At 70.6% G+C, this 57,671-nt stretch carries 50 protein-coding genes (2 of these 50 cut by a window edge); 22 read left to right on the top strand and 28 right to left on the bottom strand.

Going from position 1 to position 57,671, the window contains the following annotated elements; all coding sequences use genetic code 11:
- Positions 1-325 carry the beginning of a CynX/NimT family MFS transporter gene (locus tag ACFWP5_RS06675; protein ID WP_384151259.1) on the bottom strand. It extends 914 nt beyond the left edge of the window, so the window shows 325 of its 1,239 coding nt (coding positions 1-325); it begins with the start codon at positions 323-325; its stop codon lies off the left edge, out of view.
- A 139-nt stretch (positions 326-464) separates the two neighbouring features.
- Here ACFWP5_RS06675 and ACFWP5_RS06670 point away from each other — a divergent pair, with 139 nt between their 5' ends.
- A complete protein-coding gene (locus ACFWP5_RS06670; protein WP_384151256.1) occupies positions 465-935 on the top strand; it encodes an Lrp/AsnC family transcriptional regulator in 471 nt (156 codons plus the stop codon).
- A gap of 5 nt (positions 936-940) precedes the next feature.
- Here the strand turns inward: ACFWP5_RS06670 and ACFWP5_RS06665 are convergent, their stop codons facing one another.
- From ACFWP5_RS06665 to ACFWP5_RS06640, 6 genes are read right to left on the bottom strand one after another with little or no spacing between them, the layout of a single operon-like run.
- A complete protein-coding gene (locus ACFWP5_RS06665) occupies positions 941-1,927 on the bottom strand; it encodes a PDR/VanB family oxidoreductase (protein WP_384151253.1) in 987 nt (328 codons plus the stop codon).
- Entirely contained in the window at positions 1,917-3,353 is a 1,437-nt protein-coding gene (locus ACFWP5_RS06660; protein WP_384151250.1) for a glutamine synthetase family protein, read from the bottom strand. The genes ACFWP5_RS06665 and ACFWP5_RS06660 overlap by 11 nt, the downstream gene beginning before the upstream one ends.
- A 5-nt stretch (positions 3,354-3,358) precedes the next feature.
- The gene (locus ACFWP5_RS06655; RefSeq protein WP_384151247.1) at positions 3,359-4,711 is read right to left on the bottom strand and encodes a Rieske 2Fe-2S domain-containing protein; all 1,353 of its coding nucleotides are present in this window, start codon (positions 4,709-4,711) and stop codon (positions 3,359-3,361) included.
- A gap of 30 nt (positions 4,712-4,741) precedes the next feature.
- On the bottom strand, positions 4,742-6,688 hold the full coding sequence (locus tag ACFWP5_RS06650; RefSeq protein WP_384151244.1) for a primary-amine oxidase: 1,947 nt from the start codon (positions 6,686-6,688) through the stop codon (positions 4,742-4,744).
- Positions 6,685-8,232, bottom strand: a complete 1,548-nt coding sequence (locus tag ACFWP5_RS06645; RefSeq protein WP_384151241.1) for a gamma-glutamyltransferase — start codon at positions 8,230-8,232, stop codon at positions 6,685-6,687. The genes ACFWP5_RS06650 and ACFWP5_RS06645 overlap by 4 nt, the downstream gene beginning before the upstream one ends.
- Complete coding sequence (locus ACFWP5_RS06640) at positions 8,229-8,882, bottom strand: cyclase family protein (protein WP_384151239.1); 654 nt, start codon at positions 8,880-8,882, stop codon at positions 8,229-8,231. The genes ACFWP5_RS06645 and ACFWP5_RS06640 overlap by 4 nt, the downstream gene beginning before the upstream one ends.
- A gap of 137 nt (positions 8,883-9,019) precedes the next feature.
- On the opposite strand from ACFWP5_RS06640, the gene ACFWP5_RS06635 reads away from it, so the two are divergent.
- Entirely contained in the window at positions 9,020-9,724 is a 705-nt protein-coding gene (locus tag ACFWP5_RS06635) for a GntR family transcriptional regulator (protein WP_384151236.1), read from the top strand.
- Positions 9,725-9,756: 32 nt separating this feature from the next.
- On the opposite strand, the gene solA is transcribed toward ACFWP5_RS06635, so the two are convergent.
- From solA to ACFWP5_RS06570, 13 genes are all read right to left on the bottom strand, one after another.
- Positions 9,757-12,378, bottom strand: coding sequence for an N-methyl-L-tryptophan oxidase (solA, locus tag ACFWP5_RS06630; RefSeq protein ID WP_384151233.1), 2,622 nt, complete (start codon positions 12,376-12,378; stop codon positions 9,757-9,759).
- Positions 12,375-13,832: an aldehyde dehydrogenase family protein gene (locus ACFWP5_RS06625; RefSeq protein ID WP_384151230.1), complete on the bottom strand. Its 1,458-nt coding sequence runs from the start codon at positions 13,830-13,832 to the stop codon at positions 12,375-12,377. Before ACFWP5_RS06625 ends, solA begins: the two co-directional genes overlap by 4 nt.
- 11 nt (positions 13,833-13,843) lie before the next feature.
- The gene (locus ACFWP5_RS06620) at positions 13,844-14,695 is read right to left on the bottom strand and encodes a creatininase family protein (RefSeq protein ID WP_384151227.1); all 852 of its coding nucleotides are present in this window, start codon (positions 14,693-14,695) and stop codon (positions 13,844-13,846) included.
- Positions 14,696-14,724: 29 nt separating this feature from the next.
- A complete protein-coding gene (locus tag ACFWP5_RS06615) occupies positions 14,725-15,183 on the bottom strand; it encodes a cytidine deaminase (RefSeq protein ID WP_384151224.1) in 459 nt (152 codons plus the stop codon).
- Entirely contained in the window at positions 15,180-15,944 is a 765-nt protein-coding gene (locus tag ACFWP5_RS06610; protein ID WP_384151221.1) for an amidohydrolase family protein, read from the bottom strand. Before ACFWP5_RS06610 ends, ACFWP5_RS06615 begins: the two co-directional genes overlap by 4 nt.
- A gap of 12 nt (positions 15,945-15,956) precedes the next feature.
- Positions 15,957-16,940 carry an ABC transporter ATP-binding protein gene (locus tag ACFWP5_RS06605; protein ID WP_384151218.1) on the bottom strand — a complete coding sequence of 328 codons (984 nt, stop codon included), beginning with the start codon at positions 16,938-16,940 and terminating at the stop codon, positions 15,957-15,959.
- Entirely contained in the window at positions 16,937-17,950 is a 1,014-nt protein-coding gene (locus ACFWP5_RS06600) for an ABC transporter ATP-binding protein (RefSeq protein ID WP_384151215.1), read from the bottom strand. Before ACFWP5_RS06600 ends, ACFWP5_RS06605 begins: the two co-directional genes overlap by 4 nt.
- Positions 17,947-18,636 carry an alpha/beta hydrolase gene (locus ACFWP5_RS06595; RefSeq protein ID WP_384151212.1) on the bottom strand — a complete coding sequence of 230 codons (690 nt, stop codon included), beginning with the start codon at positions 18,634-18,636 and terminating at the stop codon, positions 17,947-17,949. The genes ACFWP5_RS06600 and ACFWP5_RS06595 overlap by 4 nt, the downstream gene beginning before the upstream one ends.
- A 5-nt stretch (positions 18,637-18,641) precedes the next feature.
- On the bottom strand, positions 18,642-19,712 hold the full coding sequence (locus ACFWP5_RS06590) for an ABC transporter permease (RefSeq protein WP_384151208.1): 1,071 nt from the start codon (positions 19,710-19,712) through the stop codon (positions 18,642-18,644).
- The gene (locus ACFWP5_RS06585) at positions 19,709-20,626 is read right to left on the bottom strand and encodes an ABC transporter permease (protein WP_384151205.1); all 918 of its coding nucleotides are present in this window, start codon (positions 20,624-20,626) and stop codon (positions 19,709-19,711) included. The genes ACFWP5_RS06590 and ACFWP5_RS06585 overlap by 4 nt, the downstream gene beginning before the upstream one ends.
- Positions 20,619-22,274, bottom strand: a complete 1,656-nt coding sequence (locus ACFWP5_RS06580) for an ABC transporter substrate-binding protein (protein WP_384151203.1) — start codon at positions 22,272-22,274, stop codon at positions 20,619-20,621. The genes ACFWP5_RS06585 and ACFWP5_RS06580 overlap by 8 nt, the downstream gene beginning before the upstream one ends.
- Positions 22,275-22,426: 152 nt before the next feature.
- Entirely contained in the window at positions 22,427-23,233 is an 807-nt protein-coding gene (locus ACFWP5_RS06575; RefSeq protein WP_384151200.1) for an N-acyl homoserine lactonase family protein, read from the bottom strand.
- Between the two features lie 190 nt (positions 23,234-23,423).
- A complete protein-coding gene (locus ACFWP5_RS06570; RefSeq protein WP_384151197.1) occupies positions 23,424-23,591 on the bottom strand; it encodes a hypothetical protein in 168 nt (55 codons plus the stop codon).
- A gap of 137 nt (positions 23,592-23,728) precedes the next feature.
- Here ACFWP5_RS06570 and ACFWP5_RS06565 point away from each other — a divergent pair, with 137 nt between their 5' ends.
- Positions 23,729-26,119 (top strand): ATP-binding cassette domain-containing protein, encoded by a 2,391-nt coding sequence (locus ACFWP5_RS06565; RefSeq protein WP_384151194.1) that lies wholly within the window; start codon positions 23,729-23,731, stop codon positions 26,117-26,119.
- 42 nt (positions 26,120-26,161) lie between these two features.
- Here the strand turns inward: ACFWP5_RS06565 and ACFWP5_RS06560 are convergent, their stop codons facing one another.
- Positions 26,162-26,773 carry a TetR/AcrR family transcriptional regulator gene (locus tag ACFWP5_RS06560; RefSeq protein ID WP_384151191.1) on the bottom strand — a complete coding sequence of 204 codons (612 nt, stop codon included), beginning with the start codon at positions 26,771-26,773 and terminating at the stop codon, positions 26,162-26,164.
- A 122-nt stretch (positions 26,774-26,895) separates the two neighbouring features.
- Between ACFWP5_RS06560 and ACFWP5_RS06555 the strand changes: the two genes are divergently transcribed.
- The 4 genes from ACFWP5_RS06555 to ACFWP5_RS06540 all read left to right on the top strand — a co-directional run bounded on the left by ACFWP5_RS06555 (position 26,896) and on the right by ACFWP5_RS06540 (position 30,891).
- Positions 26,896-27,471, top strand: a complete 576-nt coding sequence (locus ACFWP5_RS06555; RefSeq protein WP_384151188.1) for an ester cyclase — start codon at positions 26,896-26,898, stop codon at positions 27,469-27,471.
- Between the two features lie 170 nt (positions 27,472-27,641).
- Positions 27,642-28,712 carry an alpha/beta fold hydrolase gene (locus ACFWP5_RS06550; protein ID WP_384151185.1) on the top strand — a complete coding sequence of 357 codons (1,071 nt, stop codon included), beginning with the start codon at positions 27,642-27,644 and terminating at the stop codon, positions 28,710-28,712.
- Between the two features lie 112 nt (positions 28,713-28,824).
- Complete coding sequence (locus ACFWP5_RS06545; RefSeq protein WP_384151182.1) at positions 28,825-29,442, top strand: VOC family protein; 618 nt, start codon at positions 28,825-28,827, stop codon at positions 29,440-29,442.
- 594 nt (positions 29,443-30,036) lie between these two features.
- A complete protein-coding gene (locus ACFWP5_RS06540; protein ID WP_384151179.1) occupies positions 30,037-30,891 on the top strand; it encodes an MHYT domain-containing protein in 855 nt (284 codons plus the stop codon).
- Positions 30,892-31,278: 387 nt separating this feature from the next.
- Here the strand turns inward: ACFWP5_RS06540 and ACFWP5_RS06535 are convergent, their stop codons facing one another.
- Both ACFWP5_RS06535 and ACFWP5_RS06530 read right to left on the bottom strand, forming a co-directional pair.
- Entirely contained in the window at positions 31,279-31,404 is a 126-nt protein-coding gene (locus ACFWP5_RS06535; RefSeq protein ID WP_384151176.1) for a hypothetical protein, read from the bottom strand.
- Between the two features lie 33 nt (positions 31,405-31,437).
- Positions 31,438-31,980: a GbsR/MarR family transcriptional regulator gene (locus tag ACFWP5_RS06530; protein ID WP_384151172.1), complete on the bottom strand. Its 543-nt coding sequence runs from the start codon at positions 31,978-31,980 to the stop codon at positions 31,438-31,440.
- Positions 31,981-32,104: 124 nt separating this feature from the next.
- On the opposite strand from ACFWP5_RS06530, the gene ACFWP5_RS06525 reads away from it, so the two are divergent.
- From ACFWP5_RS06525 to ACFWP5_RS06505, 5 genes are all read left to right on the top strand, one after another.
- The gene (locus ACFWP5_RS06525; RefSeq protein WP_384151169.1) at positions 32,105-33,670 is read left to right on the top strand and encodes a GMC family oxidoreductase; all 1,566 of its coding nucleotides are present in this window, start codon (positions 32,105-32,107) and stop codon (positions 33,668-33,670) included.
- Positions 33,671-33,707: 37 nt separating this feature from the next.
- Positions 33,708-35,156, top strand: coding sequence for an aldehyde dehydrogenase family protein (locus ACFWP5_RS06520; RefSeq protein WP_384151166.1), 1,449 nt, complete (start codon positions 33,708-33,710; stop codon positions 35,154-35,156).
- The gene (locus ACFWP5_RS06515) at positions 35,153-36,295 is read left to right on the top strand and encodes a M20 family metallopeptidase (protein WP_384151163.1); all 1,143 of its coding nucleotides are present in this window, start codon (positions 35,153-35,155) and stop codon (positions 36,293-36,295) included. Before ACFWP5_RS06520 ends, ACFWP5_RS06515 begins: the two co-directional genes overlap by 4 nt.
- A 130-nt stretch (positions 36,296-36,425) precedes the next feature.
- Positions 36,426-37,313 (top strand): helix-turn-helix domain-containing protein, encoded by an 888-nt coding sequence (locus ACFWP5_RS06510; RefSeq protein ID WP_384151160.1) that lies wholly within the window; start codon positions 36,426-36,428, stop codon positions 37,311-37,313.
- A gap of 112 nt (positions 37,314-37,425) precedes the next feature.
- Positions 37,426-38,391, top strand: coding sequence for an SMP-30/gluconolactonase/LRE family protein (locus tag ACFWP5_RS06505; RefSeq protein WP_384151158.1), 966 nt, complete (start codon positions 37,426-37,428; stop codon positions 38,389-38,391).
- A gap of 55 nt (positions 38,392-38,446) precedes the next feature.
- Here the strand turns inward: ACFWP5_RS06505 and ACFWP5_RS06500 are convergent, their stop codons facing one another.
- Positions 38,447-40,123, bottom strand: coding sequence for an MFS transporter (locus ACFWP5_RS06500; protein WP_384151371.1), 1,677 nt, complete (start codon positions 40,121-40,123; stop codon positions 38,447-38,449).
- 161 nt (positions 40,124-40,284) lie between these two features.
- Positions 40,285-40,725: a MarR family winged helix-turn-helix transcriptional regulator gene (locus ACFWP5_RS06495; RefSeq protein WP_384151155.1), complete on the bottom strand. Its 441-nt coding sequence runs from the start codon at positions 40,723-40,725 to the stop codon at positions 40,285-40,287.
- A 72-nt stretch (positions 40,726-40,797) separates the two neighbouring features.
- On the opposite strand from ACFWP5_RS06495, the gene ACFWP5_RS06490 reads away from it, so the two are divergent.
- The 3 genes from ACFWP5_RS06490 (at position 40,798) to ACFWP5_RS06480 (ending at position 43,564) form a co-directional block, all read left to right on the top strand.
- Positions 40,798-41,685 (top strand): PfkB family carbohydrate kinase, encoded by an 888-nt coding sequence (locus ACFWP5_RS06490; RefSeq protein ID WP_384151152.1) that lies wholly within the window; start codon positions 40,798-40,800, stop codon positions 41,683-41,685.
- Positions 41,686-41,769: 84 nt separating this feature from the next.
- On the top strand, positions 41,770-41,964 hold the full coding sequence (locus tag ACFWP5_RS06485; RefSeq protein WP_384151149.1) for a hypothetical protein: 195 nt from the start codon (positions 41,770-41,772) through the stop codon (positions 41,962-41,964).
- 133 nt (positions 41,965-42,097) lie between these two features.
- Positions 42,098-43,564, top strand: coding sequence for an FAD-binding protein (locus tag ACFWP5_RS06480; protein WP_384151146.1), 1,467 nt, complete (start codon positions 42,098-42,100; stop codon positions 43,562-43,564).
- Between the two features lie 23 nt (positions 43,565-43,587).
- Here the strand turns inward: ACFWP5_RS06480 and ACFWP5_RS06475 are convergent, their stop codons facing one another.
- The 3 genes from ACFWP5_RS06475 to ACFWP5_RS06465 all read right to left on the bottom strand — a co-directional run bounded on the left by ACFWP5_RS06475 (position 43,588) and on the right by ACFWP5_RS06465 (position 47,786).
- Complete coding sequence (locus tag ACFWP5_RS06475; RefSeq protein WP_384151143.1) at positions 43,588-46,371, bottom strand: ATP-binding protein; 2,784 nt, start codon at positions 46,369-46,371, stop codon at positions 43,588-43,590.
- A 152-nt stretch (positions 46,372-46,523) separates the two neighbouring features.
- The gene (locus tag ACFWP5_RS06470; RefSeq protein ID WP_384151140.1) at positions 46,524-47,231 is read right to left on the bottom strand and encodes an SDR family oxidoreductase; all 708 of its coding nucleotides are present in this window, start codon (positions 47,229-47,231) and stop codon (positions 46,524-46,526) included.
- A 153-nt stretch (positions 47,232-47,384) separates the two neighbouring features.
- Positions 47,385-47,786: a hypothetical protein gene (locus ACFWP5_RS06465; RefSeq protein ID WP_384151137.1), complete on the bottom strand. Its 402-nt coding sequence runs from the start codon at positions 47,784-47,786 to the stop codon at positions 47,385-47,387.
- 228 nt (positions 47,787-48,014) lie between these two features.
- Here ACFWP5_RS06465 and ACFWP5_RS06460 point away from each other — a divergent pair, with 228 nt between their 5' ends.
- The 7 genes from ACFWP5_RS06460 to araB form a co-directional block, all read left to right on the top strand.
- A complete protein-coding gene (locus ACFWP5_RS06460; RefSeq protein WP_384151134.1) occupies positions 48,015-49,088 on the top strand; it encodes a LacI family DNA-binding transcriptional regulator in 1,074 nt (357 codons plus the stop codon).
- A gap of 393 nt (positions 49,089-49,481) precedes the next feature.
- Complete coding sequence (locus ACFWP5_RS06455) at positions 49,482-50,873, top strand: ABC transporter substrate-binding protein (RefSeq protein ID WP_384151131.1); 1,392 nt, start codon at positions 49,482-49,484, stop codon at positions 50,871-50,873.
- A 79-nt stretch (positions 50,874-50,952) separates the two neighbouring features.
- Entirely contained in the window at positions 50,953-51,894 is a 942-nt protein-coding gene (locus ACFWP5_RS06450) for a carbohydrate ABC transporter permease (protein WP_384151368.1), read from the top strand.
- Positions 51,891-52,823, top strand: a complete 933-nt coding sequence (locus tag ACFWP5_RS06445) for a carbohydrate ABC transporter permease (protein ID WP_384151128.1) — start codon at positions 51,891-51,893, stop codon at positions 52,821-52,823. Before ACFWP5_RS06450 ends, ACFWP5_RS06445 begins: the two co-directional genes overlap by 4 nt.
- 48 nt (positions 52,824-52,871) lie before the next feature.
- Positions 52,872-55,055 (top strand): beta-galactosidase, encoded by a 2,184-nt coding sequence (locus ACFWP5_RS06440; protein ID WP_384151125.1) that lies wholly within the window; start codon positions 52,872-52,874, stop codon positions 55,053-55,055.
- 21 nt (positions 55,056-55,076) lie between these two features.
- On the top strand, positions 55,077-56,882 hold the full coding sequence (locus ACFWP5_RS06435) for an RICIN domain-containing protein (protein WP_384151122.1): 1,806 nt from the start codon (positions 55,077-55,079) through the stop codon (positions 56,880-56,882).
- A gap of 139 nt (positions 56,883-57,021) precedes the next feature.
- Positions 57,022-57,671, top strand: partial view of a ribulokinase gene (gene araB / locus ACFWP5_RS06430; protein WP_384151119.1) — the 5' portion only. The gene runs 1,033 nt beyond the window's last position; 650 of the gene's 1,683 nt are visible here — the first part of the coding sequence; it begins with the start codon at positions 57,022-57,024; its stop codon lies beyond the right edge, outside the window.

The raw sequence follows: 57,671 nt of genomic DNA, 5'->3' as shown, positions 1-57,671 counted from the left end.
CCGCCCGCGAGGCCAGCAGCGGCGCCGCCGACCAGGCGAAACCGCCGCCCGCAGAACCGAGGAACAGCAGGACCAGCCCCCCGCTCAGACAGCGTCGCTCACCGATCAGCTCGGCCAGGAGAGAGACGGCAAGTCCCCCGAGCATTCCGGCCAGTTGGACGATCCCGAGCAGAGTCCCGGCCTGGACCAGGCTCAGCGAGAGGTCGTGCCGCAGGAACGGGAGCGCGGGCGGGACCTTCCACACCTGCAGCCCGGCGGCGACTCCGGCGGCGACGATGACGACCCAGGAGCGACCGGTACCGGTGGGGTGCGAGCTCAAGGCCATGGCGGGCGGTCCTTCATCGGGGCGGAGGCGTGGAACGGCTCACCACCTTGACCACACCGCGGGGCATCCGCGCAATACAGGTCCTACCAGGTGCGACAGATGCTCAATGGCTTGGAGGTCTGGTGGCAGAATGCACGCCATGACGCTGATGGACCCCTTGGACGCCCGGATCGTCCTGGCCCTGGACGACGACCCGGACGCGACGATCCTCGCCCTCGCCCAGACCCTGGGCGTGGCCCGGAACACGGTTCACGCGCGGCTGCGGAGGATGGCCGCCGACGGCATGCTCAAGCCCGTCAGCCGACGCGTCGACCCGGCCGCTCTCGGCTACGGGCTGGTGGCGTTCATGTCGCTCGCGGTGAGCCAGGCCGAACCCGAGAGCGTCCACGAGGGCCTGCTCGACCTCCCCGAAGTCATCGAGGTCCACTACACCACCGGCGACGCCGACCTCCTCGCGCACGTCGTCGCCAAGGACACCGCGGACCTGCACCGCATCACCAAAGCGATCCTCGCCATCGACGGAGTCGACCGGACCAGCACCGCCATCTCCTTGGCCGAGGTCATCCCGTACCGGCCCCGGGCCCTGCTGCACCGCCTGGCGAACGGCTGAACCACCTAGAGGTCCAGTTCCAGCAGAGGGGAGTCGCAGCGGCTCACGCAGATCATCATCGTGGTGGCGGTGGGGCGTTCGGACGGCTCGATCACCGTGTCGCGGTGGTCGGGGACGCCGGCCGTGACCGGCGTCTCGCAGGTACCGCAGTAGCCCTCCTCGCAGGAGTACGGCACGTCCGGGAGCTTCTCCCGTACGACGTCCAGCACGGAACGGTCGGCGGGCACGGTCAGCCGCAGGCCCGAACGGCCGAGCACGACCTCGAACTCCCCGCTCGCGGCGACGAGTTGATCCGGGATCGCGTCGGCGGCCGCGGTGAAGCGTTCCAGGTGCAGTGACCGCGCCGGCTCAGCCGTACGGCACAGGGTCGTCACCGCGTGGAGCATCGGTTGCGGGCCGCAGGCGTAGACGGCGTGCGTGGGCGGGGTGGCGGCGAGCTCGGCCGCCAGGTCCGGGAGGCCCGCCTCGTCCTGCGGCACCAGCAGCACGCGGTCCCCGCCCAGCGCCGCCAACTCCCCGGCGTACACGAGCCGGGACCGGTCGCGGGCGCCGAGGACCATCCGCCAGGGCAGGCCGCGGGCGGTGAGTTCGCGGGCCATGGGCAGCAGCGGGGTGACGCCGATGCCGCCGGCCAGCAGCAGATAGCCCGGCGCCGGTACCAGCGGGAAACGGTTGACGGGTCCGCGTACCTCCAATTCCCGTCCCACCAGGGCGGTTTCGTGGATCTCCCGCGAGCCGCCACGCCCCTCGGGCACACGGTGCACGGCGACCGTCCACGCCTCGGTGTCCGCCATGTCCCCGCACAGCGAGTAGGCCCGCCGCAGCCCCGAGGGCAGGGTCAACTCCACGTGCGCGCCCGGCTCCCAGGCCGGCAGGGCGCCGCCGGTGGGCCGGGTCAGACGGAGTTCCAGCACGTCGTGGGCGACCCAGCGGGCCTGTTGGACCAGGAGCCGTTCGGTCGTCGCGTTGGGGGAGCCGAGGTCAGAAGACACGGAAGTACTCCCGCTGTTCCCAGTCGGTCACCTCTTGACTGAAGCGGTCGATCTCGGCTCGCTTGATGCTCGTGTAGTACGCCACGAAGTCCTTGCCCAGCCGGTCGGCGAGCATCCGGTCGGACTCCAGCGCGTCGAGGGCCTCGCCCAGTGAGCGGGGGAGCGGTTCGGCGCGTGCCGCGTAGGGCTCGTCGGCGGCCGGTCCGGGCTCCAGGCCACCCGCCACGCCCTCCAGTCCGGCGGCGAGTTGGGAGGCGAGGTAGAGGTAGGGGTTGGCGGCCGGCTCACCGATCCGGTTCTCCAGTCGGGTGGACGAGGGCCCGTCACCCAGCACCCGCACCATCGCCCCGCGGTTGTCGCGCCCCCACACCGCGCGGTCCGGGGCCAGCGACAGCGAGCGGAAGCGCTTGAAACCGTTGAGAGTCGGGGTGGAGAACGCGCTGGTGGCCCGCGCGTGCCGAAGCAGCCCGCCCAGGAAGGCGGCTCCGTACGGTGACAACGGCGGCCCGGACGCGGTGAGTTCGCCGCCCTCCGGCGCGAAGACACCCACGCCGGCCCGCAGCACGCTCTGGTGCAGATGCCAGCCGCTGGAGAACACGCCGGGCAGATGGGGGCGGCACATGAAGGTGGCGTGATGGCCGTGGCGGGCGGCGACCTGCTTGACGGCGCTGCGCAGCAGCACCATCGCGTCGGCGGTGCCGAGACCGTCGGCGGGCTGGAGGGTCAACTCGACCTGGCTCGGGCCGAATTCCACCTCCAGACTGCGCAACGGCAGCCCCAGCCCCTCGATGTTCGCACGCAGGATGTCGAGGATCGGGTCGAGTTCGTCGTACCGCAACTCGCTCAGGTACTGGTAGCCGTGGTTGAGCATCCCGACCTCGGGCGCGGCGCCGGGCTGGCCCTGGTCGCCGGGGCCCAGGCGGGGGTCGTCGAGCCGGAAGAGGTGGAACTCCACCTCCAGACCGGTGCGGTAGGTCAGCCCCTCGGCCTGGTCGAGGACCGAGCGCAGCAGCCCCCGCGTGCACAGCGGGACCGGCGCGCCCGAGGTGAAGCGCAGGTCGCACAGGAGCCAGCCCGTGCCCGGTGACCACGGCAGCATCCGGAAGGTCAGCGGGTCGGGCACCATCACCATGTCGGCGGCGCCGCGCAGTTCGGGCAGCCCGAGCGGCGTCTCCTTGGTGAACAGCGGGAACACGGTCCGCCCTGAGGTGTCCTTGGCGAGCAGGGACGAGGCGATGCCCGTGCCGTCGCGCAGCACGTTGGGGAGTTCGCCCAGGGTGACGGTCTTGCCGCGCAGCAGACCGTGCTGGTCGGCGAAGACCAGCCGTACCACCGTCATCCCGCCGCTCTCCGCGCGTGCGTGTATCTCCCGTGCGGCGGCGGCCTGTTCGGCGTTCCACAGGCCGTGCCGTTCGATGAATCCCACGCGGCTCAGCCGTCCGTTCCCAGCGGCTGCGCCCAGCTGCTGTCGGCGCGCTGCTTGTCGGTGACGGCCGCCCAGTGCTCCCGCCAGCCCTCGGTGGGACCGATCCCGTCCAGGGCGACCGGCCCGTGCAGCCGCCCCGCCTCCTCGGCCGGCAGCACCAGCGGCGGGTCCTCGCCGCGCTCGACGGCGGCAATGGCCTCGCCGAGCATCCGGCGGTACATCACGATGGCCTTGTCGGAGCGGCCCAGATGCTCGCGGGTACGGTCCTGGACCGGCCCCTGGCGCTCCACCGCCCACTGGTCGTGCACGTTGATGTCGGTGCCGAGTCCGGTGTAGGTGGTCGTCCGCTGTTCCACCGGGTCGTAGCCGTAGCCGTTCGCGCGGCCGAAGCGCGGCCGGTAGTCGGGCAGCGTGACCGCGCCGACCCGCTGCCGGCGCATCTCGCCCTGGTCCACCGGGCCGCCGACGCTGGTGAACAGGGCGTACCAGTAACTGGAGTTGTCATCGATCGGCACATGCCACTGGGTGATCGCCGTCTCCGCGTCGAGCGGGATGTGGAAGGCGTGCGGGAACACCTGGTGGGTGATGCGGACATGGGTACGGCTGCCGTCCATCGGCAGGCCCTGGGTGTCCGTGCCGTCGAGCGTGCGCCGCGCGGTGAGGCGGATGCCGTACGGGGTGCGGGCGGCGTCGATGTCGGGGCGGCCGTACTCGCGCAGGATCTTCGTCATCGGGAGATCGGTGCCCTGGGAGGCGGCGCGGAACTGTTTTCCGTAGCTGTCGGCGGGGTCCTCGTCCTGGAAGAAGCGGTGGAGGTAGGAGGCGTGGGCGGGGTCGATGCCGACCTCCAGGGCCTGGAGCCAGTTGCACTCCAGCAGGCCCTTCCAGGCGAAGGCGTGGTCGGTGGGCGCCTGGAAGCAGTCCAGGGCGGGGAGTTGGGGCGGTTCGCCGGGGCCGAGGTAGCCCCAGATGATTCCGTTGATCTCGCGCACCGGGTAACTGCCCAGCCGAACGCGGGACTTGAGTGGACTGTCGACGGGCTCGGCGGGGGTGTCGAGACAGGAACCGTCGCGGGCGAACAGCCAGCCGTGGAAGCAGCAGCGCAGCCCGCCGTCCTCCAGCCGGCCGAGCGCCAGGTCGGCGCCGCGGTGCGGGCAACCGCGGTCGACGAGTCCGAGTTCGCCCTGCTCGTCGCGGAACAGGACCAGGTCCTGGCCCATCACCTTGGGCGCCACCAGCGGTCGTACGCCGTCGAGTTCCTCGCTGAGGGCGATCGGCTGCCAGTAGCGGCGCATCCACTCACCGGCCGGGGTACCGGGCCCGGTCCGGGTGAGCCGTGTGTTCTCTTCCTCGCGCATGGGACGCCTTTCGGGGGAGGGGAGGCGCGGTCAGCCGCAGCAGTGGTCCGGTGCCGTGGGGCCCGGCGTGTGACAGGAGTTGGGTGCGGGCACGTCCAGGGCGGGGTTGCGGTCGAAGAAGCCGTCGGGCTCCAGGCGCAGCCGCGCCTTGGCCACCGGCATCACCGGCCACTCCTCGGGGCGCGGGAAGTGGTGCGAGCCGACGGTGGCCCACAGCACGAGGTCCGTGCCGTCCAACGACCGGTTCTCCTCCTGCCACTTGTGCACGCCGTCCGCGCCCGGCTCGGCCTGGTTCGGGTACTCGCCGCCGACGAACCGCCGGTCCGCGTCGTAGGCCGTGGCCCACAACTGCCGTCCCACGAACGGGGCTCGGCGGGCGCACACGCTGTCCTCGCGCACCGGCAGCACCGCCGTGTTCTCCAAGTGCACGCGGTACGCGGTCGGTTCGCCCATCCGGTTGCGGGACCCGGTGCTCTCCACCCGCCAGTGCAGCGCGCGGGACGGGTCGGTGCGCCGGGCGCCCTCCGACTCGCTGAGGATCGGACGCAGTACGGTGCGGGCCGCGTTGCCGTACGGGTCGAGGACCGGGTCGGGCTCGTGCTCGGCGGTGACCTCGACCAGCCGGTTGGGATGGCCGTCCACCGCCATGTCGAGGCGGACGCTGAAGAAGTGCTGGTGGTTGGTGACCGCGACGTTCGGCGCGACCCGGCGCGCGTACGGCGTCGCCTCGTCCTCCTCGACGCCGGTGGCGGAGAGGATGCCGGTCATCTTGATCTCCAGCATCACCGAACCGTCCTGGTACAGCGACCAGTAGAAGCCGTAGTCGTAGTTGGCGACGGTGGCGAACGCCGAGATGATCAGCCGGCGGGAACGGCGCACCTCCGTACGGCCCGTGCGTCCGTCGTGGTGCTTCCAGAGGATGCCGTCGTCCTCCTCGTGCACGCAGACGGCGTTGGGAATCAGCCGGGGGACACCGTCGCCGCCGAGCACCGCCGCGTCGAAGTACTGGATGACACCGAGGCAGTCGCAGCCCAGGGCAAGGGAGTTGGTGAGCGGGCCCGCGCCGTACTCGCCCCAGTCGAAGAAGTTCTTGCGGTACTGGGTGGAGGCGGTGTCGAAGTAGGGGACGTACATCTCGTTGACGGCCGCACGCCGGATCACCTGCCGGGGACCCTTCCCGGCCGCGGCGAAGGCGAGGTCGTGCAGCACGAGCCCCTCGCGATGACTGAAGCCGACCCGGACCGACCACCCCTGCCAGTCGATCCGCTGCCCGGTGACGGTGAAGCTCGGCCCCTCCGGCTGGACGACCTCCAGCGGCTTCAGCCCGGGTCGCTCGACCACCGTCCCCGCCGCGAACACGCCCGACTCCTCCGACAACGGCATCACCCCGTGGTCCTCGATGTGCAGGACCTCCATGGTCTCCATGTCGATGATCGGCACGACTCCCTGCACCGGGCGGGCGTAACCGTTGTCGTCCTCGGAGGTGCGGTGCCAGACGCTGCCCCAGGTCAGCCGGCGCCCCGCGTACTCGGGCGGCTCGAATCCGCCGATCGACTCCGGGTCCACCATCACCAGCGACACGTCGTGGATACCGCGAAGCGCCAGCGCCTCCCGGAAACGCGGGTCCGCCCGACAGGCCGCCGCTGCCTGCCGCGCCTCCTCGGAGGAACATCCCGGGCTGCGGATGTCCAACTCGCGCCAGGCGGTGGTCTGCGGCTTGTCGCCGAGTTCGAGATCGACCTCGAAGGCATGACGAGCGGAGGTGGAGAACACGACCGCGCGGGCCCGCCGCGTGTCCCCGGGGGCGGCGCGGCGGGCGTGGTCCTCGTCCAGCGCCACGCCCCAGAAGCGCGCGTCGCCGGGGACCCGGGTGTCGGCTCTCAACACCCTTGCGGCCGTAGCCAGTTCGGTGACGGTGAGCGGGTCCAGCGGGTGGGGTGAGTCGGCCGGTGCGGGTTCGGGGGCGAGAGTGCTCACAGCGGGTTTCCTTCCAAGACGATGCCCCCGTCGGCGCGGGGATCGGAGGCGCCGTCCAACTGGCCGGTGGCGGACAGTCGTACGGCCTGGGTGTGACCGGCCAGATCGGTACGGCCCGGCGCTACGACGACCGGAACCACCGACGGGAACGCACCCCCGACCGCCGGGACGGACCCGGGCTCGGCCAGCAGCGTCTGCGTGTCGTGGCCGATGTCGCGGGCGCCGATCACCCAGCGGGGCCGGTCGAGGACGGTGGCCGGTTCGGCGGCCGGGTCCATCAGGTCGGGCACGGTCTGGGCGAGGATCTGCGGCTGCGCCCGGCCACCCTGGCAACCGGCCGCGAGCAGCAGCTCGGCGGACCGGCCGAGTACGGGGCACAGCGTGTGCGGGGGCCTCAGCCCCGGGCCGATGAGGGCCGGATGGCCGGGCAGCAGACTGAACGCCGAGCCGCGGTTGTGCAGCACGATGCCCGTCTCCGGTTCGCAGATACCGGAGCCGAAGGTCTGGTAGACGCTCTGGATCAGGGAGACGGCCAGCCCGGAGGCGTCCACGGCGGTGATCGCGACGGTGTCCCCGGCGGGCCGGAAGGACGGCTCGGGCGGCCGTGCACCGGCGAGCGGAGCCGGGTGCAGCAGCCCGTCCAGGTCGACGGGCGAAGGGCCGAGCGGGTCACCCAGCAGCAAGTCACGTGCTGCCGAGGCATCTTGACAGCGAGCGGCCAGCACACCGGTGCGCTTCGGCTCGGGCAGTTTCGCCACCGAGGAGGCGGTCTCCAGTACGGCCAGCAGGCTCGCCCCCTGGCTCGGCGGCGGCGCGGTCCACCAACGAGTTCCGGCCACGTCCAGCGTCAACGGCTCGGTGTCCTCCGCCTGGTGGGCCGCGAGATCGCCCGCGGTGAGAGAACTCCCGGCCCGGCGCAGGCCGTTCGCCAGCGCCTCGGCGACCGCGCCCCGGTAGAAGGACGACGGATCGTCGGCCAGCGTCCGCAGTACAGCGGCCAGTCGGGGCTGGGGCAGCGGGTCGCCCTCGTCGAGCGGTACGCCGTCGGGGCCGGTCAGCAGCGCGGTGAGCCCGGGGTCCGCGGCGATCTGCGGAGCCCGCTCACGTACGGCGCGCGCCAGACCGGCCGATACGGTGGCCCCGTCCTCGGCCAGTTCGGCGGCGTCCCGCAGAGCGGCGGACAGGGCACCGGGTGTGCCGTGGACTTCGGCGAGCGCGGCCCAGCCCGCGACCACACCGGGCACGGTCACCGTCTGCGGACCCTGCGCGGGCATCCGCCGGTCGGCGGCGCGCAGCGCTTCGACGTCTACGGCCTGTGCGGCGGCCCCCGCCGAGATCACCGCGCGGACCGAGCCACCGGGGGTGTGCACGAGCGCGATCGAGTCGCCGCCCAGGGAGCACTGGTGGGGGTAGACGACGGTGAGGGCTGCTGCTGCAGCCAACGCCGCGTCCACGGCATTGCCGCCTCGCTCGGCCGCGCGGCGGGCCGCCGTCAGCGCCGCCGGGTGCGGTGCGGCCAGGATCAGCGGGGAGGGGGCTGTCATGCCTCGTCCCTCGGGAGGAGCACGGTGCGGGAGGGGGCGGCTTCGGCGCCCTGGAGGGGCAGAGGGAGGGAGAGCATGTCGTAGACCCCGGCCGGTGTGTGGAGGAGGTCCACGACCTCCAGGATCAACACCTCGGCGGCGCAGAGGAGTTGGTGGGTCTCCCAGTGGGTGGTGTACGCGACCGCCTCGATGCTCAGGTAGTCGATGCCCGCGGTGCGCACCCCGGCCTCGATGAGCCGTTCCGCGCCGTCCGGGGCCAGCCCGACCCACTGCCGGGCCTTCCACGGACTGCGCAGCACGCCCTCGGAGTTGCTGGTGCGCAACAGCACCCGTTCCTCGTCGCCGAGGCCGGCCGCGTCGAGGTCGGCGGCGGTGATCTGCTCCTTGACATGGGTGAGGTCCAGCACCCGCGCTGTTCCGTTGAGGGCGGACAGGTCGAGCCGGTCGACCGTCTTGCCGCCGTCGATGAAGTGGGCCGGAGCATCGATATGGGTGCCGGTGTGGGCGCCGATGCGCCAGCGGCTCACATTGGAGGGATCGCCCGCGGTGCGGGACTCGACGATCTCCACCTCGGGGCGGCGGCCCCAGTGCAGCATGCCGGGGTGGATGGGAACGGACACGTCGATCGCCTTGGCGAAGTCCAGATTCATGCGGCCCTCCTATTGGATGCGGATATCATGGAAGTGGATCCAAAAATGAGCGGCTGTGGACGCCCTCGGCCGCGTGGGAAACTGCTCCACCACCGCGCAGCCTCCGACCGCCCCCGAGAAGGGTTTGACCGACTCCCATGACCCCCCAGACTGACGAGAGTCCCCTCGTCGACGACATCGCGGCCCGCATCCGCGCGCGGATCATGAACGGCGAGCTGGCGATCGGCAAACCGCTGCGCCAGGCGGCGCTGGCCACCGAGTTCGGGGTCAGCCGCACGCCGGTTCGCGAGGCGCTGCGTCAGCTGCAGAACGGCGGGCTGATCGAGATGCAGCCGAACCGTGGTGCGGTGGTTCGGGTGCCCGCGCCCTGGGAGGTGCGCCAGGCCTACGAGGTGCGTGCCGAACTGGAGGGAATGGCCGCCAGGCGCGCCGCCTCCCGCATCACCGAACGCGGGCTCGCCGCGCTGCGCGAGCACAACGCCGTACTGTGCGAGGCCGTGGCAGGCGCCGCGGGTCAGGGGGCGGGGGGTGGGAGCACCACCACGACCGCGGCCAACGACTGTTTCCACACGGTCATCTGCGAGGCGGCCGACAATCCGTGGCTGACCCGGATGATCGACCGGATCAACGAGAGCTTCCCGCGCAACGTCTCCTCGCTCGCCCTCGCCGGCGACGAGCGCCACCGGCAGCTGAACATCCGTCAGCACGAGGCCGTGATCGACGCGTTGGCCGCGCACGACGCCGACCTCGCCGACGCGTTGATGCGCGAGCACGTCATGAGTTCCGGTGAGCATCTGACGGCCTGGTACGAGCGCCGTTCCCAGACCGTCTTCCACGGCTGACCGGCGGGTCCGGGGCGACCCGGCGCGGCGCTTCACGGGGCGCCACCGGGAAACAGGCGGGCCGGGGAGAGGAAATCCAGGTCCGGGCGGGCGATTCCGCACACGAGGTCGGCCAGTGCCTCGCCGATCGCCGGTCCGAACTTGAACCCGTGCCCCGAGCACGCCGACGCCACCAGCACCTGCGGTACGCCCGGCACTTCGCCGACGATGAAACGCCGGTCGGCGGTCATCGTGTAGAGGCACGTCAGGCTCTGGGTCACGGGGCCGGCGCCGGGCAGGACTTGGGCCACGGCCTCGGCGAGCAGGGCGAGTTCATCGTTGGTGGCTTGGGGCCGGGGAGCGCGGGGGTCCCAGGGCGGCCCGCTGTCGAGTCCCGCCTTGAGGCCGCGGCCGTCGGTCGCGGGGAACCCGTACAGGAGGCCTTGCGGCAGGTCGACGGAGAAGCTGCCGAGGCCGGAGGAGCCGAGCGGTCCCGCCGGGTCGGCGGCGAAATAGGCGTTGACGATGCGAGTGACCGTCAGATGTGGTGCGAGAGACGGGACTTGGGCTGCTGTCCAGGGGCCGGTGCACAGCACCAGGCGGCGGGTGCGCAGGGCGGCCTTGCCGGTGTGGACCACGACCTCGTCGCCGTCCGGTTCCCAGCCGAGGACGGGGGCGTGGTCGTGGAGGTGCGCGCCCGCGCGTTCGGCGAGGGTCAGTTGGGCGCGCAGCGTCTCCTGCGCGTCGATGATGCCGGCGCGCGGGTCGTGCACCGCGGTGAATCCGGTGGGCAGCCGCAGTCCCGGGAAGATCCGTGCCGCCTCGTCGGCGTCGACCTGACGGCAGCCGGGGCCGCGCAGGGGATCGGGGCGGTCCTGCGGCGCCGCGTACAACCCGCCTGTGATGTCGAGCAGTTGGGCCTTCGAGGTGCCTTGCAGCTCCGACCAGGCCCGGTAGGCGGTGTCGACCAGGGAGTCCCAGTCGGGGTGGGGGTAGGCGCGGCGGATCATCCGGGTCGCCCCGTGCGAGGAACCCAAGTCGTGGCCCAGGCCGTACTGTTCGAGCCCGAGGACGTCGAGTCCGCGTGCGGCCAGGTGACGTAGGGCGGCACTGCCGTGTACGCCGAGACCTACGACTATCGCGTCGTGGTGGCGGGGGTGGGGGCGTGGAGGGCGCGGGGTCGGGGCGGGAGCGGGTGCCGGCCCGGTGGTGGCGATCGCGGGTGCGGGTGTGGTCGCGGGTTGCGAGGGCGACCTCGGAGCCGGACCCTGCGTGACCGCGGGCGTGGACGTGGCCTTCCGAGGTGCCGAGTGCGACGGCGCAGGCGCTGCGGGATCGCTCCCCGGCTCCGCGGCCTCAGGGACTGCGCTCCCCGGCCACGCGTCCGCCGACCACGCGTCCCGCCGAGCCACAGCCGTTGCCGTACCGCGCCCCTGGAGGCAGACGATCTCCCGAACCGCCTCCACCAGCGCGTCCAGATCGTCCTCGTCGTTGTAGACGTGAACCGAGGCCCGGACCACCTTGGTCAGCCCCCGGTGATCCATGTCCCAGCGGCCGTGTCCCGCCGGTACCGCTATCAAGTGGACCCGGCGGTAGGTGAGTTGGCGTTGCACCTCGGAGGCGTCCAGGCCGTCGATCACGAAAGTGACGATGGCGCCGCCCGCGGCCGGCGGGTCGGTGACATGTACCCTCGGCAGGGCGGCGAGGCGTTGCCGTAGTGACCCGGCGAGGGTGGCCAGGTGCCGGGCGACGGTGTCGACGCCGAGTGTGCCGAGGTCGGTCAGGGCGGCGCCGAGGCCGAGGCGCAACGCGTGGGCGGCTTCCCACAGTTCGAAGCGTTTGGCGTCCGGGACCAGTTCCCAGCTTCGTTCGGCGGTCCATCGGGCGCCTCGGACATCGGGCGCCTCGGGGGCGAGCCGGTCCAGGAGCGGGCGGCGGACGGCGAGCAGGCCGGTGCCGCGTGGTCCGCGCAGAAACTTGCGGCCGGTTCCGATGAGCAGGTCGCAGCCGATGGCACCCATGTCCACCGGCAGTTGGCCGAGCGACTGGGTGGCGTCCAGCAGGAAGGGCACCCCGTGGGCACCGGCCAACGCGCCGATCGCGGCGGCGGGTTCGACCAGTCCCGAGGAGGTCGGCACATGGGCGGCCGTCACGAGTGCGGCCGGTCCCGCGCGCAACGCTGCCTCCAGGGCCTCCAAGTCCACTGCTCCGTCCGGGCCGTTGGGCAGCAGCTCGACCAGGACACCGTGGTCGCGTTCGACCGACAGCAGATGCAGCGCGCTGCTGACGTAACTGGAGCGGGCCGCCAACACCCGGTCGCCGGGACGTAGTCGTAGCGCCGACACGGCCCGCTGCCAGCCGGCCGTCGCGCTCTCGACGAGGGCGACCTCCTCCAGCCGCGCCCCGAGGAGCTCGGCGGTACGCGCGTAAACGGCCTCCAGGGCGGGAGCCGCGTGCTTCGCGGCCTCGTAGCCGCCGGACAGGCTCTCCGCGCGCAGGTGGTCGATGACCGCCTCGACGGTGCCGTTGGCGAGCAGGGCCGCACCGGCGGAGTTGAAGTGGTGACCGGTGAACGAGCCGGGGGTGCGAGCGCGTTCGGCCGCGACGTTCAGGGTGCGCGGGGGCGGTGGGTTCGGGGGCGAGGCGGCCGTGCCGGCCGTCACGGGCGCGCTCACAGGGCGATCGTCACGCTCTTGAGCTCGGTGAACCCGTCGACGGCGGCGTCGCCGAGGTCCCTGCCGAGGCCTGACTGCTTCATCCCGCCGAAGGCCACGGCGGGGTCGAACTCGTTGTACGTGTTGACCCACACGGTGCCGGCCTCCAGCGCGGCGGCCGTGCGGTGGGCGCGGGCCAGACTGCCGGTCCAGACGCCGGCGGCAAGGCCGTACTCGCTGTCGTTGGCCAGCGCGATCGCCTCCTCCTCGCTGTCGAAGGGCATGATCGTGGCGACCGGGCCGAAGATCTCCTCCCGGGCGATCCGCATGTCGGGGGTGACCTCGGTGAACACCGTCGGCGGCACGAACCAGCCCGGCCCGGCCGGGAGTTCACCGCGCACGGCCACCTCGGCGCCCTCGGCGCGGCCCAGTTCGACGTAACCGGTGACGCGGTCGTACTGCTCCTGCGACACCAGAGGGCCGATGTTGATACCGCCCGCGAGCCCGGGGCCGATCCGTAGCGCCTCCACCGCCGGCACCAACCGGTCCAGGAACTCCTTGACGATCGTGCGCTCCACCAGCAGCCTGCTGCCCGCCGTGCACATCTGCCCGGAGTGCCCGAACACCGCGCGCACGGCGTTCGGTACGGCGGCGTCGAGATCGGCGTCGGCGAAGACGATGTTGGGGGACTTGCCGCCCAGTTCGAGCGTGAGCCGCTTCAACGACGGCGCCGCCGCGGCCATGATGTGCCGCCCGACCTCGGTCGACCCGGTGAAGGACACCTTGGCGACGCCGGGATGGGCGACCAGCTCCGCGCCCGTACGGCCGTCACCGGTCAGCACGTTGACCACGCCCTCGGGGACGCCCGCCTCCAGACACAGCGCGGCCAGCCGCAGTGCGGTGAGCGGGGTCTGCTCGGCGGGCTTGACGACGATCGTGCAGCCGGCGGCCAGGGCCGGGGCGAGCTTCCAGGCGGCGATCATGAAGGGGAAGTTCCACGGCAGTACGGCGGCCACCACGCCCACCGGTTCGCGGACGCTGTACACGTGCCGGTCGGGGCCGGCCGCGTGCACGGTGCCTGCCAGCCGGGTCGGGGTGCCCGCGAAGTGGCGGACGGCCTGCAGGCCCAACTCCACATCGCCGCGGGCGCGCTCGATGGCCTTGCCGTTGTCCAGGGTGTCCAGCACCGCCAGTTGCTCGGCGTCGCGCTCCACCAGATCGGCGAGGCGCAGCAGGACGTCACGGCGCTGCCGGGGCGACAGCCCGCGCCAACGGCGGTCCCGGTGCGCGGTGTTGGCGGCCTCGACCGCTGCCGACACCTCTGCGGAGCCCGCCTGGGCGACTGTGGTGAGCTGCTCCCGGGTGGCGGGGTCGAGCACCGGAATGCGCTCCGTCGCGGTGCCGGTGGTCCACTCGCCGCCGATGAGCATGGGCTCGCAGTCCGGCAGTTGAGGGATTTCGATGCTGGGGTCCACCTTGCTCTCCTTCACGCCTGGCGTCCGGGACGGTGAGTGGGGTCGGGCCACGGCTCGCGGACCGCCGTGGACACCGCCCGGGCTGTGGTCAGGACGCAGCGGTCGAACTCCGCCTCGCCGTGCTTGGGGTTGGCGTCGGTCACGTCCCTGCCCCAGACCCCGGTCTCGCTGACCTGGTCCATGCGGTAGTCCCAGAACGAGTCGACGTCGACGTGGGAGGTGGCCCGATCCATCCGGACCAGCTCCGGCGCGAGGTGCTGCATGACGGACGTCTCGAAGAAGTTGGCGTGCATCAACGCCCGGCCATAGGTGACATGTCCGTCGACCTCGGGCCCGGGGTACATCGTCACGTACCCCAACGCCCGTACCCGAGCGTCACGATGACGGACCCTCAGTTTCTCGGCCGACACGTCGAGCGCGCCGTTGTTCCAGATGTGCCCGTTCAGCAGCACGAACTGCCGTACTCCGGAGGCGTACAGCGAGTCGATGACGTCCTCGACGACGGCGATCATGGTCTCCGGCCGCAGGGCCACCGTTCCGGCGAAGTCGCCGTGGGACGCGGACACCCCGAAGCTCAGGGGCGGCAGGACGGGCACGCCGGTGAGTGCGGAGACGCCGAGGGCGACCGCCTCGCAGATCCGGGTGTCCACGGCGAGGGGAAGATGAGGGCCGTGCTGTTCGGTTGCGCCCACGGGGATGATGACGGCGTCCTGGCCCGCGGCCGTGGACTCCGCCTCCGGCCAGGTCAGCTCCTCCCACATCACCGGTGACCCGGATCCGCCCAACTGCGCGGCGAGTTCGGGGACATCGAGCCCTGTGGGGATGGTTCGTCCGGACGGACCGGTGACGAAGACGGACGACATGGCTCTCCTCTCCTCGGGACCGATGGCGTTCACCATCGGCGTCGGCTCTTCTCGGGCAGCAGGTCCAGGGCGCGCAACGGGACGGGCTCGTTCCCGTCGACCGTGGTGACCCACACGGTGGCGTCCGGGCAGTAGTCGCTGATGAGTTCACGGCACACCCCGCACGGAGCGATGATCCGGAACCATCCCGCCGGCTTGATCTGTACCGAGACCACCGACGTGATGCTCAGCTCCGCACCGGCGGGCAGCGCGCCCCGGGCGGTGCCCATGGCCACGCCCTCGGCACAGATCGAACTGCGTCGGCAGGAGCCCTCCACGTGGACCCCGGTGTGCACCCGGCCGTCGGCGGTACGCAGGGCGGTCGCGACCTCGTGGCGGCCCGACTGCCACACCCGGGCCAGCAAGTGCTGGGCGGTGGCGAGGAGTTCGATGTCGTCCTCGTCCATCGACGCCGGTACGGTCACGGGCCGCGCGCCCACGGTGCTCATACCGCCAGCCCCAGCAGCCGGGCCATGTTGCCGCCCTCGACGAGCGCCCGGTCCTTCTCGTCCTCGACCGCCTTCGCGATCTTCATCCGCTCCAGGTCGAAGTCCGAGCCGGGCCATTCGCTGCCCATGAGGATCTTCTCCGGACCGAGCCGTGCGTAGGCGCGCTTGACGTCGCTCATCAGCGTCGCCGACGTCTCCAGGTACACGTGCGGCTGCCGTTCGGCCACGATGATCGCCTCCGGAACGTTCCACACCGCCCCCATGTGGGCGATGATCGTGGGCACTTGGGGGTGGTCCCGGGCGATCTCCTCGATGGCCAACGGCGCGCAGAACGCGTCGTCGAGGGCGTTGATCAGCACCAGCAGCCCGCGCCGCGCACACGCTTCGAAGACCGGGTCGAGGAGACCGTGGTCGGCGACGTGGTAGCCGTGCAGACTCGGGTGCAGCTTCAGACCGACCAGGCCCGCGTCGGCCATCCGGTCGATCTCGTCGAGCGCGTCGTCGGCCTGCGGCATCACCTGCCCGAAGCCGAAGAACCGGTCCGGGTACGAGGCCACCAGCGAGGCGATGAAGTCGTTCTCGATGCGCTGCGCGAGCGAGCACACCATCGCCATGTCCACTCCGGCCGCGTCCATCCGGTCGAGGATGCGGCGCGGCTCGAAGGGTTTGTACGGCGGCGGGGCCTGGCCTTTGCGGGCGCCGGTGAGGTAGTCGGAACGGCCGCGGACGTCCTGAGTGGTGTTGTACGCGTCGATGATCAAGGCGGTTCGTCCTTACTCGCTACTCGCGACTTGCTGCTCGCTTGAGACCAGGGGCAGATGGCAGCGCACACTGCGTCCCGGCGCGATCTCGCGCAGCTCGGGCGCGCTGGTGCGGCACCGCTCGGTGGCGATGGGGCACCGGGTACGGAACAGACAGCCCTCGGGCGGATCAGCCGGGTCGGGCAACTCACCCTCCAGCACCTGCTGTTCGCGCGCCTCTCCGGGCCGTAGCACGGGAACGGAGGACAGCAGTGCCCGGCTGTAGGGGTGCGCGGGGGCGGCGAAGAAGGCGTCCCGGGAGGCGACTTCGATGATCTGGCCGAGATACATGACCGCGATCCGGTCGGCGATGTGCCGTACGACACCCAGGTCGTGCGAGATGAACAGCATCGTCAGGCCCCGGTCGCGGACCAGGTCCGACAGCAGGTTCAGCACCTGGGCCTGGATCGACACGTCCAGCGCCGAGACGGCCTCGTCGGCCACCACGAACTGCGGTGACGAGGCCAACGCCCGTGCGATGCCGATGCGTTGGCGCTGGCCGCCGGAGAACTCGTGCGGCCTGCGCCCGCCGGTCTCGGCGCCGAGACCGACCAGGTCGAGCAGTTCGGCCACCGCCTTCGCGGCCTCGGCGCGGGAGGCGCCACGTGACCGCAGCAGGGGTTCGGCGACGATGTCGGCGATCCTTCGGCGCGGGTTCAGCGAACCGAACGGGTCCTGGAAGACCATCTGCAACTCGGCCCGCGTACGGCGCAGTTGACGACCGCGCAGCCGGGTGAGGTCGGTGCCGTCGAACTCGATGCGGCCCGAGGCGGGTTCGATCACGCGCAACAGGGCGCGGCCGAGCGTGGACTTGCCGCACCCCGACTCGCCGACCAGACCGAGGGTCTCGCCCTGAAGGATGTCGAGGTCGACGTCCCGCAGCGCCCTGACCCGGCCGCCCGCCCGGCCCGGGTACTCGACACGCAACTCGCGGGCCTGGATGAGCGCGGCGGTCATGCGATGCCTCCCTGGGAGCGGGCCGTTGCGCGGGCGGGGGAGGGCAGCACGCAGGCGTCGAGGTGCCCGTCGTCGCCGTGCCGCTGCCGCAGTACGGGCCGCTCGGAACACGCGTCGTGGACGAAGGGACACCGGGGAGCGAACGCGCACCCGGACGGCCGGTCCACCCCGGTCAGCGGGCTGCCCGCGATGGTCGGCAGCCGCCGTACGACAGGACCGTCGATCGGCGGGACCGAGCCCAACAACCCCATCGTGTAAGGGTGTTGGGGGCGGAAGAGCACCTCCTCACGCAGTCCCTGCTCCACGATCCGGCCCGCGTACATCACCGCCACCCGGTCGGCGACCTCGGCCACCACACCCAGGTCGTGGGTGATCAGCAGCACGGAGGTGCCGTGGTCGCGCTGGACGCGTTTGAGGACGGCGAGTACCTGGGCCTGGATGGTGACGTCGAGTGCGGTGGTGGGTTCGTCGGCGATCAGTACGGCGGGGTCGTTGGCCAGGCCCATGGCGATCATCACGCGCTGGCGCATGCCCCCGGACAGTTGGTGGGGGTAGGCGCGCGCCGTGCGGTCCGGGCCGGCGATGCCGACTTCGCCGAGCAACTCGACGGCCCGGCCCATCGCCTGACTCCGCGTCAGATCTCGGTGGGCGCGGATCATCTCGGAGACCTGGGCGCCCGCCCGGTGCAGGGGGTTGAGCGCGGCGAGCGCGTCCTGGAAGACGACCGCGATGTCCTTGCCCCGCACACCGCACAACTCCCGCTCCGACGCGGCGACGAGATCACGGCCCTTGAAGGCCACCTCGCCGCTGATGTGGGTGCGCGGACCGCGGTTCAGGCCGACCAGGCTCATCGACAGCGCGGACTTCCCGGACCCCGACTCGCCCACCAGCGCGAGGACTTCGCCCTGCCGCAGGGTCAGATCGACGCCGTCGACGGCGGGCAGTCGTCCGCTCGGCACGTCGAACTGGACGCGCAGGTCCCGGACTTCGAGCACGGGCGCGGACGTCATGAGCCGTCGCCCACGGCCAGGGCCGCCGTGTGGATCAGGTCGGCGACGCGCTCCGGCCACACCAGGGTCGTGTAGTGGCTGCCCGGCACATGCTCGACCGTGGCCTTCATCCGGGCCGCCATGTCGTTCTGGATCTCCGGGCGCAGTGTGCGGTCGTCGTCGGCGACCAGGTACCAACTGGGCAGGGTGCGCCAGGCCGGTGCACCGGTCGGCTGCCTGAAGATGAGGTTCTCCGCCTTGCGCCCCTCCGCCTCGACGACGGCCCGCTGCTCCGGCGAGAGATCGGGACCTATCTCCGCCCAGAACTCCTCGCTCGTCTCGGACTTCCACTCACCGTTCGGGCCGCGCCGCATGTACTTGGAGATCTCGGCCTCCACGTACCGCTCGACGATCTCGTTGACCGTCTCGCCCTCGTCCGGTCCGAACGCGGCTATGAAGACAAGGCCTTTGACGCGCGGATCGCGGCCGACGTTGCTGATCACCGCGCCGCCGTAGGAGTGCCCGGCCAGGAGCACCGGGCCCGTCGTCTCCTCCAACACGGCCGCCGTGTTGGCGACATCGTCCTCCAGCGAGGTCATCGGGTTGGTGACGGTGAACAGCCGGTGGCCGCGGGCCGCCAGCAGGGGCCGCACCGCCGACCAGGTCGTCGGCCGTCCGCCGGCGCCGTGGACCAGCACGATGTCCATGCGGGTCATCCTTTCCGTAGCCGCGGATCGAGGACCGTGTAGAGCAGATCCACCGCGTGGTTGACCAGGGTGAAGAGGAGGGCGATGGCGAGGGCGGCGCCCTGCACGACGGGGTAGTCGCGTTGCAGGACGCCCTGGACGAGCAGGCGGCCGACACCGGCGTACGAGAAGACCGTCTCGGTGATCACCGACCCGCCCAGCAGGGAGCCGAACTGGAGCCCGAGGACGGTCACGATGGGCAGCCACGAGTTGCGCAGCACGTGGTGACGGATCACCACGCTCTCGCTCAGACCCTTCATCCGGGCGGTCCGCACGAAGTCGTCGTCCAGGACCTCCAGCACCGAGGCGCGCACGATGCGGGTGATGAACCCGGCCATCGACAGCGCCAACGTGACGGCGGGCAGGATCAGATGCTGGATCCAGGGCCACACCAGCTCGGGGCGGTTCTGCAGGATCGCGTCGAGCAGCACGAAGTTGGTGGTCGGGTTGTAGTCGAGCGAACTGGGCAGCCGGCCCAGCACCGGGAGCCAGCGCAGCCACACGCCGAACACGACGATGCCGAGCACCCCGAGCGCGAACCAGGGCAGCGAGAAACTCACCGTGGCCACGGCCCGCGTCGACTGGTCGATCCAACTGCCCTTGCGCAGCGCGGCGATGACCCCGGTGACGACCCCGAGCAGGACCGCGATCGTCATCGCCGCGAGCGTCAGTTCGATGGTGGCGGGGAGGGCGTCGCCGAGCAGACCCAGGACGCTGTTCGAGCCGTAGAACGAGGTGCCGAGCCGGAGATGCACCAGGTCGTTGAGGAAGCTGCCGTACTGGACGAGGAGCGGTCGGTCGAGGCCGAGTGCCTTGTTGACGCGTGCCTCGTTCGCCGCCAGGCCGGCCGCGGAGAGGTTGTTGCCGCCGGCCGCGAGCGAGGTCGCCGGTGAACCGGGCAGCAGGCGCATCGCGAGGAACACCAGGCTGGCCAACGCGAACAGCACGACGGGGATGACCGCGAGCCGGCGTAGCACCAACAGGGCTGTTCCCGCTGCCCACTTGGGCCTGCGGACGGCGAGCAGTGCGGTGGTCACGCCGGCCCCCGTACGTCGAGCGCGTCGCGCAGGTCGTCGCCCACGAAGTTGCAGGCGACGACGAACAGCAGCGTGAACGTCGCGGGCAGGACGACCAGTCGGGGTGCCGAGTAGAGGAACTCCTGTCCCGCCTGGACCATGTAGCCCCAGTCGGGCTGCGGGGGTTGGATGCCCAGGCCGAGGTAGGACAGACCTGCGGCGAAACCGGCCGCGATGGAGAGGGTCATGACCACTTGAGCGAGCATCGGTCCGGCGATGTTCGGGAGGAGTTCGCGGGCGAGGATGCGCGGAGTGCGGGTGCCGCCCAGCTTGGAGGCGACGACGTAGTCACGGGCGGCCTCACGGGCGGTCAGGGCACGGGCGAGCCGGGCCAGACCGGGCGCGAGGGACACGCCGATCCCGAAGACCAGACTGACCGTTCCCGGCCCCGCGGCCGCCACCAGCAGGATCACCAGCAGGATGGACGGAAACGCGAGCGCGAGGTCCACGATCCGCATCAGGACCTGCTCCACGACGCCCCCGAGGTACCCGGCGACCAGTCCGATCCCGGTGCCGACGACGGCTGCCAGCGTGGTCGCCGCGAACGCCACGAGCAGCAACGGCCGTGCGCCGTGCACCAGTCGGGCCAGTTCGTCACGGCCCAGGTCGTCCGTGCCGAACGGATGCCCGGCGGACCCCATCGGCAACAGCGCCGACGACGTCTGACGCAGCGGGTCCGCCTGGACGAACAGCGGCCCTACGACGGCCACCAGGACCAGCGCGACGAGGACGAGCCACGACAGCACGGCCGGCCAGGACCGCCCCAAACGACGCCGACGCCATGCGGCCAGGACGGTCCGCGCGGTCGAGGAGGCAGGGGGCGTCGGCGGCCGTGCGGTCGCCACGGGCGCCGGAGCGGCCGTCGTCTCAGACACTGGCCTTCTCCATGTAACAGCGATGGTTGGCCAGCGCCGCGGTGTTCATGTGCTTCACCTTCGAGCCGCTCACCACGAGGTTGGCGAAGCAGCCCAGCATCGACAGCACCATGTAGTCCTCCGCCCAACGGCGCTGGATCTTGGTGTACGCGGCCGTGCGCTGTGCGCCGAGGGGAAGGTTCTTGGCGGTCTCCAGGTCCGCCGCGAGGGAGGCGACGCCGTCGAGGGTGTCCATGCCGGTGATCGTCGCGCCGTAGAGCCCGGTGGGGCTGGCCATGGCGCCGACCATGTCGTTGGCGTCCGGGACGTAGGTGTTGCGCTCCCAGATCATCAGGTCGTGGTAGTCGTCCTTGCCGTCGAGCAGCCGGGTGAAGTAGGTGGCCGGGTCGACGGAGGTCGTGACCACCTTGAATCCGACGTCGGTGAGGTTCTGGGCGACGATCTGCGCGGCCTTCGGGTGCCAGGAGTCGCTGGCCGCCATGAGCCGGATACGTCGGCCGCCCGCGCCGGCCTCGGCGACGAGCTTCTTCGCCTTGGCGGTGTCCTGGGTGCTGAGGTCGGCGAGGCTGGTGTCGTAGCCGCTCTGCGCGGGCGGGATGGCGTAACCCCCGGGCAGGGCGCCGACGCCGTAGAAGGCCTGGTCGAGGATGGACTTGCGGTCGATCGCGAGGTTGATGGCCTGGCGGACCTTGAGCTCGGGGACGCGGCGGGCGTCGATCATCAGGATCGCGTTGGCGTTGTACGGCGTCTTGTAGACCGTCACCGAGTCGTCCTTGCGGAGCTGCGCGGCGGCGGAGTACGGGGTGAACTGGGTGGCCGAGATGTCGCCGCTGAGCAGCGAACTGACGATCGTCGAGGGGTCCTGGACCTGGCGCAGCACCAGCCGGTCGACGGGCGGTCTGCCGAGGCGGAAGTCGTCGAAGGCCGTGAGGGTGATGGACTGGCCGGAGGTGGCGGCGGAGAAGGCGAAGGGGCCGGTGCCGACGAGGTGCTTGCCGATGTCGGCGCCGTACTTCTTCAGCGCGGCCTTGGAGATGATGCGGCCACCGATGTCGGAGAGTTGGCCGAGGGCGGTACGGTCCGGCTTCTTGAGGACCATCTTGACGGTGAGGTCGTCCGGGGCGGTCAGCGAGGCGACGTTCGCGCCGAGGTCGGACAGCGGGCGGGTGGCGCCCTTGGGGAGCGTCTTGTCCTTCTCGTCGAACTGCCGGCCCAGGCTGGCCAGCACGTCCGCCGAGGTGAGCGTCGTACCGTCGTGGAACTTGACGCCCTCGCGCAGGGCGAAGGTGTAGGTGAGTTGGTCCTCGGAGATCGTCCAGCTCTTGGCGAGGTCGGGGGTGGGTTCGTTGGTCTCGAAGGAGATGAAGGTCAGGCCCCGACAGATGCAGTCGACGGCCATCCAGTCGCCCAACGAGGTGTAGAACGACGGGTCGTTGACCGCGCTGGTGGCGTCGATGGCCAGGGTCAGCGTGCCGCCCTTGCCGCTTCCCTTGGCGTCGTCGGCCGCGGCACCGCAGGCGCTGAGCAGGGCGGGGAGCCCGAAGCCGACTCCCACTCCCAGGAGCCCCGCGCCCCGGAGCATGGTGCGGCGTGACGCCGTCGACGGGGCGGAGCCGGGTGAGGACGATCCAGCTGACTGGTCCGGCATGTGGGCCTCCTTGGGCACCGATCCTCGAATAATGGATCTCAAAGTGTCGAGATTGGATCCAAAAACATGTTCACGGGCCACAGGGTCTCTCTCGTGTCCCGGGCGTTAAAGGCGTGTGAACCGAGCTGTGGGTGCGATCCCGTCACTACCGGCTACGCGCCGGACGGCCCTCGACGGCGCATCAACTCCGGCCAGACCACGGGGTCGTGACCGGGGATGAGCTCGTAGCCGCGTTCGGCGGCGATGCGCTTGAGGCGGCGGATGGGCTCCACCGTGCGCTCCGGGTCGACACCGATCGAGGCACCGATCGGGCGCTCGTGCTCGATGTTCTCGGTGAGGTCGGCGGCGTCGAAGGCGAACACGAAGCCGCCGCCGTCCGCGAGGTCCACGACGAAACTCTGGTGCCCGGGGGTGTGCCCGGCGGTCAGTACGGCGGTCACGCCCGGGGCGAACTCCACGTCCCCGTCGGCCTGTTGCCAGTCGATACGAGGGTCGTCGAAGTCGACGCGGAAGATCGAGTTGCGCTCGACGTCGGGCTGCCCGGACAGTCCGTAGGCGAGTTCCTCGCGTTGTACATGCACCGGCACCCGCCCCGCGAAGTGCTTGAGCCCGCCCGCGTGATCGGCGTGCAGATGACTGACGGCCACCGCGTGGATCGCGTCCATCGGGATGCCGGCCGCGTCGAGGGCCTCCTTCAGGGGCTCGCCGGGGCCCGGCAGGATCGGCCGGTAGTTGGGGGAGCCGTAGAAGCGGCGGCGCAGGGCCGGGTCCCGGATCAGTGCCGTGTTGAAGCCGGTGTCGAGCAACAGCCAGCCGCCGTCGCACTCCAGGAGGACGGCCGGTACGGGTTCACGCAGCCGTTCCTCGTACGGGGCGCCGTGCACGGAGACGGACTTGGGGAGTTCCTCCCAGCCCAGCAGCAGGGGCACGATCCTGCGTACACCGTGGCGTGGTGTCATGAGGGCTGCGGGTGAGGCGGCAGGCACATGGGTGTGATCCGTTCAGGGAGCGCGGAGTTCAGGTTCAGGTGTCGGGTCCAGGGGTCGGTCCAGGGCTCGATGGTGGGGATCCACACTTTAAGTATGTGGATCCAAAGAGCGGTTGCCGGGAGGTGAACAAGTTCTCTCCCCCGCCGTGCGACGACTGCGGTCACGGGTCGGTGATGTCGAGGGTGACCTTGGACAGGGGACAGCTCATGCACGCCAGCACACAGCCGTCGGCCTTCTGACGTGGCGTGAGGCAGTTCGGCTCGTTCTGGGTGGCCAGTAGGCGGGACAGGCACCCCTTCCGGTCAGGATTCGAGAAGCGCGAGGCCACGCGTTACCCCTAGCGTGACTGCCAGGTACATCACCGTGTACCGGAAGCGGACGTACCGCTCGAAGGCTGGTTGGATCGAGCCGGGCGATGTCCGCCGAGAGACCGTCGGCGGCCCGGCACAACGGAGGGAAGGCACGATGAGCAAGGCCACGAGGACGGATACGCAGCCATCCGCGCTGCACGCTGCCGACAGCCACGACCTGATCCGCGTGCACGGGGCGCGCGAGAACAATCTCAAGGACGTCAGCATCGAGATCCCGAAGCGTCGGCTGACGGTGTTCACCGGTGTCTCCGGCTCGGGCAAGAGCTCGCTCGTGTTCGACACGATCGCCGCGGAGTCGCAGCGGCTGATCAACGAGACGTACAGCGCCTTCGTGCAGGGATTCATGCCGACCCTCGCCCGGCCCGAGGTCGACGTCCTCGACGGGCTGACCACCGCGATCATCGTCGACCAGCAGCGGCTGGGCGCCGACCCCCGCTCCACGGTCGGCACCGCCACCGACGCCAACGCCATGCTGCGCATCCTCTTCAGCCGGCTCGGAAAGCCGCACATCGGCTCGCCCAAGGCGTTCTCCTTCAACGTCGCCTCGATCAGCGGCGCGGGCGCGGTCACCATGGAACGCGGCGGACAGAAGGTGAAGGAGCGCCGCAGCTTCAGCATCACCGGCGGCATGTGCCCGCGCTGCGAGGGCCGGGGCTCGGTCACCGACCTCGACCTCACCCAGCTCTACGACGACTCCAAGTCCCTTGCGGAGGGCGCGATCACCGTCCCGGGCTACACGGGCGGCGGCTGGAACTCCCGGCTCTACAGCGAGTCGGGCTTCTTCGACCCGGACAAGCCGATCCGAAAGTTCACGAAGAAGGAACTGCAGGACTTCCTCCACCGCGAGCCGACCCGGATGAAGATCGCGGGCATCAACATGACCTACGAAGGTCTGATCCCGCGCATCCAGAAGTCGATGCTCGCCAAGGACCGGGAGGGCATGCAGCCGCACATCCGGGAGTTCGTGGACCGCGCGGTCACCTTCACCACCTGCCCCGAGTGCGACGGCACCCGCCTCAACGAGGGCGCCCGGTCCTCGAAGATCAAGCGGATCAGCATCGCCGACGCCTGCGCGATGCAGATCAGCGACCTGGCCGAGTGGGTCCGCGGCCTCGACGAACCGTCGGTGGCGCCGTTGCTCGCCGCGCTGCAACAGGCCCTCGACTCGTTCGTGGAGATCGGTCTCGGCTACCTCTCGCTGAACCGGCCGGCGGGCACGCTGTCGGGCGGTGAGGCACAGCGCGTCAAGATGATCCGCCACCTCGGGTCGTCGCTCACCGACGTCACGTACGTCTTCGACGAGCCCACCATCGGCCTGCACCCGCACGACATCCAGCGCATGAACGACCTGCTGCTGCGCCTGCGCGACAAGGGCAACACGGTGCTCGTCGTGGAGCACAAGCCGGAGACCATCGTGATCGCCGACCACATCGTCGACCTCGGTCCCGGCGCCGGTACGGCGGGCGGCACCGTCTGCTTCGAAGGCACCGTCGAGGGACTGCGCACCGGCGGCACCATCACCGGCCGGCACTTCGACGACCGGGCGTCCCTCAAGGAGTCGACGCGGAAGCCCACCGGCATGCTGGAGATTCGGGGCGCCGCGACCAACAACCTCCAGGAAGTCGACGTCGACATCCCGCTCGGCGTGCTCGCCGTCATCACCGGTGTCGCCGGCTCCGGCAAGAGCTCGCTCGTGCACGGGTCGATCCCGGCCGGCGAGGACGTGGTCTCCGTCGACCAGGGCGCCATCCGGGGCTCACGCCGCAGCAACCCGGCGACGTACACCGGACTCCTCGAACCGATCCGGAAGGCCTTCGCCAAGGCCAACGGCGTGAAGCCGGCCCTGTTCAGCGCCAACTCCGAGGGCGCCTGCCCCACCTGCAACGGCGCCGGCGTCATCTACACGGACCTGGCGATGATGGCCGGCGTGGCCACCACCTGCGAGGACTGCGAGGGGAAACGGTTCGACGCGTCGGTGCTGGAGTACCACTTCGGCGGCCGTGACATCAGCGAGGTGCTCGCGATGTCGGTGACCGAGGCGGAGGAGTTCTTCGGCGCGGGCGAGGCGGCGACACCGGCCGCGCACCGGATCCTGACGCGGCTCGCCGACGTGGGCCTCGGCTACCTCAGCCTCGGCCAGCCGCTCACCACCCTCTCCGGCGGCGAACGCCAACGCCTCAAGCTGGCCACCCACATGTCGGAGAAGGGCGGCGTCTACGTCCTCGACGAGCCCACCGCCGGCCTCCACCTCGCCGACGTCGAGCAGTTGCTCGGCCTGCTCGACCGGCTCGTCGACTCCGGCAAGTCGGTCATCGTCGTGGAACACCACCAGGCGGTCATGGCCCACGCCGACTGGATCATCGACCTCGGCCCCGGCGCGGGCCACGACGGTGGCAAGATCGTCTTCGAGGGCACACCGGCCGACCTGGTCGCCGCCCGCTCGACGCTCACGGGGGAGCACCTGGCGGGGTACGTCGGCGCTTGAACGAGGAGATGGGGACAGGCTCGCGACCTTCGGCGATCGGGGTCAGCGGAGCGTGGCGATGGCCGTGCCGAGGAGGACTTCCTCGGCACGGTCCCACGACCAACCGATCTCGACCACGAGCGTGCGCCAGCCGGTGGGGCCGAACCAGTACCAGAGGAGGTCGCCGGTCTCCTTCGCCGAGTGGGACGGCGGGGGAGTGAGGGTGTGCAGATGGCGGGCGGCGGTGCGCAGCGCTTCCCGGTACGCGGCGGTCGCCCGCTCCCACAGCTCCTCGCCGTCCTCGTGGACGGGCAGCGCCTTGCGGATCGCCTCGTGCACCGCGAACTGCCCCTCGTTGCCCACCCGCGTGCCATGGGCCAGGGCCTTGAGGACCGCCTCCGGGGTGCGCAGTGCGAGCACATCCTTCATGGCCTGCTCGTAGCCCGAGGCGAGCACGCCCTGGTCGACGATCAGGTTCAGGATGTCGCTCTTGCTGCCGACGCTCGCGAAAACCGTCTTCGAGGCGACACCGGCCGCCGAGGCGATGTCGGCGACGGTGACCCGGCCGTAGCCACGCTCGGCGAACAGTTCCGTGGCGTGTTCGAGGATCAGCGCGCGCGTCCGTGCGGCGGCCTGTTCACGCAGCGGAGAGACGTAACGGCGCGTGGGAGGCATGCCGCCATCGTACGGTGATGAATTCAATAGGCGTGCTGTAACCTCAATCGCTGTCGGCCGACAGCGGCACCCCCTCGGAACGCATCGCACGCATCTCCCTCGAAAGGGATCACGCAATGGGCATGGACGCCACGGAACTGGCCCACGGACTCTTCCGCATCCTTGAGACCGGCGACCCGGCACTGGCCGCCGAGGTGGTGCACGAGGACTTCCACAACCGCGAGGCGGCCGTCTCGCCCACGGCCTGCGCGCTCCCCGGCCCCGCGGGAGTGCTCGCCTCCAGCGCGTGGATGCGCTCCGCCTTCAGCGACCTGAGCTTCCCCGTCCTCGGCATCGCCCACAACGACGAGCAGGTCTGGCTACGGCTGCGCATGCGGGGCCGTCACACAGGGCCCTTCGTCCGCTTCCGTGACGGCGCGCTCGACCAGGCGATACCTCCCACCGGGCGCGACGTCGACTTCGAGCAGATCCACGTGCTCGACCTCCGCGACGGCAAGGTGGTCGGACACGAGGCGGTGCGCGACGACGTCACCATGCTCGGGCAGTTGGGCGTCTTCCCGCCGAGTCCTGCTGTTGGGCTGAGCATGCTTGTCTGGAAGGTGACGGGGCGAGCCGCGCGTGCTGCCGCGGACGTGACGGCGAGGGCTGCCGAGGCGGCGGCCGGACTGGCGCGGGGGAACCCGGGGCAGACTCGCTGACCGGAGTGATGTACGGGGTCCTTATGGATGACCGGTGCTCGGGCGGGAGGCCGTACCTCCCACATGCGAGGAAACTGGTCGTGGCGCCCAGGCCGGCCAGCGGCGGAACCTGATCAAGGCCGCTTTCCGGTGGGCGGCACTCCGGCATCCCCACAGGCAGGACGGTTCACATGATCAACAGGCGAGCTCTCGGGAAGACCCTTGGGGCGGGGGCCGCGGGGACTGCGGCGGCGTCCCTGGCGGGATGGTTCGGCTCGTCTCCCGCGTCCGCCGCGACGGCCGCTTCCTCCGGGAGCGATGCGTCAACTGCCGGGCGGGCGACGGGCCTTACGTCCTCCGCGATGTCCTTCGAGTCACTGAAGCAGGTCAAGGCCGGTGAGCTGAACATCGGTTACGCGGAAGTCGGCCCGGCGAAGGGGCCGGTGGTCGTCCTGCTGCACGGATGGCCGTACGACATCCACAGCTACGTCGACGTCGCGCCGCTGCTGGCCGCCGAGGGATACCGGGTGATCGTCCCCTACCTGCGGGGCTACGGCACCACCACGTTCCGGTCGTCGAAGACCTTCCGCAACGGTCAACAGGCCGTGGTCGCGCTGGACATCATCGCCCTGATGGACGCCCTGCGGATCGAGAAGGCGTTGCTCGGCGGCTTCGACTGGGGTGGGCGGACGGCCGACATCATCGCGGCGCTGTGGCCCAAGCGGTGCAAGGCGCTGGTCTCGGTGACCGGCTATCTCATCACCAACCGGGAGAAGAACAAGCAACCGCTGCCGCCGGCGGCCGAGTTGGCGTGGTGGTACCAGTACTACTTCGCCACCGAGCGCGGGGAGCTGGGCCTGGCCCAGTACGGGCACGACTTCGCCAAGCTGATCTGGCGCAACGTCTCCCCGACCTGGCACTTCGACGACGCCACCTTCGACCGCACCGCGAAGGCCTTCGAGAACCCCGACTACGTGAGCATCGTGATCCACAACTACCGCTGGCGGCTGGGCCTCGCGGCGGGAGACCCGCGCCACGACGGCATCGAGGCCAAGCTCGCCGCGGGCCCGGCCGTCACCGTGCCCACGATCACCCTCGACGGTGAGCTGGATCCCTTCACTCCGGCGGGCGACGGGAGCGCGTACCGCGCCAAGTTCACCGGCCCGTACGGCCACCGCGCCCTCGACGGCATCGGTCACAACGTGCCGCAGGAGGCTCCAGAGGCGTTCGCGCAGGCCGTTCTGGACGCCGACCGCCTCTGATGTTCCGACCGCCCCTGATGTCGTGGACCAGTGACCATCCCGGGCGCGAACCGGGGTCGTAGGGGCGAATCTGGTGGTGACGGAAGTTCGTCCGAGAACGGAGGCGCATCCCATGGACATGAAGCTCGAAGTCGTCGTGGTGCCGGTCGGGGACGTGGACCGGGCCAAGGACTTCTATACGGCGCTGGGCTGGCGGCTCGACGCCGACGTCGCCACCGGCGAGAACTTCCGGGTGGTACAGGTGACCCCGCCGGGCTCCCCGGCCTCGGTCATCTTCGGCACCTCGGTCACGTCCCAGACACCGGGCTCGGCCCAGGGCCTGCACCTGATCGTGGACGACATCGCCGCCGCCCACGACGAACTCAAGCGGCTCGGTGCTGACCCGAGCGACGTGTTCCACGACGAGGGCGGCGTCTTCCACCATGCCGGGACCGACGCCCGCGTGCCCGGTCCGGACCCGAAGCGCAGCAGCTACGGCTCGTTCCTGTCGTTCAGCGACCCGGACGGCAACGGCTGGATCCTGCAGGAGATCACCACTCGGCTCCCGGGCCGCCTGGACCCCGCGGCCACGACCTTCGCCTCGGCCGAGGACCTGGCGAGCGCACTGCGCCGAGCTGCCGCGGCGCACGGCGAACACGAGGCGCGGACCGGCGCGGAGGATCCGGACTGGCCCGACTGGTATGCGGAGTACATGGTGCGTGAGCAGGCGGGTACCGAGTTGCCGTCGTGAGTACGGCGGCCTGCGGTCGCGCGGGGTGTCATCAGAACCCCCTGCACCCGGAGTCCTCCGTGACCCTCGCCGCGCTTCACCCGCCCGAGCGGACTGGCGAGATCCTCCACGTCAACGGCGGCCGGAGCGCCGGACGTTGAGCTCGTGGTGGCCCAACTCGCCGTAGTGGTGGGCTTTGTGGGCAGTGGTGGCGATGTATCGATTCGGCTAACACCTATCCGGATTGTGCAGGAAATGTGTACACCTTGTGATTGAATCATGCACAACTCGGCCAGGTGGCCAGATCTCGACCGTTCGGGTCCCCGTGTCCTGTCGCTCATCAGCAGGATGTCCGCGCGCTCGCGCAGGTCAGTCCGCCCGGCCGAGCCGGTACGAACGTGCGGCAGGGGCGGGAGTGGTCGATCCGCGCGCGCCCCTGCCGTAGCGCACCCTGTGTCCCCGCGCCCCTCCCGACCGGAGGCCGAACACCGGCCCGCGCCCGGCATGAACCGCAACCGTCCGCGGTCCGCCGGACGGGAGCGTGCGCCACGTCACCGTGCCGGCACACCGCGACTGCGGTGCCGCCTGCCGTCACGTACGTGAAGGGACCCCTCCATGACCGTCACAGCCACCGCCGCCACCGTCTCGGACTTCTACTACGGCGCGGTGACCCCGGTCGCCGCCTATCTGATGGCGTGTCTGGGAGCGGCCCTCGGGCTGCGGTGCACGACCCGGTCGCTGCGCCGACCGCAGCACAGAGCCCGCTGGCTGGCGCTGGGGGCCGTCTCGATCGGCTGCGGGATATGGACCATGCACTTCATCGCGATGATCGGCTTCAGCGTCGAGGGCGCGCTGGTCGACTACGACGCCACGAAGACGCTCCTGAGCCTCGTCGTGGCGATCGCGGTGGTCGCCGTAGGAGTGTTCCTCGTCGGCTACCGGGGCGGATCCCCGCTGAACCTGGGTGTGGCGGGTGTGGTCACCGGGCTCGGTGTGGCGGCCATGCACTACCTCGGGATGGCCGCCATCCACACGGACGGCACCCTTCACTACGACGCCCCGACCGTGGTGCTCTCCGTCGCGATCGCCATCGCCGCCGCCACCGCGGCACTGTGGGCGGCGGTCTCCATCCACGCGCTGTGGGCGAGCCTCGGCGCGAGCCTGGTGATGGGCGTGGCCGTGACCGGCATGCACTACACCGGCATGGCCGCGGTCTCCGTCCACCTCACGAATCTGGCCGGGTCATCGCAGTCCTCGGCCGACCTGGTCGCCTTCCTCCTGGTGATGCTCGCCGGGCCGCTCCTCGTCCTCCTGGTCGCCGCCGTGATCGTCATGTTCGACCCCGACATGATGCTCGGCGAGGGCGACGCGCAGACATCGGAGCCCGCGCCCGCCCCGCTGTTCGGCAGCGACTCCGTGTTCCCGCCGAAGGAGCCGGCCCAGCCGTCGCAGAGCCGCACCTCCTGGTGACCTGACCTGACCTGACCTCGACATCGCGAGCAGGCATACGGCCGTCCGCCGTGAGATCCGAGGGGTGTTGCGCGAGGAGCATGACCTCGATGCTCATGTGGGGGAACGGCGGGAGGTCCCACAGGGGCGCGACCAGCTCGATCGCGGCGTCCTCGGCGGCCGTACCCCGCGCCGCGGCGCGCAGTTCGTCCCACAGCCGACGGGCGCCGATGTGAAAGGTCGCGAGCGCGTCCTGGACGGGCAGGCCGTAGTACGCCCTCCGGCGCGACTCGGACTGGATGTCCGGCAGTTGCCCGGCCGTCGGTTCCACATCGAGGGCGAGACCCCGCAGGAGGCCGCGCAGCCGGCTGTGCACGGTCGTGCGCTGCTCGGCCGGCGGCAGCGCCGCTACGAGGGGATCTCGCGCCTGATGTCGTCGGTGACGACGTCGCTGAGATCGTCGAGCCGCGACAGCAGGGATTCGCACAGCACGCGCAGCGGATGCCCGTCGGGCCGGACCGGAGAGGACGTCACGCTCCACACTGCCGAATCGACAAAGCGGCCATGTCAATCCTCGTCACGCGGAGTGACAGGTGCCGGCCGTGTGCCGAGCGGCTCGGCGAGCCGCTGTCCGGCGTGCAACCGCTGGTATCCGTCGAGCAGTTGCCGCGTCTCACGCACCATGAACTCGTAGTAGGTGTGCATGTCGCGCAGCCGCGTCCGCTGGACCTCCGGCAGCGTCCTTCCGCGGTCCTGCGCGGCCCGCGCGAGTTCCAACAGCTGCTCGGTCTGGTCGAGTTGGTGTTGCAGGCAACCGCTCCAGGCGTCGTCGCGCCACACATAGCCGGCTTGCCGCACACCGGGCACCTTGACCCGCTCGACCGTGCCGTTGGTGATGAGCAGGCGGGTCATCTCCGATGCCGAGCCCTTGCTGGCTCCCAGCGCCTCCTGCAGTTCCGCCAACGTCATGGGGTCCGGGCTGAGCACCAGTACGCCTGCCAGCCGTCCGGCCATGGGCGGCCACCCCATCGCACGCCCGATCCGCTGGCCGAAGTCCTCGACCAGCCGCGCGTCGTCGATGGCTGCGCTGTCGTCGGCGGCTCGCGACACCGATCCCCTCCGTACAGAAAAAAATGAATGTTCAGTCTTGACTGAACTTTGCTGGTAGGTCAGATTACCAGCATCCGTGCGGCAGTCACCGGCGCGGAACGCTCCCGCAGCAAGGGGTAGACAGATGGCACAGCACGACCGGGACCTGATCGTCGTCGGCGCGGGTTCCGCGGGTGCGGTGATCGCCGCCCGCGCCGCCGCCCGCGGCCGACGGGTTCTGCTGCTGGAGGCGGGCCCCGACTACCGCTCGGCGCAGATGCCGGAGGTGTGGCGCTCGCCGAATCCAGTGGTCGCCCTCATGGATCCCACCGCCTCGGAACACCTGGTGTGGACCGGCCTCAACTCCTCGCGCACCGAGAAGCAGCCGCAGGCGCCGTACTGGCGCGGCCGGGGTGTGGGCGGCAGTTCGTCCGTCAACGGCCAGATCGCGATCCGGCCGCCGATGGAGGACTTCGAGGAGTGGGCCCGACTCGGCTGCACCGGGTGGGCGCCTGAGGACGTGCTGCCGTACTTCGCCAGGCTGGAGGACGACGGCGAGTACGGCGACCGGCCTCACCACGGCCGTGGCGGACCGACCCCGATCCACCGGAACCCGAAGAACGCCTGGGGGAGTGTCGACCGAGCCCTGGCCGACGCGGCCCTGGCGGCCGGGTTCGGCTGGGCGCCCGACGTCAACGCCCCCGGCGCCACCGGGGTTTCGCCCTACCCGATCAACTCCCGCGACGCGCGGCGCGTCAGCGTCAACGACGCCTACCTCGAACCCGCACGTGACCTGCCCGGCCTCACCGTCCGCGGCGACGCACTGGTGGACAGCGTCGTCTTCGAGGGCGACCGCGCGATCGGCGTGCGTGTGGTGATCGACGGCTCCGTCGTCACCGAGTACGCGGACGAGGTGGTCCTGAGCGCGGGTGTGATCCACTCCCCGGCGATCCTGCTGCGCTCGGGCATCGGCCCCGCCGGTCAACTGCGGGCGCTGGGCATCGAGGTCCGCCAGGACCTCCCGGTCGGTGTCGGCATGCAGGACCACGCGATGGCGGTGCTCTCGCTGCCGCTGCGGCCCGAAGCCGCCATCAAGTCGCCGCACGACCGGCACACGAACGTCTGCGTGCGCTGGTCCAGCGAATCGGGCACGCACTCCGACGACCTCATGTTCGTCTCCCTCAACCAGAACGTGCTGGCCATGGCCACGGCGAACGCGGACGCGCACGTGGGCGGCTTCGGGGTCTGGCTGAACCGGACGCACTCGCGCGGCGAACTCACCCTGGTCTCGACCGACCCTTCGGTGCACCCGCACGTCGTCCAGCGGATGCTGTCCGACGCACGCGATCTCGGCCCGATGCGGGAAGGGGTGCGTGCCCTCGTCGAGTTGGGCCGCAGCGCCGCGAGCGCGGCCATCCTCGACGGATCGCTCGACGAGGCGAACCGGCCGCTGTTCGACGTCCTCGCGCACGACGGCGACCTCGACGACCACCTGTTGTCCACGGCCCTCGACGCCCAACACGGCACGAGCACCTGCCGGATGGGCGCCCCCGGGGCCGCCGAGACGGTCGTGGACCCGAAATGTCGGGTGCAGGGTGTCCGAGGCCTGCGGGTCGTGGACGCCTCGATCTTCCCTTCCGTGCCCCGGGCCAACACCAACCTCGCCGCCATCATGACCGGCGAACTCATGGCCGACCGGCTCGACGTCTGACACCGCCGACACCACCCCGTACCGAACAGAAACGGCCATGACCATGGAAACCCTGCAGAACTTCATCGGCGGTCGATGGGAAGAACCGGCCGGCGAGGACGTCGTGGCCGTGGTCAACCCCGCCACCGAGGAAGCCGTCGCGCACTTCCGCGCGGGCAACGCCGACGACGTCGACCGCGCTGTGACCGCCGCCGTCGCGACACAGCCCGCGTGGGCCGCGTTCACCGTCGCGGAGCGTGTGAACTCAATTCACGCCTGGGCCGACGAGATCGTCGTACACGCCGCTGAACTGGCCGAACTGGAATGCCGGGAGATGGGCAAACCGATCGCCCTCGGACAGTCCTTCATCGAGGGGGCGGCGGCCGGGCTGAAGGCCGCCGCGGACCAGGCACTCACCTATCCGTTCGGCGAAACGGTGACCGGTCCCGCAGGGGAGCGCACCGACATCGTCCGCCACCCGCTGGGCGCCACCGCCGTGATCACCCCGTGGAACTTCCCGGTCGTCATGGTCCTCGGCGCACTCGGCCCGCTGCTCGCCGCCGGCAACACCGTCGTGGTCAAGCCCTCCGAGCGATCCCCGATCTCGACCGTGCGGCTGGTCGAACTGGCCGCCTCCACCGGGCTCCCCGCAGGGGTGCTCAATCTGGTCCTGGGCGACGGCCGCACCGGCGCGGCCCTGACGGAACACGAGGACGTCCAACTCGTCCACTTCACCGGCTCGGTCGGAGCCGGCCGCGCCGTCGGGACGGCGACCGGACACCGCCTGCGCCGCTGCGTCCTCGAACTCGGCGGAAAAGACCCCGTGTTGATCGACGCCGGAGTCGACCCGGTGGCGACCGCGCAGGCCGTCGCGTTCGGCGCGTTCGTCAACACCGGCCAGATCTGCACCTCCATGGAGCGGATCTACGTTCATGAGCGCATCGCGGACGAGTTCGTCGAGGCGCTCGTCGCCGCCGCGCAAACCTTCACCCTCGGCGACGGTACGGACCCCGGCACGGTGCTCGGACCGCTGGTGGACGCGCGGCAACGCGAGACCGTACGTCGCCACGTCGAGGACGCCGTTCACAAGGGCGCCACCGTGCGCACCGGCGGAGCGGCACCGGAACGCCCCGGCTACTTCTACCCGGCGACCGTCCTCACCGACGTCGACGACACCATGCTCGTGATGACCGAGGAGACCTTCGGCCCGATCGCCCCCGTCGTCGTCGTATCCAGCTTCGAGGAGGGCCTCGCCTGCGCCGCCGACTCTCGCTACGGCCTCGCCGCCACCGTGTACACCGACGACCCCGATCACATCGCGGTGGCCGCACATCTGCCGGTGGGCGTCGTCTGGGTCAACCAGTGGCAGGGCGGCGGCCCCGAACGCCTCTACGAACCCGCCCGCGACAGCGGCATGGGGGCCACCGGCGCCCGTGCCGCGTACGACGCGGCGACCCGGCCCGCAGCGGTGCACATAGCCGCCACTGCCCCGACGGCCGGCCGATGACCACCGCCAAGGAGGCGGCCGCACGGCGGATCCGCGCCGCCGCCGACGACCTGATCGCCCTCTCGCACCGGATCCACGCCCACCCCGAACTCGCCTTCGAGGAGCACCGCGCCAGTCGATGGGTCGCCGACGCCCTGAGCGAGGCGGGCTTCGAGGTCCGGCACGGCTGCTACGACCTCCCGACCGCGGTGGAGGCGACGGTCGGCACCGGGCCCATCCACGTCGCGATCTGCGCGGAGTACGACGCCCTGCCCGGCATCGGACATGCCTGCGGCCACAACGTCATCGCCGCCGCAGCCGTCGGCGCCGGCATCGGACTCGCCGCCTTGGCGGACGAACTCGGCCTGACCGTACGGGTGTTGGGCACTCCCGCCGAGGAAGGCGGCGGTGGCAAGGTGTTGATGCTCGAACAGGGCGCCTTCGACGGCGTGCACGCGGCCATGATGGTCCACCCGGCCGCGGTCGAGATGGCGGCGATGCCCGGCCTGGCCGTGACCCAGTTCGAGGTGGCCTACGAAGGCAAGGCGGCACACGCGGGCGCCTATCCCGAGCTCGGCGTCAACGCCGCCGACGCCATGACCGTCGCCCAGGTGGGCATCGGCCTGCTGCGCCAGCAGACCACCGCCACCGACCGCATCCACGGCATCACCACCGAATCCGGCTCCGCCCCCAACGTCATCCCCGACACCAGCCGAGGCCGCTGGATCGTGCGCAGCGACAGCCTGGACGCCCTGCGGCCCCTGCGCCGGCGAGTACACCGCTGCTTCGAAGCGGGCGCACTGGCCACCGGCTGCGAACTGACCACCACCCAGGTCGGCCCCGACTACGCCGACCTGCGCCCGGACCACGACCTGCTACGGCTGTGGGTCGCCAACGCGACGGCACTCGGCCGCCGCTTCCCCGACCTCCCGAGCAGCGTCGTGGGCGCCGCCACCGACATGGGCAACGTCTCCCATGTCGTACCGACCATCCACCCCATGCTCGGGCTGGACTGCGGGCCCGCGGTCAACCACCAGCCGGAATTCACTGCTGCGTGCATCACCGGCGCAGCTGACCGGGCCGTGCTCGACGGAGCGATCGGCATGGCGTGGACGGCTGTGGACGTCGCCCTCGATGCGGGCGCGCGCGCCGCCGTGTGAGTCATCGCCCGCTTCGACGAACTCATCGAGGGGCGCGCGGGTTTGGAAGTGATCGTCTCGGCCGGACCCACCGTTGCCTACCCAGAGTTGGGGCAGGCTGCGCGCGCGACGGCTGACCATACTGAGATCCGTGAAAGGGAAAACGCAGCTCGGGGACTTTCTGAAGGCTCGGCGTTCCCACCTCCGTCCTGAGGACGTCGGGGTGGTCACGTACGGGGAGCGGCGACGCGTGCCGGGGCTTCGACGCGAGGAGTTGGCGCTGCTCGCCGGAGTGAGCGTCTCGTACTACACGCGGCTGGAACAGGGACAGGCGCCGAGCGCGTCGCCCGAGGTGCTGGACGCGCTGGCCTTCGCCCTGCGGCTCGACGAGCCCGAGCGGCGCTATCTGCACGACCTGGCCCGCGCGGGCAGACAGCGCCCACGGGGCCGGCGGCTCGCGCCGGAGCGCCTGACGGAAGAGAACGCCCAACTGCTCGACGTACTGGGCGACGCGCCCGCGATTCTGCTGGGCCGATGCAGCGACGTGCTGGCGTGGAACCGCCTGGGGCACGCGCTGTTCGCCGGTCACCTGGACCGCGACGCCCCGGACCGGCCGGCCCAGCGGCCGAACATGGCCCGGCTCGTGTTCCTGGACCCGCACACCCGGGACCTGTACGCGGACTGGCCGAGCAAGGCCAGGGCGGTGGTGGGAACCCTCCGCCTGGTGGCGGGCCGGTCCCCCGACGACGCGGCACTGCACGCACTGGTGGGTGAACTGAGCGCCAAGAGCGCCGAGTTCGCCTCGATGTGGGCCGACCACCGGGTCAAGTCACACATGCTCGCCTCGTACGAGATGCGGCATCCGCTGGTGGGCCCGCTGACGGTCGTCCAGCAGACCCTCGGTCTCGGGCGCGGCACCAGCGTCGTGGTCGCCACCACCCCGGCGGGCTCGTCCTCACGGGCGGCGCTGACTCTGCTCGCGCAGGCCGCCGTACCGACCGAGTCGGCGCGGACACCTGCCCGGGCCGCCACGGACTGACCCCACGCTCGACAACTTCCCGCCCGCTCGCCGCACCACCACGTCGGCACATCGCTGACGCGTGCCCGAAAACCACCGACCACAGAACCGACCCGCACCAAGGAGCCGACCCATGCTCAAGAAGTTCACCAAGTCCGCCGTGTCCACGGCCGTCGTCGTCGCGGCCGCAGCCGTGACGCTCGGCCCGGTTCCCGCCTCGGCCGCCTCCGCGCCGCTGAGCGATGCCCGGATCGCACGCCACTTCGACCTGGCCAAGGGCCAGACGCCGGAGAACGTCGTACTGGCTCCGGACGGCAGCGCCTACGTCACCTTCGCCGCCGCCCGCCAGATCGCGCGGCTCTCTCCCCACGACACCCCACAGATCCTGGCCACCCTGCCCGCACCCGCGGACGGCGGAATCCACACCCCTGTCCTGGGCTTCGCCCTGACCTCCGGCATCGTCAGGGCCCACGACGGCACCCTGTACTTCCTGTACGCCACCGGCACCGCCGACCTCACCGGCGTATGGCGGCTGCGCCCCGGCGGCACACCGGAGCGGATCGCCGCGCTGCCTGCTGACGGACTGCCCAACGGCCTTGCCCTGGACGCCCGTTCACACACCCTCTACGCCACCGACTCCGTACGCGGCACTGTCTGGACGGTGCCCGTCTCCGGTGGCACACCCACCGCCTGGTCCGCCGCACCCGAACTGGCGTCGACCGGTTTCCTCGGCGCCAACGGCCTGAAGATCCGGGGCGGGGCGCTCTGGGTCACGAACCTCGACCGTGGCACCGTCCTGCGCATCCCCGTGCTCCGGGACGGACGCGCGGGCGGGGTCCGGACCGAGGTCACCGGTCTGCCGGGGATCGACGACTTCGCCTTCACCGGCCGCGGTGACCAGCTGCTGGCCACCCTCAACGGTTCGAGCGAGGTCGTGCTCGTCGAGCCCCACGGCAGCCCCACCACGGTGCTGACGGCGGCCGACGGCCTGCAGAACCCCACGTCGATCGCCCTGCGCGGTGACACGGCCTACGTCCTGAGCGCGGCCTACGTCACCGCCCAGGACCCCAACCTGGTGCTCGCCCACCTGAACCACTGACCATCCGGCCTGCTCCGGCAGACCGGCCACCGAGCAGGTGGGACCAACTCGGTTGCTACGACGCCCCGTTGGGCCCCGCCTGCGAAGCCTCGGCCGTCTCCGCGGGGGCGGTCGGCAGATGTGCCGGGGACGGTTCGGGTTCCGGGTCGGGCTTGTGGCCGCCGCGCAGGGCCGAGGCGACCGCGGAGACCAGGGCCATGCCCGTGGCGACGCTGAAGACGATTGTCAGGCCGTGGTGGAACGGGCCGGAGACCAGCTGGGGGAAGAAGGTGTGACCGGTCAGGACGGCGCGCTGGGCGGCGGTGACGTGGTCGAGGGTGCCGTTGGACGCGAGCAGGTGCTGGATGGGGTTGTTGCCGAGGAACGTGGCGAACAGGGTGCTCACCGGAGGCAGTGACGCGGCCTGTTCGGCGGCGCCGGTCGGAACGCCGTGCAGCTGGAGTCCGTGGCTCAGGGTCCTGGGCAGCGAGGACGCGAGCCCGGACACCATGAGGGAGAAGAACACGCCGATGGAGAGAGCCGTGCCCGAGTTCTGGAACGTGGAGCGCATGCCCGAGGCGACACCCCGGTACTCGCTCGGCACGCTGCCCATGATGGACGACGTGTTCGGCGCGGAGAACATGCCCTGGCCCAGCCCGTTGAGCAGCAGCAGTGCCGCGAACATCCCGTAGTCGAAGTCGATGGGCAGCGCGAGCAGACCGAGGAAGGAGAGCGCGACGACGATCAGCCCCGTCGTCGAGAACATGCGGGCGCCGAACCGGTCCGACAGATAGCCGGACAGGGGCCCGGCGATGAGGAAGCCGAGCGTGAGCGGGAGCATGAAGATGCCCGCCCACAGCGGGGTGTCCTCGTAGTCGTAGCCGTGCAACGGCAGCCAGATGCCCTGCAACCAGATGATCAGCATGAACTGCAGCCCGCCCCGGGCGATCGCGGTCAACAGGGCGGCCAGGTTGCCCGCGGCGAAGGCGCGCACCTTGAACAGGGCCAGGTTGAACATCGGTTCGGCGATGTGCGTCTCGACGTAGCAGAAGACCAGCAGCAGTACGACGCCGCCGATCAGGCCGCTGAGCACCCACGGGTTTCCCCAGCCGGTGGCGCTGCCGCCGTAGGGCTGGATGCCGTAGGTGATGCCCGCGAGGAGGATTCCGGCGCCGGCCGCGAAGGTGAGGTTGCCCAGCCAGTCGATGCGGCCGGGGCGGCCCGCCGAGGTCTCGCGCAGGCTCAGGTACGACCAGATCGTGCCGGTGATACTGATCGGCACGCTCACCCAGAACACCGCGCGCCAGTCGACGACGGCCAGCAGACCACCGGCGAGAAGGCCGAGGAACTGGCCGGCGAGCGCGGTGATCTGGTTGATGCCGAGCGCCATTCCGCGCTGCCGGGCAGGGAAGGCGTCGGTGAGGATGGCGGCCGAGTTCGCGGTGAGCATGGAACCGCCGAAGGCCTGCACGACGCGCCAGAGGATCAGCCACATCGCCCCCGCACCCGCGCGGAACGGATCGAGGGACAGCGCGACGGACGCGCACGCGAAGATAAGGAAGCCGATGTTGTAGATCTTCACCCGGCCGAACATGTCACCGAGCCGGCCGAGCACGACGACCAGCACCGCCGAGACCAGCAGATAGCCCAGGATCATCCAGAGCAGATAGCCGATGTTGCCCGGCGCGAGCGGATCGAGGCCGATACCGCGGAAGATCGCCGGCAGCGAGATGATCACGATCGAGGCGTCCATCGTGGCGATCAGCACGCCGAGCGTGGTGTTCGACAGCGCGACCCACTTGTAGTTCGGACCGACGGGACCGTCCTTACGACGCCCCGAGCGCACGGTGCTCAGCAGCGACGGCCGACCGTCCCCGTTCCCCTGGCCGTCGCCGGGTATGTGCGCCCGCTCGGTCACAGTCGCTCCGCCAGTCGGTCGAGCAGGGGCAGGGCCGACGCGAGGGTTGCGCGCTCCTCCGCGGTGAACTCGTCGAGGACGGCCCCGAGCCGGTGGACCGACTCGGAGCGCCGCTCGGCAAGCATGGCGCGTCCGTCGTCCGTGATCGCCACGATGCTCCGCCGCCCGTCCGCGGCATCGGGGCTACGGCGGACGAGCCCGCGCTGTTCGAGCAGTGCGAGCGTGCTCGCCATCGCCTGCGGGCGTACCCGCTCCGTCTCGGCGAGGGACGTAGGCGACTCGGAGCCGTCGCGGGCGAGCCGGGCCAGGACCGAGACTCCGGAGAGTGACACGTCCCCCACGGCGTGCGCCTGGCGCAGGCGACGCGTCACCCGGCCCACCGCGAGCCGCAGCTCGGACGCGAGCCGAGCGGTGTCGTTCGGACTGTCCACCTTCATGAGTACTAACAGTAGATTTATCAGCCTGAACTGCTCAACCAATTGTAAGTAAATGGCGCGAGGAGGTTGCTGGTGGAGAGAGGACGCCCCACAGGGCTGTTCGTCGGTCTGTGCACCCTGGACGTCATCCAGCTCGTGGACCACGCACCGGGCTCGAACGAGAAACTCACGGCCCGGGAGCAGGTGGTCGCCGCGGGCGGCCCGGCGGCGAACGCGGCCGTTGCCTTCGGCTACTTGGGCGGCGCGGCCACGCTCCTGACGGCAATTGGCGCCCACCCGTTGGGAGTTGGGGCGGCGGCCGACCTGAACGCGCTGGGCGTCGCTGTCTCCGACCTGGCAGCCGACTCGGCGGAACCGCCCGCGGTCTCCTCCATCCTGGTGACCGCGGCCACCGGGGAACGCGCCGTCGCCTCGATCAACGCGACGGCACACCGGCTCGCCCCGCCCGACGATCTCGACGCGCTGGTGACGGCCTGCGACCTCGTCGAGTTCGACGGCCACCACATGGAACTGGCCGTGGCCGCGGCGCGCTCCGCGCGTGCCCTCGGCCGTACAACCCTTTTCGACGGCGGCAGTTGGAAGGCAGGCACACAGGACCTGCTGCCGCTGATCGACGTGGCCGTCTGCTCGGCCGACTTCCGCCCACCCGGCACGAGCACACCGACGGACACGTTGCCCTTCCTGCGGGAACACGGGGTCGTCTGGTCGGCGGTGAGTGGGGGAGGGGACCCCATCGTCTGGGCAGGCCCGGACGGCGAGGGCACGGTGGACGTGCCGTCGGTGAAGGTGACGGACACGCTGGGCGCGGGCGACGTTCTGCACGGGGCCCTCGCCCATCACCTCGCGCTGCAGGGCCGCCCGATGTCGGAGGGCTTCGTCGAGGCGCTGAGCGGAGCAGCCGTCGTGGCCTCGCGGGCCTGCGCCTCGTTCGGCACGCGGGCGTGGATGCGGGAGAGGTGACCCGGGGCGACTCGTCCGGGCCTGAGAAGATCATCGGGAACGTACGCGTCACCGGACCGTACGTACGCATCAGGGGTGGGAAACATGATCGTTGTATTGCTGCTCGGTGTCTTGGTGCTCCTCATCGGCGGGTGCGCATGTGTGTTCTGGGCCGAGCGCGGCGGGCCCCGCTGGGCCCGCGTCGTGGCGACCGTGACACTCACCGCGAGCGAAATGCTGCGCAGCTCCGAGAAGAAGCGGCGTCGCGGCCTGAACCCGGGCAGTCAGGACGACGACTAGCAAGGTCAGGTCGCCGCGACACGTGCCGAACCGGTCGGGGAACTCGCCCGGACGGACCCCTTCTCCGTACCCCAACGTGCCTAGACTGAGCCGTCGTTGATCGTTTTCACCCGGACGGTCTCAGGAGGACCACATGCCCCGCACCCCGTCTCGACGTACCGCTCTGCGCGGCCTGGTCGCAGGTTCAGCCGTGGTGATCGGCTTTGATCCCTTCACCCGCGGCTGGGCGGTGACCGACACCGGACGGCCGCTCAGCGGCGTACCCCCTCTGGACGGGACGCTCCACACCGACGACGCGTCACTCAGCGCCGACGCCGACGACTTCGGGCACATCGTGCACCGGCGTCCGGCCGCGGTGCTGCGGCCCGGCTCCGTGCGGGACGTCGTCGCGATGGTGCGGTTCTGCAACCTGCACGGACTCCGTGTGGCCCCGCGCGGACAGGGCCACGGTACGAACGGACAGGCGCAGGTCGAGGGCGGCCTCATCATCGAGACCGAGCCGCTCGCCTCCATCGGCCCTGTACGGACGGACAGTTCGCGCGTCACGGTCGGCGCGGGCGCGAAGTGGAGCGACGTCGCCAAGGCTGCCATCGCCAATGGCCTCACCCCGCCCGTCTTCACCGACTACCTCGAACTCTCCGTCGGCGGCACCCTCTCCGTCGGCGGCCTGGGCGGCCAGAGCCACCAGCACGGCGCACAGGTCGACAACGTCCTCGAACTCGAAGTCGTCACCGGAGCAGGGGAGTTGCTCCGCTGCTCCCCGACCCGCCACCGCGACCTCTTCCACGCCGTGCTCGCCGGTCTGGGGCAGTGCGCGGTGATCGTCGGCGCCACCCTGCGACTGGTCCCGGCCCCGGAGACCGTACGGCACTACCTCCTTCCGTACGGCGACCTCCAGACCTTCCTCGACGACCAGCAACTCCTCGCCACCGAGGGGCGTTTCGCCTACCTCGAAGGCCAGGTCAGCCCGGACACCGCCGGAGCCTTCAACCAGTTCGCCATCGAGGCCGTCGCCTACGGGCCGCCGGTGGGGGGCACCCCCGACGACACGGCTCTGCTGCGGGGCCTGCGCTACGTCGCGTCCGGCGCCCAGATCACCGACCTCGGCTACTACGACTTCCTCGACCGGCTCGCCGCGTCCGTGGCCGCGCTGAAGGAAGCGGGCCTGTGGGCCTACGCCCACCCCTGGCTCAACCTGGTCATGCCGGGCCGTAGAACCGCCGAGGTGGCCGGCACCCTGCTGGACGCGCTCACCCCGGCCGACCTGGGACCCGGCGTCGTCCTCCTGTACCCGCTGGTGCGCGAGCACCTCCGCACCCCGCTGCTGCGCATGCCCGACGACCCGGTGCCCTACCTGTTCGCGGTCCTCCGTGCCGCGCCGCCCGAGGACACCGCGACCGTACGACGACTGCTGAGCGCCAACCGGTCCGCGTACGAGACGGTCCAGGCGGCCGGCGGCACCCAGTACCCGGTCGGCTCGGTCCCCTTCCAACACGCCGACTGGAAGCGGCACTTCGGGCCGGTATGGCAGCGGTTCGCCGAGGCCAGGAAGACGTACGACCCGAACGGGATCCTGGTTCCGGGGCAAGGAATCTTCTGATCAGCCGAGCCGCTCCGGCGGACCTAGTCGGGAGGCAGGTCCGCCAGCGCGTCGCGCAGTGCGGCGCGGGAGGCCACACCCAGTTTGGGAAAGAGCTGACGCAGGTGGGCGGCGACGGTGCGGGGGGAGAGGAAGAGGCGTTCGGCGATCTGTTTGTTGGTGAGGCCGGCTGCCGCGAGGAGGGCGATCTCCCGTTGCTGGGGCGTCAGTGACGCCGGTCCGGTGACCCCGGCGGCTCCGACGGACAGGCCGGTCGCCCTCAGCTCGTTGCCTGCCCGGGCCGTCCAGGGGCGGGCGCCGAGCCGCTCGAAAGTGTCGATGGCGTCGGCGAGTTGGGTGCGCGCCTCCGTGGTGGACTTCAGCCGGCGGAGGCGTTCGCCGTAGGAGAGGCGGACCCGCGCCAGCTCGAAGGGCCAGCGCTCGGTGCCGGGTACGGTGAGTGCCTCCTCGAACAGGTCGGTCGCTTCGTGGTCGACGGCTGCGATCGCCGCCGACGCCTTCACCAGGAGGGCCAGCCGTGGCGAGATCGCGGCGATGCCTGCCTCAAGTGCCGCCGCAGCGTGGGCCGTTGCCTCCGAGGTACGGCCCGTTCTGACCGCGGACTCGACGAGATCCATGACGACGAACAGGGCCGGGGGAACGTGCGAGGCGAGTTCCCCGGCGCGGCTGATGGCGCACGCGTGCCGGTAGGCGTCCTCGAACCTGCCCTGGCCGAGCGCGGCGAGCGTCCTCGCGTGCGAGGCGCACGACAGGTAGGAGCCCACACCGCGCGGTGTCGCCCACAGGGTCATCTCGTCCGTGAGGGCTTTGGTGGCGGTCTCGTCGCCTCGGGCGGCGGCGACCAGCGCGCGTTGGTACAGGAACTCCGTCGACAGCAGCTGGTAGCTGTGGGCCTCGCCCAGGTCCCGGCCCTGTGCGGCCTGTGCCTCCAACTCGTCCCACTCACCTGCCGCGAAATGGTCCCTGCCCAGGTACACCAGTCCCTGGATCTCCACGGTGAGCGAGCTGTTGTCCCGTCCGTCGCGCAGCACGCGCCGCAGCGCCGTCCTGCACGCCGGCAGCCGGTCCACGTAGAGGGAGGTCATGGCGAGCCGGATGACGCGGACCGGGTCGGCCTCCTGGTCGAGGGAGGCGATGGCCTCGTCGAGTTTCCCGAGCGCGGGCGGTGCCGTGCGAGCGGGGTCGGCCATTGCGCTGAGGGTCAGGGCGAGTTGGTCCGGGACCTCCGGTTTCAGCAGGCCGAGCGCCCGGTGCAGGGGCTTCCACAGCTCCGTGCGCTGACTGCTCTGGCACAGCCAGGCGAGGGTGTACAGCGCGTCGATCATGGTGGGATCGGCGGCGTCGTACGGCTGGTGCTGCATGTCGATCGCGCCGACGAGCAGCCGGTGGGCGGTGTCCAGGTCGCCCTCACCGCTGAGGAGGATGTGGTGCGCGGCGGCGACCGCGGCGACCAACGGTCCGGCCCGTCCGCCGTCGGCCAGGCGGGCCTCTTCGAGCAGTCGGGGCACATCGCGCAGATCGCCCGTCAGGTCCGCGCCGAGATAGGCCGCCTCGGCGATGCGGCGACTGCGCTCGTAGCCGCGCGGGCTCAGCTCCGCGGCGCGCAGCAGCGCGGCGATGGCGCCGCCCGCGTCACCGCGCCGCACGGTGTCGCGCGCCACTTCCTCCAGCAGACTCGCGACATCTTCGGCGGGCTCGACCGTGGCATGGGCGAGGTGCCAGGCGCGTCGCTCGGGCCGGTCGGACCAGTACTCCGCCAGGGCGCGATGCACCTCACGACGCTGCTCGCTGGTGGAGAGTTCCACGACGGCGGAGCGCGTGAGGGGATGGCGGAACGCCAGTCGGCCGGTGGTCGCGTCCACGAGTCCCGCTCGCTCCGCGTGCGCCAGGTGTTCCATGCCGGTCCGCTCGGACGTGGCCGCCGCGAGGACGCGCAGATCACCGGTGCCGTCCAGGACCGCGTACAGGAGGAGCAGCCGCGTCGAGGCGGGCAGTGTCTCGACGCGGGACGCGAACACGGCCTGGAGGCGGCGGCTCAGCGGCAGCAGCTCGGGGAGCGCGGTTCCGGAGCGCTGGGAGCCGCTGAGCGCGACGGGCAGTTCCAGCAGGGCGAGTGGGTTGCCCTGCGCCTCCGACAGGAGCCGCTCCCGCACGCGCGGGGCCAGGGACGGGGAACGGGCCTGGATCAACGCCGCCGCAGCCGTCGTATCGAGGGGCTGTACGTCGTGATGGGGCACTCCGCCGCGTTCGAAGAAGCTTCCCTCCCCCGACCGGTAGGCGCCGAGGAAGCCGACCCGGCTGCCGCCCAGGCGGCGCGCGACGAAGCCCAGCACCACGGCGCTGGCACGGTCCAGCCACGGGAGATCGTCGACGATCACCAGCAACGGGCGCTCCGCGGCGGCCTGGACGAGCAGAGACAGCGCAGCATTCGACACCAGCAACTGGTCGGAGGGTGCGCCCTGGTCCAGGCCCAGCGCGACGCTCAGGGCGGTGCGGTACGGGTCGGTCAGGCGATCGAGCCCGGCCAGCAGCGGCTGAAGGACCTGGTGGAGACCCGCGAAACTGATGGTGCTCTCGAACTCCACACCGGCGGCGCGCACAACCCGCGTGCCCGCGCCGCGAGCCTGTCCGGCCGCGGCGTCCAGCAACACCGTCTTGCCGACACCGGCGTCCCCGGACAGCAGCAGTGCCCCGCCGGAGACCATGGCCTCGTCGACGAATCCCCGAACCAGCCCGAGGTCGTGGTCACGGCCGACGAGCGTCTCGGCCGGATTCGACGGCGGAGGCCCGTCCCCGTCCCCATCCATGCGAGCCTCCCTTCCGACCTCGGACTTTACGCCTGGCCTCCGCAGGACAGCTGCCTCGCCGTACGGGCCCGTCACCGTCATCGCATGAACAAGCCGCCGTTGACGTCGAGCGTGGCGCCGGTGATGTACCCGGTGTCGTCCCTCGTCAGGTGTCACACGAGTGCGGCCACCTCCTCCGGCCGCCCGAACCTGCCTACTGGAATGCGGTCGGTGGCGCGCTGCAACGCCTCGGCGGGGAGATCGTCCATGACAGGCGTCTGTACGGCCGCGGGAGCCACGGCGTTGACGGTGATGCCGTAGGCAGCGAGTTCCTGCGCGAAGACCTTGGTCGGCACCAGCACGCCCGCTTTCGCCGCGGCGAAGTGCGGGCCGGCGACCAGCCCGCCCTGCTGACCCGCCAGCGAAGCGACGTTGATGACACGGCCCCAGCCGCGCTCGCGCATCGCCGGTGCGCAGAGGCGGGTGAGGACGAGGACGCTGCGCAGGTTGGTGGCCATGAGGGTGTCCCACTCGTCGAGATCGACGTCCCACACCGAGCCGGGTGCCGTACGCGCCGCGTTGTTGACCAGCACGTCGGGGCTGTTCCATGTCGAGGACACCGCCTGTACCGCGCGCTGTGTCCCCTCGGGGTCGCTGACGTCGGCGTGCAGCGCCATGGCCGAATCCCCGTCAGGATCAAGGGTTTTGGCCAGGGCCTGCGCGCCGGTGTCGTCCTGGTCCAGCAGTGCCACCCGTAGGCCGCGTCGGTGGAGTTCGCCGGTGATCGCGGCGCCGATGCCACGGGCGGCACCGGTGACCAGAGCGACCTTGCGGACCGCTGTCGGTCGGATCGAGTCCGCTGATGGTCGGGGTGCACCCACCGGTTCGGGTCTCCTTCACTTTCACTGCTCGGATCGGACGACATCGGTATGTCGGTACATCGGTATGTCGGTACAGGGATCAGACGACGTCGGTGTGGGGGAGGAGCCGGCCGAGCAGGACGCGGCCGTAGAGCTCCCGGCTGGTCTCGGCACTCAGCGCCGCGTGGCGGGGGAGGCCGTCCCGATGTCGCGCCAGGCGAGTTGCAGCGGTGAGTCGTCGGAGTAGCTGCTCGCGCCGGCCGTGTCGAGCAGGAGGCTGACCCCGTCGCGGGCGCAGCGCATCGCGCGACTGCCGTCCATCCTCAGCCGCGCCCGGGTCTCCAGGTCGGGGCGCCGTCCCTCGCGTGCGACCTCGTCGATCTCGTCGGCCGCGCGCCGTACGTGCGGTCTGGCCGTGTCGATCAGCGTGGCGGCCTGGGCGACGTTCAGCTGGTGGGGTGCCGCTTTCGCTGTCAGGCCGATCAGCTCGCCGATGTGATGCGTGCGCGGGTCTGGAGACGAGGACGTGGCCGCCTCGACGCTGTTCGGCCCGGCCCCGGCCGAGGGGCGACGCATCCGCCGCGCCGGCGAGGACGCCCCGGTGGGCGCGTCACTGGCCCCGCTGCCCCGGACTGGCTGTACCGCATGCGGGCCGACCCGCCCCGATGACGCCCCGATGACAAGGATGTTGCGCAAACCCTTGACGCGCGGCGTTCCTCTGCGTAGATATGTCTGCGCAGTCATGGCAGCGCAGTCATACGGGAACAGGACGCGTTGTCGACTGCCGGAGATCAGGAGACACCCATGGCACAACTGGCAGGTCGCAGCACGGGAGCCGCACCGCGCAGCATCGATGTGGCGCGCCTGGCGGGCGTTTCGCAGAAGACGGTGTCCCGGGTCATGAATGGTGAGCAGTACGTCTCCGACGATGTGCGCCGACGTGTCCTGGAAGCCGCCGAAGAGCTCGGCTACCGGCTGAACCACGCCGCCCGCGCACTGGCATCCGGACGGACCCGGGCCATCGGGGTGGTGACACTCGGGACGGCCCTGTACGGCCCCGCCTCACTGCTGATGGGTGTCGAGCGCGCCGTCCGGGACACCGGTTACGCGCTCCGCGTCGTCAACACGATGGAGGGCGACGCCGGGGGTATCGCCGGTGCCATTGACTCGCTCATCGATCAGGGCGTGGACGGCATCGTCATTTCGGAGCCGATCGACGAGGAGGGCGGCGCCGACCTCTCCGTCCGTGTCGACGTGCCGGTCCTGGTCCTCGGCGCGCCGCCGCCGTTCGCCGCCCCCCGGGTGGTGACCGCGGGGATCGTCGCCCACCAGCTCGCACGCGCCGTCACCGAACACCTCCTCGAACTGGGACATGAGACCGTCCACCACCTCGCCGGTCCGCCACGCTGGTACGCCGCCAGGGACCGCCTTGAGGGATGGCGGGCGACGCTGGTCGCGCACGGCAGACGAGAACCGCCTGTCATCGCGGGGGACTGGTCGGCCGCTTCCGGCTATGCCGCCGGGCGCCGGCTGGCCGCCGACGACAGTGCGACGGCCGTCTTCGCCGCCAACGACGACATGGCCATCGGTCTCATCCGGGCCCTGCTGGAAGCCGGCCTGCGGGTGCCGGAGGACATCAGCGTCGTCGGTCTCGACGACATCCCGGTCGCCGCTTATGTGTCTCCTCCGCTGACGACGGTTCGGCAGCCGTTCGACGCGTTGGCACAGGACGGCCTCAAGCGCCTCGTGCACGCCATCGAGAACCCTGACGCCGACCCGATTCCGGCGCACGACCCGCCGGTCAACCTCGTCGTCCGCGCGTCGACCGGACCCCCGCCGAACCGGACGATCCCGGAACGCCGGAGGACCACGACCTGACTCCGCGGGAACGTCGTTCCCCGACCAACCACGATGGGGGTTTGCCCACCCGCAGTTCGTCCGACCGTGCCCCCTGTTTCGACACCCGCACCTGAGCGTGCGAAGCCGGCCCACCAGCATCTGGTCGTCGTGCCTCCCGCTCGCCACCGCCGGGGCCTGGGCGCCTCACATCGAGCCGAGCACCGCCCAGGTCTCCGCCCCGGCACACGCTGTCAACGGCGCGAGCCCCCTTTCGGTCAACGAGCGTGACGTGCTCGGCCGCCGGGATCCGCGAGGAACGCGTCCGTCCCGTCGGCCTCGCCCAGCTGCACAGCCCGACGCCAGCTCCTGGCATCCCTTCAGCGCGCCGTCGCCCGGCGCGCCGATCCCCTACGCCCTTCCGCGGAGTTCACCATGCCCAGATACCTCACAGCGCCCTCGGCCTCCCTGAGCCGCCGCGGCTTCCTCGCCGCGACCGGAGCCCTGACGCTCGCGACCACCCTGTCCGCCTGTGGCGGCAGCGGAGACGGCACGAGCGGTGCCAGCTCGGCCAAGCCGGTCAGCCAGGCCGACATCGACAAGGCCATGAAGACGCCCACCGAGCTGACGTTCTGGACGTGGGTCCCGAACATCGACAAGGAGGTCGCGCTCTTCGAGAAGAAGTACCCGGCCGTCAAGGTCAAGGTCGTCAACGCCGGTCAGGGCGTGGCCCATTACACGAAGCTGCGCACCGCGCTCAAGGCCGGCAGCGGCGCACCGGACATGGTGCAGATGGAGTACCAGGCCATCCCGACCTTCACGATCACCAGCAGCCTGCTGGACCTGCGGCCGTACGGCGCCTCCGCGCTGAAGTCCACGTTCGTGGACTGGACCTGGGGCCAGGTCAGCGGCAGCGGTGGCGAGGTCTGGGCGATCCCGCAGGACACCGGTCCGATGGGCATGCTGTACCGCAAGGACATCTTCGACAAGCACGGCATCCAAGTCCCCACCACCTGGGACGAGTTCGCCGCCGCGGCCCGCAAGCTGCACAAGGCCGCCCCGGACGTCTATCTGACCAACCTCGCGGCGAACGAGGCCGCCGCCTGGCACGGCCTGCTGTGGCAGGCGGGCGCCAAGCCGTACGCGACCTCCGGCAAGAGCGACATCACCATCAGCGTCGACGACACCGTCTCCCAGAAGCTCGGCGCGTACTGGGGCGGGCTCGCCAAGGAGGGCGTCATCGGCACCGAGCCGGACTTCGCCGACTCCTGGTACGCCGCTCTCAACAAGGGCAAGTACGCCACCTGGATCACCGCGGCCTGGGGCCCGGCGTTCCTGTCCGGCTCGGCCAAGGCCACCTCGGGCAAGTGGCGGGCGGCCCCGCTGCCGCAGTGGGACGCGTCCAAGCCCAGTTCGGGCAACTGGGGCGGCTCGACCACCGCGGTCATCCGCTCCACGAAGAACCCGATCGCGGCGGCGATGTTCGCGCAGTTCCTCAACAGTGATCCGGCCAGCGCGAAGATGTTCGCCACCGAGCAGTTCTTCTTCCCGGCGACCAAGTCCCTTCTCTCGAACGCCGAGTTCGTGGGCGACGCGCCCGCTTTCTACGGCGGCCAGAAGGTCAACCAGGTCTTCGCCGACACCAGTTCCACGGTCAACTCCTCTTTCCAGTGGCCCCCGTTCCTCGACCAGGCGGCGACCGACTGGACCGAGACCGTCGGCAAGTCCCTCGCCGACAAGACCGACACCGTCCGCGCGCTCGGCACCTGGCAGTCACGGCTGACCACGTACGCCAAGACCCAGGGCTTCACGGTCCACACGTCCTGACGGCGCACCGGGTCCCGTGCGTCGGCGTGGGACCCGGCCCGTCGCACCCCATACACCCACACCTCAGAAAGGCCCGATGATGACTGCCACAACCGCGGCCTCCGCCAAGGGCCGGCGCCGGGACGGGCCGATACGCCCGAGGCGCGGCGGCGCGCGCCGCCGTCGGTCGGCAGGGGCACTGTTCGTGGCACCGTTCATGGTGCTGTTCCTCCTGCTCTTCCTCGCCCCGCTCGGCTACGCCGCCTACCTCAGCCTCTTCCAGGAACGCCTGGTCGGCGGCACGGCGTTCGTCGGACTGGACAACTACGTCCGGGCGCTGGGCGACTCCCAACTCCTCCACGGTGTCGGACGCGTCGCGCTGTTCTTCGTGATCCAGGTCCCCTTGATGCTGCTGCTGGCGCTGGCCTTCGCCCTCGCGCTCGACAGCGGTCTGCTGTGGCTCGCGCGTTTCATCCGGCTGGGCATCTTCATCCCGTACGCCGTGCCGAGCGTGGTCGCCGCCCTCATGTGGGGCTATCTGTACGGTCCGGACTTCGGCCCGTTCGCCCAGCTGAGCCGGGATCTCCACCTGCCGGTCCCGCAGTTCCTCAACGACACCTGGATGCTGGGCAGTCTGGCGAACATCGTGACCTGGGAGTTCGTCGGCTACAACATGATCATCCTGTACGCCGCGCTGCGCACCATCCCCGAGGAACTGTACGAAGCGGCCGCCATGGACGGAGCCGGTGCCTGGCGCACCGCCTGGTCCATCAAACTGCCCGCACTGCGTCCGACGCTGATGCTCACCCTGCTGTTCTCCGTGATCGGCAGCTTCCAGCTGTTCAACGAGCCGAACCTGCTGATGAAGATCGCCCCGGAGGTGATCAGCAGCTCGTACACCGCCAACCTCTACGCCTACTCCCTCGCCTTCACCGGCCAGCAGGTCAACTACGCGGCCACGGTGTCCTTCCTCCTCGGCCTCGTCATCGTGATCGCCTCCTACGCCGTCCTGCTCACCGCGAACCGCAGGAGGACATCGTGACGACCACGACTCCCACCGCCACGATCGCAGCGTCGGCGGAACCGGCTCTCCCCGCGGCGTCGAAACGGCGTCGACGCAAGGCACGCCGTAGCGTCCCGCTGACGATCGCCATGCTGGCCGCCCTCGCCTACTTCGTCCTGCCGTTGCTGTGGCTGCTGATCGCCTCGACCAAGAGCACCCAGGACCTGATCAACACCTTCGGCCTGTGGTTCTCGCACGCCCCCCAGCTGCTGACGAACATCAAGGCCACCTTCACCCAGGACGACGGGGTCTTCGTCCACTGGCTGATCAACACGGCCGTGTACGCCGGGGTCAGTGCCTTCGGCGCCGCGCTGCTCGCCGCCGCCGGCGGGTACGGCTTCGCCAAGTTCCGCTTCCGCGGTGACCGGGTCGCCTTCAACCTCGTCGTGGGCGCCGTCATGGTCCCGACCACCGCCCTGGCGATCCCGACCTACCTGCTCTTCGCCAAGGCGGGCCTGGTCAACACGCCTTGGGCTGTCATCCTGCCCTCCCTCGTCAATCCGTTCGGCCTCTATCTGATGCGCGTCTACGCCGAGGACGCCGTCCCCGACAGCCTCCTGGAGGCCGCCCGCCTCGACGGCGCCGGCGAGACGCGGATCTTCTTCCGGATCGTGCTCAGACTGCTGGGCCCCGGCCTGGTGACGGTCCTGTTGTTCACGCTGGTGGCGACCTGGAACAACTACTTCCTGCCGCTGATCATGCTCAACGACCCGAACCTGTACCCCATCACGGTCGGGCTCTCCTCCTGGGCCGCCCAGGCGCAGAACGGCGGGGCGGGCGCCAGCAGCGACATGCTCGCGCTGGTCACGACCGGTTCCCTGATCTCGATCATCCCGCTCGTCGTGGCCTTCCTGATGCTCCAGCGGTACTGGCAGAGCGGCCTGGCTTCCGGCGGCGTCAAGCAGTGACGCACGTGTTCCTCATATCACTCCCCGTTTCCCCGGAGGTTTCCCCTCATGGCGGCTCTGCCTGCCCGTGTCCTGTTCGGTGCCGCGTACTACTACGAGTACACGCCCGCCTACGGCTCCTCCACGCAGCCCGATGAACGCCTCAAGACCGACCTGGACCTGATGGCCGAGGCGAACTTCACCGTGATCCGGGTCGGCGAGTCGGTCTGGTCGACCTGGGAACCTTCGAGCGGCCGCTTCGACCTCGACTGGCTCCAGCCCGTGCTCGACGGCGCCCACGAACGCGGCATCTCCGTCATCATCGGCACCCCGACCTACGCCGCACCGCAGTGGCTGGTCCGCCTCTATCCGGAGATCACCGCCGAGCACGCCACCGGGCAGCGCCTCGGCTGGGGCGCCCGCCAGGAGATCGACTTCACCCACCCCGCGTTCCGTTTCCACGCGGAGCGGGTCATCCGCAAGATGGTGGCCCGGTACGCCGACCATCCGGCGGTCATCGGCTGGCAGGTGGACAACGAGCCGGGCCTGCACCTCCTCCACAACAACGGTGTCTTCCAGCGCTTCGTGGACCACCTGCGGGAGAAGTACGGCGACGTCGAGACCCTGAACCGGGAGTGGGGGCTCGTCTACTGGTCGCACCGCCTGTCCACGTGGGCCGACCTGTGGACGCCGGACGGCAACGAACAGCCCCAGTACGACGTCGCCTGGCGGGAGTTCCAGGCCCGACAGGTCACCGAGTTCATCGGCTGGCAGGCCGACATCGTCCGCGAGTACGCCGGCCCCGAACACTTCGTCACCACCTGCATCTCCTACACCCGCCAGGGCGTGGAGGACGACGAGCTGTCGGACCGTCTCGACATCGCCTCCGGCAACCCGTACTACGACATGCAGGACGGCCTGCTGCTGCCCGACCCCACCCCCGACACCCACGAACAGAAGTGGAAGACCACCGGGGTGTGGTCGATGTACCAGACCGCGGACTGGATGTTCTCCTCGCGTCAGGAGCCGTTCCTGGTCACCGAGACCAACGCCCAGAGCATCGGCTTCGCGTGGGACAACAAGCCGGGCTACGACGGCCAGTGGCGCCAGACCGCCTGGGCGCACGTCGCGCGCGGGGCGCGGATGATCGAGTACTGGCAGTGGCAGACCCTGCGCTTCGGCGCGGAGACCTACTGGGGCGGAGTCCTTCCGCACAGCGGCCTGCCCGGCCGTACCTATGCCGAAATCGCCCGGCTCGGGGCCGAGTTCGAGACGGCGGGCGAACTCGTCGCCGGGCTCGAACCGGACGCCGACATCACGATCGTCTACTCGACGCCGAGCAAGTGGCTGATGCAGAAGTACCCGCCGCTCGCGACCGCCGACGGCGAACCGGACCCGGCCGCCTACCACCGCATCCTCGATCCCTTCTACCGCGGTGCTTTCGACGCGGGCCGCCAGGTGCGCATCGTCCACGCCCGCCAACTGCACGACCCGCGCGGCGAGCGGGACGGGATGACGCCCGAGGAAGCCGTACAGCGCCATCCCGTCCTCGTCGCCCCGGCCCTGTACGTCGTAGACGACTCGACGCTCGACTGGCTGGAGGCCTACGCCCACGCGGGCGGACACCTGGTGCTCGGCCCGCGCACCGCGTACGCCGACCACGAGGCACGGGCCCGCCACGAGCCGGCACCCGGACGACTCGTCCCCGCGGCGGGCGTCCAGTACGACGAGTTCGGCAACCTCACGCGCGACGTCCCGGTCCGCGCCGTACCCGGCAGCTCCCTCCAGGTGCCCGCGGACGCCACGGCCACGCAGTGGATCGAGGGCCTCGCGGCCGTCGACGCCGAGGTTCTCGCCGCCTACGAGCACCCGCACTACGGCCGCTGGCCCGCGGTCACCACCCGCCGCCACGGCGCGGGCCGGGTCACCTGCGTCGGCACGGTGCCGGGCCGCACCCTCGCCAGGTCGTTGGCCGAGTGGCTGGCTCCGGCCGCGAGCAGCGGCTGGCGCGACCTCCCCGCGTCGGTCACCGCGACCACCGGCACCTCACCCGAGGGACGCCGGGTCCACATCGTCCACAACTGGAGCTGGGAGCCCACCGGCGTCCCCACTCCGGCGGACCTCTCCGACGCGCTGACGGGCACCCCCGTCAGCGCGGGCTCGGCGTTGCACCTCGACGCCTGGGACGTACGCGTTCTCGTCTCCACCGACGCCGACAGCGCTCCGGTCCCCACGGCAACCAATCCAACCTGATCCATCCCCTGAGGAGGGGCCATGCAGAGAAGAAGGCTTGGACGAGCCCTCGGCACCTTCGCGGCGACATCCGCGATCCTCGCGATACCCATGGTCAGTGCACACGCGTACGACCCGACCGGCGGAATCCTGTACCAGCTCGGCAGCGACCCGTGCCTCAAGGGGCGGGGCAACTGCGCGGTCTACCCGAAGTCGGCCGAGCTGCCGAGCGGACGTCTGGTCGCGTCGTTCGAGAAGTCCACGGTCGTGACGGCCACGGGAAGCGCCGACCAGCAGACCCTCCCGGTCTACAAGAGCGACGACCACGGAACGACATGGCAGTCCCTGTCCTCGGTCAAGGCTCCGGCGTATCTCTCCAGCGACCCCCAGTACGCGAAGTACACGAGCAACTGGACCAACCCCTACCTCTACACGCTTCCCCAGGACGTCGGGAACCTGAAGCAGGGCACGCTCCTCCTCGCCAGTGTCGTGTCGGGCGACGACCAGTACTACAAGGAGCACAAGGCGGCCGACTCCAGCTGGACGCCGACCAACGACGGTGACCGCAAGGACCTGGCCATCGCCTTGTACTCCAGCACCGACGAGGGCACGTCGTGGAAGGTCGTCAACGTCGTCACGTCGGCCGGCTGGCAGGGCGGCAGCGCGGGCGCGGTCGGCCAGAACATCTCGGCCGCGAACACGCACCAGCAGGTGGACCCCGTCTGGGAGCCCTACCTGATGGTCTACAAGGGGCAACTCGTCTGCTACTACTCCGACGAGAACGACTACACCGGCTTCAACGCGACCACCGGCATCCCGACGCTCGACCCCGCGAACGACACGGCCACGGACTCGCACGGCCAGATCCTCGCCCACAAGACCTGGGACGGCACCAGCGCCGCGTGGAGCTCCCCGGTCGTTGACATCGCCGGGCTGACCCAGGACATGGGCAGCGGCAAGACGGAGATCGGCGGCGGCCGGCCGGGCATGGCGAACGTCGTCCGTACGACGGACGGCAAGTGGCTCCTGACCTTCGAGTACTGGGGCGGTGGCGCCAACACCAGGTACGTGCTCGCTGACAACCCGTTGAAGTTCTACCTCGGCTCCGCCACGGGCACGGGCGTCAACTCCCTGCCGTTCGACACCGGCTCCCACGCTCTCGCGACCGGGGGCAGCCCGGTCCTCATCAGGGAGCCCGGCGGACGACTGGTCTACAACGCGGCCGGCAGCGGCAACGTCTGGGTCAACGACAGCGGACGCAGCGACGGCACCTGGAAGGAGTACCAGACGACCTCGCCGGCCGGCTACAGCCGCGACCTCCAGTACGTCGCCGCCACCGGACGTATCGCGATCCTCAACAACCAGGGCACCTCCACGATCGCCTACGCCGAAACCGACCTCGGCCACTCCGACGGCGCCTACTACCAATTGGTGAACCGCAAGACCGACCAGGTGATCGGCACCGGGAACAAGACCAACGACGCGAACCTCGGCAACGCGAACGTGCCCGACGTGAAGCTTGAGGCTCCGGGCTCGGCCGCGAACGCGGACACCCAGTACTGGCACGTGACGACCGAGCCGAGCGGCGGCGTGAGCCTGCTCAACAAGTCGGGCGGTCGCGCGGCGGCCATCTGGACGGGCAGCGCCACCGCCGGCCAGAAGATCGGCCAGTGGGTCGACAACAGCGACACCGGCAGCTGGAACCTCGTCAAGACCAACGACGGATTCTACAAACTGCAGTCCGTCAAGAACACGAGCCTGTACTTGACCGGCGCCTCCGCCGAGGCACAGCTGACCCTGCAGACCGCGCTCACGGACGGCTCGCAGGACTGGGAGCTCGTCCAGTAGGCATCGCACGAAACCGGGGGCCTGGCACCCGATGCCAGGCCCCGCCCCCACATTCGCAAGATCGAACACTGGGCGACATCCCGATCGACAGGTCAGGATGGCCGCCAGCACGATCTCCTCACCAGAAGGACGGCCGGTTGTGAACACGGACCACGAGGACCGTAAGCACCTCGAACCCTGCGTCGTCGGAGTCGACTTCGGCACGCTGTCCGGGCGGGCCGTGGTGGTCCGTGTCCGCGACGGAGCGGAGCTGGGTATCGCGGAACATCCCTACGCCCACGCGGTCCTGGACCGGGAGCTGCCCGACGGTACGAGGCTGCCGCCCGACTGGGCGCTCCAGGTGCCCTCCGACTACATCGATGTCCTGCGCATCGCCGTACCCGAGGCGCTGGCCCGCTCCGGAGTGCGGGCGGATCAAGTCGTGGGTATCGGCACGGACTTCACCGCGTGCACGGTCCTGCCGGTCCTCGCCGACGGTACCCCGCTGTGCGAACTGCCCGGGCTCGCCGGCCGTCCGCACGCCTACGTCAAGCTGTGGCGCCATCACGCCGCGCAGGCTCAGGCCGATCGCATCACCGCTCTGGCCGACGCGCGCAAGGAGCCCTGGCTGCGGCGGTACGGCGGGAAGATCTCCTCGGAGTGGGAGTTCGCCAAGGCCCTCCAACTGCTCGAAGAGGACCCCGAGCTCTACGAGTTGACCGAGCGCTGGATCGAGGCCGCCGACTGGGTCGTCTGGCGCCTGTCCGGCACGTACGTCCGCAACGCGTGCACCGCCGGGTACAAGGGGCA

This window comes from Streptomyces sp. NPDC058469 (assembly GCF_042721125.1).
Classification (GTDB): domain Bacteria; phylum Actinomycetota; class Actinomycetes; order Streptomycetales; family Streptomycetaceae; genus Streptomyces.
This window is presented reverse-complemented; position numbering and strand designations above follow the sequence as displayed.

What these genes read in the sequence shown, in the direction of transcription:
- ACFWP5_RS06580 (WP_384151203.1), bottom strand. Translation starts at nt 22,274, where the DNA reads ATGCCGGACCAGTCAGCTGGATCGTCCTCACCCGGCTCCGCCCCGTCG.
- ACFWP5_RS06485 (WP_384151149.1), top strand. Translation starts at nt 41,770, where the DNA reads ATGATCGTTGTATTGCTGCTCGGTGTCTTGGTGCTCCTCATCGGCGGG.
- ACFWP5_RS06670 (WP_384151256.1), top strand. Translation starts at nt 465, where the DNA reads ATGACGCTGATGGACCCCTTGGACGCCCGGATCGTCCTGGCCCTGGAC.
- ACFWP5_RS06525 (WP_384151169.1), top strand. Translation starts at nt 32,105, where the DNA reads ATGGCACAGCACGACCGGGACCTGATCGTCGTCGGCGCGGGTTCCGCG.
- ACFWP5_RS06550 (WP_384151185.1), top strand. Translation starts at nt 27,642, where the DNA reads ATGATCAACAGGCGAGCTCTCGGGAAGACCCTTGGGGCGGGGGCCGCG.
- ACFWP5_RS06640 (WP_384151239.1), bottom strand. Translation starts at nt 8,882, where the DNA reads ATGAATCTGGACTTCGCCAAGGCGATCGACGTGTCCGTTCCCATCCAC.
- ACFWP5_RS06505 (WP_384151158.1), top strand. Translation starts at nt 37,426, where the DNA reads ATGCTCAAGAAGTTCACCAAGTCCGCCGTGTCCACGGCCGTCGTCGTC.
- ACFWP5_RS06515 (WP_384151163.1), top strand. Translation starts at nt 35,153, where the DNA reads ATGACCACCGCCAAGGAGGCGGCCGCACGGCGGATCCGCGCCGCCGCC.
- ACFWP5_RS06460 (WP_384151134.1), top strand. Translation starts at nt 48,015, where the DNA reads ATGGCACAACTGGCAGGTCGCAGCACGGGAGCCGCACCGCGCAGCATC.
- ACFWP5_RS06545 (WP_384151182.1), top strand. Translation starts at nt 28,825, where the DNA reads ATGGACATGAAGCTCGAAGTCGTCGTGGTGCCGGTCGGGGACGTGGAC.
- ACFWP5_RS06540 (WP_384151179.1), top strand. Translation starts at nt 30,037, where the DNA reads ATGACCGTCACAGCCACCGCCGCCACCGTCTCGGACTTCTACTACGGC.
- ACFWP5_RS06480 (WP_384151146.1), top strand. Translation starts at nt 42,098, where the DNA reads ATGCCCCGCACCCCGTCTCGACGTACCGCTCTGCGCGGCCTGGTCGCA.
- ACFWP5_RS06475 (WP_384151143.1), bottom strand. Translation starts at nt 46,371, where the DNA reads ATGGATGGGGACGGGGACGGGCCTCCGCCGTCGAATCCGGCCGAGACG.
- ACFWP5_RS06635 (WP_384151236.1), top strand. Translation starts at nt 9,020, where the DNA reads ATGACCCCCCAGACTGACGAGAGTCCCCTCGTCGACGACATCGCGGCC.
- ACFWP5_RS06615 (WP_384151224.1), bottom strand. Translation starts at nt 15,183, where the DNA reads ATGAGCACCGTGGGCGCGCGGCCCGTGACCGTACCGGCGTCGATGGAC.
- ACFWP5_RS06565 (WP_384151194.1), top strand. Translation starts at nt 23,729, where the DNA reads ATGAGCAAGGCCACGAGGACGGATACGCAGCCATCCGCGCTGCACGCT.
- ACFWP5_RS06605 (WP_384151218.1), bottom strand. Translation starts at nt 16,940, where the DNA reads ATGACCGCCGCGCTCATCCAGGCCCGCGAGTTGCGTGTCGAGTACCCG.
- ACFWP5_RS06600 (WP_384151215.1), bottom strand. Translation starts at nt 17,950, where the DNA reads ATGACGTCCGCGCCCGTGCTCGAAGTCCGGGACCTGCGCGTCCAGTTC.
- ACFWP5_RS06435 (WP_384151122.1), top strand. Translation starts at nt 55,077, where the DNA reads ATGCAGAGAAGAAGGCTTGGACGAGCCCTCGGCACCTTCGCGGCGACA.
- ACFWP5_RS06440 (WP_384151125.1), top strand. Translation starts at nt 52,872, where the DNA reads ATGGCGGCTCTGCCTGCCCGTGTCCTGTTCGGTGCCGCGTACTACTAC.
- ACFWP5_RS06455 (WP_384151131.1), top strand. Translation starts at nt 49,482, where the DNA reads ATGCCCAGATACCTCACAGCGCCCTCGGCCTCCCTGAGCCGCCGCGGC.
- ACFWP5_RS06575 (WP_384151200.1), bottom strand. Translation starts at nt 23,233, where the DNA reads ATGACACCACGCCACGGTGTACGCAGGATCGTGCCCCTGCTGCTGGGC.
- ACFWP5_RS06495 (WP_384151155.1), bottom strand. Translation starts at nt 40,725, where the DNA reads ATGAAGGTGGACAGTCCGAACGACACCGCTCGGCTCGCGTCCGAGCTG.
- ACFWP5_RS06500 (WP_384151371.1), bottom strand. Translation starts at nt 40,123, where the DNA reads ATGGACGCCTCGATCGTGATCATCTCGCTGCCGGCGATCTTCCGCGGT.
- ACFWP5_RS06555 (WP_384151188.1), top strand. Translation starts at nt 26,896, where the DNA reads ATGGACGCCACGGAACTGGCCCACGGACTCTTCCGCATCCTTGAGACC.
- ACFWP5_RS06595 (WP_384151212.1), bottom strand. Translation starts at nt 18,636, where the DNA reads ATGGACATCGTGCTGGTCCACGGCGCCGGCGGACGGCCGACGACCTGG.
- ACFWP5_RS06520 (WP_384151166.1), top strand. Translation starts at nt 33,708, where the DNA reads ATGACCATGGAAACCCTGCAGAACTTCATCGGCGGTCGATGGGAAGAA.
- ACFWP5_RS06655 (WP_384151247.1), bottom strand. Translation starts at nt 4,711, where the DNA reads ATGCGCGAGGAAGAGAACACACGGCTCACCCGGACCGGGCCCGGTACC.
- ACFWP5_RS06560 (WP_384151191.1), bottom strand. Translation starts at nt 26,773, where the DNA reads ATGCCTCCCACGCGCCGTTACGTCTCTCCGCTGCGTGAACAGGCCGCC.
- ACFWP5_RS06620 (WP_384151227.1), bottom strand. Translation starts at nt 14,695, where the DNA reads ATGTCGTCCGTCTTCGTCACCGGTCCGTCCGGACGAACCATCCCCACA.
- ACFWP5_RS06465 (WP_384151137.1), bottom strand. Translation starts at nt 47,786, where the DNA reads ATGCGTCGCCCCTCGGCCGGGGCCGGGCCGAACAGCGTCGAGGCGGCC.
- ACFWP5_RS06450 (WP_384151368.1), top strand. Translation starts at nt 50,953, where the DNA reads ATGACTGCCACAACCGCGGCCTCCGCCAAGGGCCGGCGCCGGGACGGG.
- ACFWP5_RS06645 (WP_384151241.1), bottom strand. Translation starts at nt 8,232, where the DNA reads ATGACAGCCCCCTCCCCGCTGATCCTGGCCGCACCGCACCCGGCGGCG.